Annotated in this window: 51 protein-coding genes (2 of these 51 running past the window's edge); 15 read left to right on the forward strand and 36 right to left on the reverse strand. The window is 66.7% G+C overall.

Annotation, left to right across the window (positions count from 1 at the left end):
- The 3 genes from glpK to LDO22_RS03695 form a co-directional block, all read right to left on the reverse strand.
- Positions 1-1094: the 5' portion of a glycerol kinase GlpK gene (gene glpK, locus LDO22_RS03685; protein WP_159631931.1), read on the reverse strand. The gene continues 421 nt to the left of window position 1, outside the view; only the first 1094 of its 1515 coding nucleotides appear in the window; the start codon lies at positions 1092-1094; its stop codon lies beyond the left edge, outside the window.
- A gap of 42 nt (positions 1095-1136) precedes the next feature.
- A complete protein-coding gene (locus LDO22_RS03690) occupies positions 1137-1886 on the reverse strand; it encodes an MIP/aquaporin family protein (protein ID WP_159631930.1) in 750 nt (249 codons plus the stop codon).
- Between the two features lie 91 nt (positions 1887-1977).
- On the reverse strand, positions 1978-3801 hold the full coding sequence (locus LDO22_RS03695) for a glycerol-3-phosphate dehydrogenase/oxidase (RefSeq protein WP_224026141.1): 1824 nt from the start codon (positions 3799-3801) through the stop codon (positions 1978-1980).
- Positions 3802-3926: 125 nt separating this feature from the next.
- Between LDO22_RS03695 and LDO22_RS03700 the strand changes: the two genes are divergently transcribed.
- The 4 genes from LDO22_RS03700 to LDO22_RS03715 are packed head-to-tail and all read left to right on the forward strand — an operon-like array spanning position 3927 to position 7796.
- Positions 3927-4892, forward strand: a complete 966-nt coding sequence (locus tag LDO22_RS03700; protein WP_159631928.1) for a sugar-binding domain-containing protein — start codon at positions 3927-3929, stop codon at positions 4890-4892.
- A 19-nt stretch (positions 4893-4911) separates the two neighbouring features.
- Complete coding sequence (locus tag LDO22_RS03705; RefSeq protein WP_224026142.1) at positions 4912-5781, forward strand: aldo/keto reductase; 870 nt, start codon at positions 4912-4914, stop codon at positions 5779-5781.
- A gap of 9 nt (positions 5782-5790) precedes the next feature.
- Positions 5791-6720, forward strand: a complete 930-nt coding sequence (locus LDO22_RS03710) for an alpha/beta hydrolase (RefSeq protein ID WP_224026143.1) — start codon at positions 5791-5793, stop codon at positions 6718-6720.
- Positions 6717-7796, forward strand: a complete 1080-nt coding sequence (locus LDO22_RS03715) for a glycosyltransferase family 1 protein (protein WP_224026144.1) — start codon at positions 6717-6719, stop codon at positions 7794-7796. The genes LDO22_RS03710 and LDO22_RS03715 overlap by 4 nt, the downstream gene beginning before the upstream one ends.
- On the opposite strand, the gene LDO22_RS03720 is transcribed toward LDO22_RS03715, so the two are convergent.
- The 13 genes from LDO22_RS03720 to pyrR all read right to left on the reverse strand — a co-directional run bounded on the left by LDO22_RS03720 (position 7793) and on the right by pyrR (position 22799).
- Positions 7793-9874, reverse strand: coding sequence for a primosomal protein N' (locus LDO22_RS03720; protein ID WP_224026145.1), 2082 nt, complete (start codon positions 9872-9874; stop codon positions 7793-7795). The two genes, LDO22_RS03715 and LDO22_RS03720, sit on opposite strands and share 4 nt — an antisense overlap.
- Positions 9875-9999: 125 nt before the next feature.
- Complete coding sequence (gene metK / locus LDO22_RS03725; protein ID WP_159631923.1) at positions 10000-11235, reverse strand: methionine adenosyltransferase; 1236 nt, start codon at positions 11233-11235, stop codon at positions 10000-10002.
- Between the two features lie 76 nt (positions 11236-11311).
- Positions 11312-12550, reverse strand: a complete 1239-nt coding sequence (gene coaBC, locus LDO22_RS03730) for a bifunctional phosphopantothenoylcysteine decarboxylase/phosphopantothenate--cysteine ligase CoaBC (protein ID WP_224026146.1) — start codon at positions 12548-12550, stop codon at positions 11312-11314.
- Between the two features lie 38 nt (positions 12551-12588).
- Positions 12589-12849: a DNA-directed RNA polymerase subunit omega gene (gene rpoZ / locus LDO22_RS03735; protein ID WP_026264487.1), complete on the reverse strand. Its 261-nt coding sequence runs from the start codon at positions 12847-12849 to the stop codon at positions 12589-12591.
- Positions 12850-12864: 15 nt separating this feature from the next.
- Entirely contained in the window at positions 12865-13458 is a 594-nt protein-coding gene (gmk, locus tag LDO22_RS03740; RefSeq protein ID WP_159631921.1) for a guanylate kinase, read from the reverse strand.
- A gap of 44 nt (positions 13459-13502) precedes the next feature.
- Positions 13503-13820, reverse strand: a complete 318-nt coding sequence (mihF, locus tag LDO22_RS03745) for an integration host factor, actinobacterial type (protein WP_201302514.1) — start codon at positions 13818-13820, stop codon at positions 13503-13505.
- Positions 13821-13930: 110 nt separating this feature from the next.
- Entirely contained in the window at positions 13931-14791 is an 861-nt protein-coding gene (gene pyrF, locus LDO22_RS03750; RefSeq protein ID WP_224026147.1) for an orotidine-5'-phosphate decarboxylase, read from the reverse strand.
- Positions 14784-18098 carry a carbamoyl-phosphate synthase large subunit gene (gene carB, locus LDO22_RS03755; protein ID WP_159631919.1) on the reverse strand — a complete coding sequence of 1105 codons (3315 nt, stop codon included), beginning with the start codon at positions 18096-18098 and terminating at the stop codon, positions 14784-14786. The genes pyrF and carB overlap by 8 nt, the downstream gene beginning before the upstream one ends.
- Complete coding sequence (gene carA, locus LDO22_RS03760; protein ID WP_224026148.1) at positions 18098-19312, reverse strand: glutamine-hydrolyzing carbamoyl-phosphate synthase small subunit; 1215 nt, start codon at positions 19310-19312, stop codon at positions 18098-18100. Before carA ends, carB begins: the two co-directional genes overlap by 1 nt.
- 19 nt (positions 19313-19331) lie before the next feature.
- Positions 19332-19850, reverse strand: a complete 519-nt coding sequence (locus LDO22_RS03765; RefSeq protein WP_224026149.1) for a hypothetical protein — start codon at positions 19848-19850, stop codon at positions 19332-19334.
- Positions 19850-21190, reverse strand: coding sequence for a dihydroorotase (locus tag LDO22_RS03770; RefSeq protein ID WP_224026150.1), 1341 nt, complete (start codon positions 21188-21190; stop codon positions 19850-19852). The genes LDO22_RS03765 and LDO22_RS03770 overlap by 1 nt, the downstream gene beginning before the upstream one ends.
- Positions 21190-22215, reverse strand: coding sequence for an aspartate carbamoyltransferase catalytic subunit (locus tag LDO22_RS03775; protein ID WP_159631915.1), 1026 nt, complete (start codon positions 22213-22215; stop codon positions 21190-21192). Before LDO22_RS03775 ends, LDO22_RS03770 begins: the two co-directional genes overlap by 1 nt.
- Positions 22212-22799 carry a bifunctional pyr operon transcriptional regulator/uracil phosphoribosyltransferase PyrR gene (pyrR, locus tag LDO22_RS03780; protein ID WP_224026151.1) on the reverse strand — a complete coding sequence of 196 codons (588 nt, stop codon included), beginning with the start codon at positions 22797-22799 and terminating at the stop codon, positions 22212-22214. Before pyrR ends, LDO22_RS03775 begins: the two co-directional genes overlap by 4 nt.
- Positions 22800-22978: 179 nt before the next feature.
- Between pyrR and LDO22_RS03785 the strand changes: the two genes are divergently transcribed.
- Positions 22979-24256 (forward strand): PrsW family intramembrane metalloprotease, encoded by a 1278-nt coding sequence (locus LDO22_RS03785; protein ID WP_224026152.1) that lies wholly within the window; start codon positions 22979-22981, stop codon positions 24254-24256.
- Positions 24257-24326: 70 nt separating this feature from the next.
- On the opposite strand, the gene nusB is transcribed toward LDO22_RS03785, so the two are convergent.
- The 14 genes from nusB to LDO22_RS03855 form a co-directional block, all read right to left on the reverse strand.
- A complete protein-coding gene (gene nusB / locus LDO22_RS03790; RefSeq protein ID WP_141160348.1) occupies positions 24327-24737 on the reverse strand; it encodes a transcription antitermination factor NusB in 411 nt (136 codons plus the stop codon).
- Complete coding sequence (gene efp, locus LDO22_RS03795) at positions 24737-25300, reverse strand: elongation factor P (protein WP_141160347.1); 564 nt, start codon at positions 25298-25300, stop codon at positions 24737-24739. The genes nusB and efp overlap by 1 nt, the downstream gene beginning before the upstream one ends.
- A 172-nt stretch (positions 25301-25472) precedes the next feature.
- Complete coding sequence (locus tag LDO22_RS03800) at positions 25473-25991, reverse strand: tetratricopeptide repeat protein (protein WP_159631913.1); 519 nt, start codon at positions 25989-25991, stop codon at positions 25473-25475.
- Positions 25991-27082 (reverse strand): 3-dehydroquinate synthase, encoded by a 1092-nt coding sequence (gene aroB, locus LDO22_RS03805; RefSeq protein WP_224026153.1) that lies wholly within the window; start codon positions 27080-27082, stop codon positions 25991-25993. The genes LDO22_RS03800 and aroB overlap by 1 nt, the downstream gene beginning before the upstream one ends.
- A complete protein-coding gene (locus LDO22_RS03810; RefSeq protein ID WP_159631911.1) occupies positions 27079-27648 on the reverse strand; it encodes a shikimate kinase in 570 nt (189 codons plus the stop codon). The genes aroB and LDO22_RS03810 overlap by 4 nt, the downstream gene beginning before the upstream one ends.
- A complete protein-coding gene (gene aroC, locus LDO22_RS03815; RefSeq protein WP_224027151.1) occupies positions 27648-28847 on the reverse strand; it encodes a chorismate synthase in 1200 nt (399 codons plus the stop codon). The genes LDO22_RS03810 and aroC overlap by 1 nt, the downstream gene beginning before the upstream one ends.
- 23 nt (positions 28848-28870) lie before the next feature.
- The gene (locus LDO22_RS03820; protein ID WP_224026154.1) at positions 28871-29731 is read right to left on the reverse strand and encodes a shikimate dehydrogenase; all 861 of its coding nucleotides are present in this window, start codon (positions 29729-29731) and stop codon (positions 28871-28873) included.
- Positions 29728-31458, reverse strand: coding sequence for an endolytic transglycosylase MltG (gene mltG, locus LDO22_RS03825; protein ID WP_224026155.1), 1731 nt, complete (start codon positions 31456-31458; stop codon positions 29728-29730). The genes LDO22_RS03820 and mltG overlap by 4 nt, the downstream gene beginning before the upstream one ends.
- Entirely contained in the window at positions 31455-32054 is a 600-nt protein-coding gene (gene ruvX, locus LDO22_RS03830) for a Holliday junction resolvase RuvX (protein ID WP_159631908.1), read from the reverse strand. The genes mltG and ruvX overlap by 4 nt, the downstream gene beginning before the upstream one ends.
- A 7-nt stretch (positions 32055-32061) precedes the next feature.
- Positions 32062-34740, reverse strand: coding sequence for an alanine--tRNA ligase (gene alaS / locus LDO22_RS03835; protein WP_159631907.1), 2679 nt, complete (start codon positions 34738-34740; stop codon positions 32062-32064).
- A gap of 125 nt (positions 34741-34865) precedes the next feature.
- Positions 34866-35096 carry a DUF6167 family protein gene (locus LDO22_RS03840; RefSeq protein ID WP_224026156.1) on the reverse strand — a complete coding sequence of 77 codons (231 nt, stop codon included), beginning with the start codon at positions 35094-35096 and terminating at the stop codon, positions 34866-34868.
- A gap of 17 nt (positions 35097-35113) precedes the next feature.
- Positions 35114-35488, reverse strand: coding sequence for a DUF948 domain-containing protein (locus tag LDO22_RS03845; RefSeq protein ID WP_141160339.1), 375 nt, complete (start codon positions 35486-35488; stop codon positions 35114-35116).
- 145 nt (positions 35489-35633) lie between these two features.
- Positions 35634-36260 (reverse strand): 30S ribosomal protein S4, encoded by a 627-nt coding sequence (gene rpsD / locus LDO22_RS03850; protein WP_009357431.1) that lies wholly within the window; start codon positions 36258-36260, stop codon positions 35634-35636.
- A gap of 169 nt (positions 36261-36429) precedes the next feature.
- Positions 36430-37899, reverse strand: a complete 1470-nt coding sequence (locus tag LDO22_RS03855) for a replication-associated recombination protein A (RefSeq protein ID WP_224026157.1) — start codon at positions 37897-37899, stop codon at positions 36430-36432.
- Between the two features lie 63 nt (positions 37900-37962).
- Here LDO22_RS03855 and LDO22_RS03860 point away from each other — a divergent pair, with 63 nt between their 5' ends.
- The 6 genes from LDO22_RS03860 to LDO22_RS03885 all read left to right on the forward strand — a co-directional run bounded on the left by LDO22_RS03860 (position 37963) and on the right by LDO22_RS03885 (position 43891).
- Complete coding sequence (locus tag LDO22_RS03860) at positions 37963-38631, forward strand: acVLRF1 family peptidyl-tRNA hydrolase (protein WP_224026158.1); 669 nt, start codon at positions 37963-37965, stop codon at positions 38629-38631.
- Between the two features lie 66 nt (positions 38632-38697).
- Entirely contained in the window at positions 38698-39483 is a 786-nt protein-coding gene (locus LDO22_RS03865) for an IclR family transcriptional regulator (protein ID WP_224026159.1), read from the forward strand.
- A gap of 122 nt (positions 39484-39605) precedes the next feature.
- Positions 39606-40367, forward strand: a complete 762-nt coding sequence (locus LDO22_RS03870) for an SDR family oxidoreductase (RefSeq protein WP_224026160.1) — start codon at positions 39606-39608, stop codon at positions 40365-40367.
- A gap of 95 nt (positions 40368-40462) precedes the next feature.
- Positions 40463-42139 carry an FAD-dependent oxidoreductase gene (locus LDO22_RS03875; protein ID WP_224026161.1) on the forward strand — a complete coding sequence of 559 codons (1677 nt, stop codon included), beginning with the start codon at positions 40463-40465 and terminating at the stop codon, positions 42137-42139.
- Between the two features lies 1 nt (position 42140).
- The gene (locus LDO22_RS03880) at positions 42141-42470 is read left to right on the forward strand and encodes a Dabb family protein (protein WP_224027152.1); all 330 of its coding nucleotides are present in this window, start codon (positions 42141-42143) and stop codon (positions 42468-42470) included.
- 17 nt (positions 42471-42487) lie between these two features.
- Complete coding sequence (locus tag LDO22_RS03885) at positions 42488-43891, forward strand: MFS transporter (RefSeq protein WP_224026162.1); 1404 nt, start codon at positions 42488-42490, stop codon at positions 43889-43891.
- Between the two features lie 23 nt (positions 43892-43914).
- On the opposite strand, the gene LDO22_RS03890 is transcribed toward LDO22_RS03885, so the two are convergent.
- Positions 43915-44679: a GNAT family N-acetyltransferase gene (locus LDO22_RS03890; RefSeq protein ID WP_224027153.1), complete on the reverse strand. Its 765-nt coding sequence runs from the start codon at positions 44677-44679 to the stop codon at positions 43915-43917.
- Between the two features lie 138 nt (positions 44680-44817).
- Positions 44818-46614, reverse strand: coding sequence for an aspartate--tRNA ligase (gene aspS, locus LDO22_RS03895; RefSeq protein WP_224026163.1), 1797 nt, complete (start codon positions 46612-46614; stop codon positions 44818-44820).
- 98 nt (positions 46615-46712) lie between these two features.
- On the opposite strand from aspS, the gene LDO22_RS03900 reads away from it, so the two are divergent.
- Positions 46713-47960: an APC family permease gene (locus LDO22_RS03900; protein WP_224026164.1), complete on the forward strand. Its 1248-nt coding sequence runs from the start codon at positions 46713-46715 to the stop codon at positions 47958-47960.
- 9 nt (positions 47961-47969) lie between these two features.
- Here LDO22_RS03900 and hisS read toward each other — a convergent pair whose 3' ends face one another.
- Positions 47970-49340, reverse strand: a complete 1371-nt coding sequence (gene hisS / locus LDO22_RS03905) for a histidine--tRNA ligase (RefSeq protein WP_159631900.1) — start codon at positions 49338-49340, stop codon at positions 47970-47972.
- 228 nt (positions 49341-49568) lie between these two features.
- On the opposite strand from hisS, the gene LDO22_RS03910 reads away from it, so the two are divergent.
- From LDO22_RS03910 to LDO22_RS03920, 3 genes are all read left to right on the forward strand, one after another.
- Positions 49569-50387: a peptidylprolyl isomerase gene (locus LDO22_RS03910; protein WP_159631899.1), complete on the forward strand. Its 819-nt coding sequence runs from the start codon at positions 49569-49571 to the stop codon at positions 50385-50387.
- A 66-nt stretch (positions 50388-50453) separates the two neighbouring features.
- Entirely contained in the window at positions 50454-52094 is a 1641-nt protein-coding gene (locus LDO22_RS03915; RefSeq protein ID WP_224026165.1) for a DUF349 domain-containing protein, read from the forward strand.
- A 116-nt stretch (positions 52095-52210) separates the two neighbouring features.
- Positions 52211-52984 carry a hypothetical protein gene (locus tag LDO22_RS03920; RefSeq protein ID WP_224026166.1) on the forward strand — a complete coding sequence of 258 codons (774 nt, stop codon included), beginning with the start codon at positions 52211-52213 and terminating at the stop codon, positions 52982-52984.
- Here the strand turns inward: LDO22_RS03920 and LDO22_RS03925 are convergent.
- The 3 genes from LDO22_RS03925 to secD form a co-directional block, all read right to left on the reverse strand.
- Complete coding sequence (locus tag LDO22_RS03925; protein WP_224026167.1) at positions 52865-55255, reverse strand: bifunctional (p)ppGpp synthetase/guanosine-3',5'-bis(diphosphate) 3'-pyrophosphohydrolase; 2391 nt, start codon at positions 55253-55255, stop codon at positions 52865-52867. The genes LDO22_RS03920 and LDO22_RS03925 overlap by 120 nt on opposite strands.
- Positions 55256-55404: 149 nt before the next feature.
- The gene (gene secF, locus LDO22_RS03930) at positions 55405-56421 is read right to left on the reverse strand and encodes a protein translocase subunit SecF (protein ID WP_159631895.1); all 1017 of its coding nucleotides are present in this window, start codon (positions 56419-56421) and stop codon (positions 55405-55407) included.
- Positions 56421-57671, reverse strand: partial view of a protein translocase subunit SecD gene (gene secD, locus LDO22_RS03935; protein ID WP_159631894.1) — the 3' portion only. 507 nt of this gene lie beyond the right edge of the window; 1251 of the gene's 1758 nt are visible here — the last part of the coding sequence; the start codon falls outside the window, past its right edge; the stop codon is at positions 56421-56423. The genes secF and secD overlap by 1 nt, the downstream gene beginning before the upstream one ends.

Raw genomic sequence — 57671 nt, forward strand, 5'->3', positions numbered from 1 at the left:
GCACCCCGCGCGTCGGAGCGCCAGTACGGGGCGAACAGGCCGGAGAACGCCGGGACGATATACACGCCGCCGTTATCCTTGACCGACGCGGCAAGGGTTTCCACCTCGGGGGCGCTGCTGATCATGCCCAGGTTGTCACGCAGCCACTGGACCAGTGAACCGGTGACGGCGATGGACCCTTCCAGGGCATAGTGCGGTTTGGCGTCGCCCAGCTTGTAGCCCACCGTGGTGAGGAGCCCGTTCTTCGAGTGGACGATTTCCTCGCCCGTGTTGAAGATCAGGAAGCAGCCCGTGCCGTAGGTGTTCTTCGCTTCGCCGGCGTCAAAAGCGGCCTGGCCGAAGGTTGCGGCCTGCTGGTCGCCCAGGATGCCCGCAACCGGTGTCTCGCGGAGCAGCTGGGAGCTGTGCACGGTGCCGTACACCTCAGAGGAGGACTTGATCTCCGGCATCATGCTGCGCGGTACGCCAAAGATGCCGAGGATCTCGTCATCCCACTGCAGGGTTTCCAGATCCATGAACAGGGTGCGGGACGCGTTGGTGACGTCGGTGACGTGGACGCCGCCGTCGACACCGCCCGTCAGGTTCCACAGGACCCACGCGTCGGTGTTGCCGAAGACCAGGTCCCCGGCCTCTGCCTTTTCCCTGGCGCCGTCAACGTTGTCCAGGATCCACTTGATCTTGGTGCCGGAGAAGTAGGTGGCCAGCGGCAGGCCCACCTTCTGTTTGAAGCGGTCTGCCCCGCCGTCCTTGGCCAGCTGGTCCACGATGTCCTGGGTGCGGGTGTCCTGCCACACGATGGCGTTGTAGACCGGCTTGCCCGTGGTCTTGTCCCACACCACGGCGGTTTCGCGCTGGTTGGTGATGCCGACGGCGGCAATATCGTGCCGCGTCAGGTTCGCCTTTGAGAGGGCCGAACCGATGACCTCACGGGTGTTGTTCCAAATCTCAGCGGCATCGTGCTCCACCCAGCCGGCCTGCGGGAAGATCTGCTCGTGTTCCATCTGGCCGGAAGAGACGATCGCGCCGCTGTGGTCGAAGATGATGGCGCGGGTGCTGGTGGTGCCCTGGTCAATGGCGATTACGTACTGGTTCATAATGACGTCCTTGTCTTGTTGTTCGAACTGGGTGCCGGGGGTTTAGGAAGCGGCGGTGACGATGATCGGGGCGATCCGGGCAACAACTCCGGCCAGGGCGCCGCCGACAAGCGGCCCCACCACCGGAATCCAGGAGTAGCTCCAGTCACTGGAGCCCTTGCCCTTGATGGGAAGCACTGCGTGGGCAATGCGGGGTCCGAGGTCACGGGCGGGGTTGATGGCGTAGCCGGTGGGGCCGCCGAGGGATACACCGATGCCGACCACGAGCAGTGCAACGGCCAGCGGGCCGAGCCCCGAGGGGGTGCCACCGAGGGTGAGGATGACGAAGACCAGGACAAAAGTGCCGATGATCTCGGTGATCAGGTTCCAGGGGGTGGACCGGATGGCCGGGCCGGTGGAAAAGGTCCCGAGCTTGCCGGCAGGCTCCGGCTCGTCATCGAAGTGCTGCTTGTAGGCCAGCCAGCAGACCACGGCGCCGAGGAAGGCGCCCAGAAGCTCGCCCCCAAAGTAGGTCAGGGTGGAGGCGAAGTCGACGGCGACTCCCGGAGCGTATTCCGGCTTGCCGTTGAGCAGCAGGCCGAGGGTGACGGCCGGGTTGAGGTGCGCGCCCGACTTGGCGGCGACGAAGACACCCGCGAAGACGGCGATTCCCCACCCCCATGTGACCATCAGGAAACCGCCGTTGTTGCCTTTTGTCCCCCGCAAAGCCACGTTGGCAACGACGCCGCAACCCAACAGGGTCAGCATGCCCGTGCCAAAGACTTCGGAGAGGAAGACTATTCCTAGAGACATCTTTGACTCCTTCTTTGTTTAGTTGTCGGTCCTCCGCGGGTGAAGGACCGTGGGGCCGGGACGCTGGCACGCCCCGGCCGGCCGCCTGGCCTTAGGAGACCAGGCTGTGCGTTTCCACGCGGTGGAAACGCTGCAGCACGTCCTGGGCGTGCTTGATCTCAGCGGCGCGGGTTGCGCTGTCCCACTTGAGCGGGACGGACAGCACCTCCGCCACTTCGTTGAGCAGCTCTCCGGTCACGAGCCCCCGGAATGCAAGGGAGGTGCGCCGGACGAGGACATCCACCAGGTGCCCCACCTGCTCGTTTGCCGCCATGAATTCCAGTTCGCGGACGCTGAGTTCCCGTGTGGACCGAAGGGCCTGGTCAGGCTCGGCATCAAGGTATTCGATGACGGCTTCGGCCCGGGTCCCGTAGCGCGTCAGCAGCCCGGCCGTGCGGTCTGCGTCGCGGCCGGCGGCCATGTGGGCCTTGATCCACTTCTGAACGCCTGCTTCGTCGGCAGGGAAGCCCGCACCGCCGCCGATGGGAAGCTGCGCGGTCGAAAGCCTGCGCTGCACGCCGAGTTCGGAGAGGACATCGTTGGTCAGGTGTTCTGCGAGGGCGCGGAAGGTGGTCCACTTGCCGCCCACCAGGCTCAGCACGACGGCGCCGGTTCCGTTTGTTCCGGACGCGCGGCGTTCGATGCGGTAGTCCCGGGAGACAAAGCCCGGCTGGGTGGCGTCATGGCTCGGCAGGGGGCGGACGCCCGAGAACGTATAGACGATGTCGTCTGGGGTCACGTCGATGGACGGGAAGACGTGGCCGATGAGGTCGAAGAAGTATTCGATTTCCTCGTCCGTGCAGATGGCGTCCTCTGACATGTCCGCGTCGACGTCCGTGGTGCCCACAAGCACCCGGTCACCCATGGGGTAGATGAGGACAATCCGGCCGTCAGTGTGCTCAAAGAAGATTTCCCGGCCCCGGCAGGCGGCGAGCAGGCCCGGGTGGTCCAGCACGATGTGGGAGCCCTTGGTTCCGCCCATGAAGGCGGAGGCTGCGCCCATGGCCCCATTGGTCAGGTCCACCCACGCCCCGGTGGTGTTCACGATGATGTCCGCAGTGAAATCGAACTCTTCCCCGGTGAGTTCGTCGCGGAGCCGGACAGTGCTCCCCCGGCCGGTGCCCGGGTTCGGGGTGGAAGACATGGACTGCAGCGAGAGGTAGTTGCTGGCACGGGCCGTGTCACCCTGCGTGCTGGTTCCCTGCGCGTTGCCTGCCCGGCCCGCCTTCTCGCCATCCTGCAGGACGTCGAGGGTCAGCCGCTCAGGGTTGTGCACCGAGGCGTCGAAGTAGGTGGCGGTGTACTTGACGTCGGGCCGGAGGGCGGGCAGTTCCTGAAGGGCTGCCTTGTGGGTGCGGAACTGGTGCCGGGGCACCGTGCCGCCGTCGCGGGAAAACGAATCGTAGAGGCTGAGGCCCGCCTTGATGAGGAACGCGCCGCGCTCCTTGGGCTTGCCCTGTTGCTTGTGAGTGAGGAAGCGCAGCGGCGCGGAGAGGATGCCGGAGAAGGTGCTGAAGATCGGGATGGTGGTCTGCAGCGGCTTGACGTAGTGCGGGGCGATCTTCAGCAGGCGGTTACGCTCCACCACGGATTCCCGGACCAGGCGGAACTCCCCGTTTTCGAGGTAGCGGATGCCACCGTGGATCATGTGTGAGGACGCGCCGCTTGCACCCTGGCAGTAGTCACCGCGCTCCACGAGCGCCACATCGACGCCCTGCAGTGCCAGGTCACGGAACGTGCCCACTCCGTTGATGCCGCCGCCAACCACCAGGACTTTTGCGTGCGGCCGGCGCCGCAGGCTGTGGACCGATGCGCGTTCGGCTCCTGGCCGGGGCGCACTGACAGATGGTTGGACAGTTGAATCCTTGGGTCCCAAAACGACTCCCTTGGGGCTTTGTGTGATGCGGTCACCGCTGGGTGGCGCCGCCGTTCTGCTCTATTGTTTGGAGAAATGGAAAATGGAGTCAAGCACTATGCACAAACGTGCAGAACGGAAGTGAGATGGCACTTTCCCGGGACCAGGATGCCCTCCGAGCTGCACAAATGTATTACCTGCAGGACCTCACCATGGATGCGATCGCCCGCGAGCTGCGGACGTCCCGGTCCACCGTTTCCCGGCTTCTGTCCTCGGCACGGGAGTCGGGACTGGTGCAGATCCAGATCCGCAACCCGCTGGACACCGGACCCGAGCTGGAGGGCATGATCCGGCGCCGGTACAACCTGGATGTCCACGTGGTTCCCATCCTCGGAACACTCAATGAGGCTGAGACCCTGGACCGGGTGGCCATGCAGGCTGCGCGGACCATCGGACCCCTGGTGGACTCCAACGCCATCATCGGCGTGGCCTGGGGATCGACGCTCAGCGCGGTGAGCCGGCACCTCACCCGGAAGATCACCCACGACAGTGTGATCGTCCAGCTCAACGGGGCCGGGAACATGCACACCACAGGCATTACCTACGCAAGCGACATCATGCGCCGGTTCGGCAGCGCCTACGGGGCACGGGTGGAGCAGTTCCCCGTCCCGGCGTTCTTCGACCATGCCGCCACCAAGACAGCCATGTGGAACGAGCGCAGCGTGCAGCGCGTCCTGGAACTGCAGGCAAAGATGAGCATCGCCATATTCGGCGTCGGATCCGTGCACGCCGACTATCCCAGCCACGTGTACGCCGGCGGGTACCTCGACGAAGACGACCTCAATGCCCTGGCCAACTCAGACGTCGTGGGCGACGTTGCCACAGTGTTCTTCCGGGCCGATGGGTCCTCTGACGGGATCGTCCTGAACGAACGGTCCACCGGCCCGTCCCTCGCCCAGCTCCGGGAGGTGCGCCGGAGGATCTGCGTGGTGTCAGGGGTCTCGAAGATCAACGGCCTGCGCGGGGCACTGGCAGCACGGCTCGCCACGGACCTGATCCTCGACGAAGCCACCGCACGCCGCCTGGTGGATTACGAGGGCCTCACCAGCTGAAGTGGGTAGAGTCGTTGCCATGAGAACCTCACCCCGGCTCAGCCTGAACAACGGCGTGCTGATAGACCAGCTCGGCTTTGGGCTGTACAAGGTGCCGGCAGCAGACGCGGAAGGGCTGGTGGCCACCGCGCTCGCCGCCGGCTACCGGCACTTCGATACCGCCGCCATGTATGGCAACGAAACCGGCGTGGCGCGCGGCATCAGTTCCCAGCTGGACGCGGGGACCGGCAGCGGCGGCTCAGGCGAACTCTTTCCGTCCCTGACCCGCGAAGACGTGTTCATCACCACAAAGGTGTGGAATGACCACCACGGCTACGATGCGACGCTGCGCGCCTTCGACGATTCCATGGTCAACCTTGGCCTGGATTATGTGGACATGTACCTCATCCACTGGCCGTGCCCCCGGCGGGGCCTGTTCCCCGAAACCTACCGCGCCCTGGAGACGCTCTACCGGGAGGGCAGGGTCCGCGCCATCGGCGTCAGCAATTTCCAGCCCGCCCACCTTGACCGCCTGCTGCAAAGCGCCGAGGTGGTCCCCGCCGTCAACCAGATCGAACTCCACCCATGGCTGCAGCAGGAGGAACTGCGCAGCAAACATGCGGAACTGGGCATCCGGACCGAAGCGTGGAGCCCGCTGGGCCGCGGGCAGGTGCTGGCCGATCCCGTCATCCAGGCCTGCGCCGCCGAGCACGGCCGCACCCCCGCGCAGGTGATCCTCCGCTGGCACATGCAGCTGGGACATATTGCCATCCCCAAGGCCAGCTCTGAAGCCCGGATCCGGGAGAACCTCGACGTCTTCGGTTTCGAGCTCTCCGGGCGCGACCTGGTTGCCATTAAGGCGCTGGACCGCGGGCAGCGGACCGGGTCGCATCCGGACAACGTCAACTAGGCCTCCGCCATGGATACCGTGAACCCGGGGCCTTCCCCTGCGCCTGCGTACCTGAGTGCCGGCCTTGCCGCCCGCACCTCCGCCTCCACCGTGAGCCTTGACGGCAGCACAGTGGCTTTTTGGACCTATGAGCCCGTCGAGGAGACCCCGGAAACCCGGACCATCCTGGTGGTCCACGGATTCCGCGGCGACCACCACGGACTCCTGCGGGTGGCCGACCAGCTTCCGGACATGCGCATCATCATGCCGGACCTTCCGGGCTTCGGCAGTTCGGACGCATTTGCCCGGGGCCCCCACTCCGTGAAGCGCTACGGACAGTTCATCAGCGGCTTCATGGCCAGCCAGGGCCTGGGGCCGGACACCGTGCTGCTGGGACACTCGTTCGGGTCCATCGTGGCGTCGCACTTCGTGGCCAACAACCCGCAGGCCGTGCGTCCCCTGATCCTGATCAACCCCATCGCAGCTCCGGCTTTGGAGGGTCCAAAGGGCGTGATGACCCGCCTGGCCGTGCTGTACTACCAGCTCGCGGCACGGCTTCCCCGCGGCCCGGGACTGGCTCTGCTGCGCAATCCGCTGATCGTCCGGGTCATGAGCGAGACCATGGCCAAGACCCGCGACCGGGAGCTGCGGGCCTTCATCCACGGCCAGCACTACGCCTACTTCAGTTCCTTTGCCGACCGGGACAGCCTCCTGGAGTCCTTCACCGCCTCCGTCAGCAACCATGTGGCGGAGGTAGCCGGCCAGCTGGACCTGCCCGTGCTGCTGGTCGCCGGCGAAAAGGATGAAATCGCCACCCTCCCCAACCAGCACCGCCTCCTGGAGCTGCTTCCCGACGGGGAGCTGAAGGTGATTCCCGGCGTCGGGCACCTGATCCACTACGAGACGCCTGAGCCGGCCGCCCGTTACATCCGCAGCTTCCTGAAGGACCATCCCGCGTGAAGATCGTCATTGATGCACGGTTCACCCGTACCGACCACCACGACGGCATCAGCCGCTATGGAGCCAGCCTGATTGCTGCCACGGCAAAGATCGCGGACGTCTCCATGCTGGTGTCCGACGAGCGGCAGCTTGCCCTGCTGCCGGACGTTCCCTACACGCTCATCAGCAGCCCGCTCTCGCCGCTGGAACTGTTCGTTGCCCGGCAAGTCAACGCCACAGGAGCGGACGTGGTGGTCTGCCCCATGCAGACCATGGGCACCTGGGGCCGGAAATACGGGCTGATCCTGACCCTGCACGACCTCATCTATTACGAGCACCCCGCTCCCCCGGGGTTCTTGCCGGCCCCGGTCCGGCTGCTGTGGCGTCTCTACCACAAGGCTTTCTGGCCCCAGCGCGTGCTCCTCAACCGGGCCGATACCGTGGCAACGATCAGCCAGACCACGGCGGCGCTGATGGCCAAATACCGGCTGACGCGCAGGCCCGTGCGCATCATCGCCAACGCACCGCAGCCGGCGCAGGAACCCCGCGACCCCGCCGCCGGCGCGGACAAAACGATCATCTACATGGGGTCGTTCATGCCGTACAAGAACGTGGAAACCATGGTGGCCGGCATGGCCGGGCTGCCCGGCTACACCCTTCACCTGCTCAGCCGGATCACGCCGCAACGGCGGGCTGAACTCGAAGCCATCGTGCCTGCGGGCGCCTCGGTGATGTTCCATAACGGTGTGACCGATGCTGAGTATGACGGGCTCCTGCGACGGGCCACTGCCCTGGTGAGCCTGTCCAAAGCGGAGGGGTACGGCCTTCCGCTGGTGGAGGCGATGGCGGTGGGTACGCCCGTGATCGCCAGCGAGATTCCCATCTTCCGCGAAGTCGGGGCGGACGCCGCGCTGTACGTGGATCCGGAGTCCCCCGGGCAGTTCGCGGACGCTGTGGGTCAGCTCCAGGACGACGTGCACTGGCAGGACATGTCCCGGCGTTCGATTGCGCGCGCGGCGGAGTTCAGCTGGGATGAATCGGCGCGCCAGCTGGTGGATGCCGCGCATGAGGTCGTGGCGAAAAGGCGCCGGGCCTAGAGGACGTCCACGCCATCGAGCCGCAGCTGCACGGGGTCCAAGGTCCGCTTTGCAGCCACGGCTGCCCGGGTAACCCGCAGGACGCGGACGACGGCGGCAGCCTGGCCGTACGGGAAGAACAACAGGGTCCGGACGTCCTCGGCCGTGCGCCTGCCGGAGGGCGGTGCGGTGAGCAGCAGCGGCGCGGGGCCAGCCGTACGCACCGTGATGCCCGAGCCAGCCAGGTCTGCTTCCACCGCACCCGTGTAGTGTTCGACGGCGGCGCGCGGCCCTGTCACCGATGCGATGCGCACCGCCGGTGGAAGCTGGAGTTCCATCCGCAGGGACAGTTCACGGTGGGCGTAGCCGGCCGGATCCCACCGCAGCAGCGCCCCCGTGGCAGCGGTGTCCGTAGCCGTGACCACCACCAGTCCTTTGTCCGGGGCGGGACGCACCAGGGCGGCTGCGTTGAACCAGCGGCGCACGGTGTCCTCGCCCGCGCGGAGGGTTTCGCGGCGCAACAGGGAATCGCCGTCCAGCAGCAGTGCCGCGGCGTACCCGCCGTCTGCGACTGGTTCGGCCCCCACCGTTGCCACCACCAGGGCCTTGCCGGCCACTGTGGCCTTCACCTGGTCCCCCGAGGACGTGACGACCGTCGTCCCGGGAAACGCGCGGCCAAGCTCTTCGGCGGTTCGCAGGACGCCGGTGGCCCCTTTTCGCAGCCGCCTGCCACCGCAGTGCGAGCACTTCCAGTCGGGGGCGGGGGTGGAACACCAGCGGCATTGGGGCAAAACGGAGGTGCCGGCCAAAGCCAGGGGCCCCTGGCAGTGCGCGCACCGGGCGGGTTCACGGCACGTCTCACACACAAGGGAAGGTGCATAGCCCGCCCTGGCGACCTGGACCAGGACGGGACCACGCTCCAGCCCCTCCTTGGCCGCCTGCCACGCGGCATGCGGCAGGCGGGCGATGGTGGCCAACGGGTCCCGGCCCTGCTCGAAGCTGTCGGCAGTGCTGACGACGCGCGGAACCGACGCACGGACAGTGGACCGCCCGGCCTCCACGGGGACGGCCCAGCCGGCCTCCACCAGGCGCTGGACTTCGGTGCTGCGGGCGTGTCCGGCAAGGAGGCAGGACGTACCCTCCTGTTCTGCCCGCAGGAGCAGGACCTCCCGGGCATGGGCATACGGTGCGCGCTGCTCGATGTGGAGGTCGTCGCCGTCGTCCCAGCAGGCAACCAGCCCCAGGTCCCGCACCGGGGCGAAGGCCGCCGACCGCGTTCCGATTGCAATTTTGGCCCGGCCGGCCAGCAGGCGCAGGAAGTTCCGGTAGCGCGGCGTGGGACCGTCGTCGGCCGTGAGCCTGGCCACGGCCTCCTCCGGCACCAGGCCCTTCAGGGCATCCTCGACGCGGTCCAGGTCCCTGTAGTCGGGCACCACCAGGAGCGCGCCCCGGCCTGAGGCATAAGCGGCAGCTGCGGCCTGCGCCAGCAGGTCCGGCCAACCGGTGGGCCCGTACCCGTGCAGCGGATTGATAACGGCGCGGGGGGCGCCCCCTGCGGCCAGGTGCCTGAGGAAGGCAGCGCCGGTGCGGTACGGTGCCCACGATGAAACACCGGGGGCACCTGGCAGAGCGGGGACGCCTTCCGCTTCCCCGGTGTCCAGGGACGCAGGGTAGTCCTTCTCCAGCCTGGCAACCCGGGGCGGCACCGCAAGGCGGAGGACGTCGCTGACGGTGCCGGCATACCGTGCAGCAACGGCAGCAGCGAGGTCCTTGACGGCAGGCGTGAGGACCGGAACCGGCGACACCACTTTTGCCAGCGGCACCAGGGTGTGTCCGGCGTCGGACTCAGCGACCCGTTCAAGGAGGAATCCGTTGAGGTCCTGGCCGTTGAACTTGACCTTGACCCTGACACCTGGCTGGGCTGCCTGGTCCAGCGCAGCCGGGACCGCATAGTCAAAAGGCCGGTCCAGATGGGGCAGCGAAGACTCAACAAGGACCCGGGCCACGGGAAGGTGCCCTGCCACGGCAACGCCAGTGGGCAGGGTGCGTGCCGGGAAGCCCTGCAGCAGGGACGGCTGCACGGAACTGTCAGCAACCACTGCGGTTACCTCCGTTCAGCTGCCGGGTTGGACAGGGACAGCAAATCACGGGGCACTGACAGTGGGCTTCCAGCCTGCCCCGATGGGATTCCTGCCTGCGCCGTGGGACTGCAGCTGCAGCGCGGCTAGGCGTTGAAGAACGCCTTCAAATCATCCACCCGGTCAAGGCGTTCCCACGTGAAGTCGGGTTCGTCGCGGCCGAAGTGCCCGTGGGCAGCCGTCTTGGCGTAGATGGGCCGCTTCAGGTCGAGGGCGTCGATGATCGCCCTCGGACGGAGATCGAAGATTTCCGCGATGGCTTCGCTGATGCGGGCCGGGTCCACGGTCTCGGTGCCGAACGTCTCCACGTAGGTTCCCACGGGCCGGGCCTGGCCGATGGCGTAGGCGATCTGGATCTCGGCACGCTTCGCCAGTCCTGCGGCCACCACGTTCTTGGCGACCCAGCGCATGGCGTATGCAGCGGAGCGGTCCACCTTGGACGGGTCCTTGCCGGAGAAGGCGCCGCCGCCGTGGCGGGCCATGCCGCCGTACGTGTCGACGATGATCTTGCGGCCGGTGAGGCCGGCGTCTCCCACGGGGCCGCCGATAACGAACTCACCGGCAGGGTTGAGGATGTTCGCGGTGCGGGAAATGTCCAGGTTGGCGGCGGCGAGGACCGGCTCAATGACGATGGCGGCGAGGTCGGCGCGCAGCTGCTCAAGGCTTGCACCCTCGGCGTGCTGGCTGGAGATCACCACAGTTTCAACGGATACCGGAACGTCTTTGTCGTAGCCCACGGTGACCTGGGTCTTGCCGTCCGGGCGGAGGTAGGCCAGCTGGCCCGTCTTCCGGACGTCGGTGAGGCGTTCGGAGAGCCGGTGGGCCAGCCAAATGGGCGTGGGCATGTAGGAAGGGGTCTCGTCGCTGGCGTACCCGAACATCAGGCCCTGGTCGCCCGCACCCTGGAGGTCATAATCGTCCTCCTGGCGGCCTTCGCGGGCTTCCAGAGAGTTGAAAACGCCGCCGGCGATGTCATTCGACTGTTGGCCGATGGATACGGACACGCCGCAGCGGGCACCGTCAAAACCGTTGGCTGAAGAGTCGTAGCCGATGCCGAGGATGGTCTCGCGGACGATCTGCGGGATTTCGACGTAGGCGTCGGTGGTGACTTCGCCCGCCACGTGCACCAGTCCGGTGGTCGCCATGGTTTCCACGGCTACACGGGATTCGGGGTCGGCGGCCAGGAGCGCGTCCAGGATGGCGTCGCTGATCTGGTCACAGATCTTGTCCGGGTGGCCTTCGGTGACCGACTCGGACGTGAAGAGCCGGAGCGCGGAGGGCGTGGCCCCATGGGACTGGGGAAGGTGCAGCGGTAAAGTCACTCAACTACCTTACTGGTTGGAGCACGCCGGCCCCGCGGGAGATGTCTTCCCGCGAAGCAAACGTGGTGCGGAACACTCAGGTCCGGGGTGAAACCCGGTTCAGTTCAAAGCTGATGCGGGTAATGATGGCCTCGGCAACCTCAGTCTTGGTTCCCGACGCTTCCTGTGGTTCGGAGCCGGAGCGGGAGAGGATGACCACGGAGTTTGAGTCCTGCCCGAAGACCTTGTCCGTCCCCACGTGGTTGACCACCAGCAGGTCGCAGCCCTTCCGCTGCAGTTTTGCCTCCGCATACTCCAGGACGTCGCCCTCGCTGTCCCCGGTTTCCGCGGCGAAGCCGACGATGAGTTGCCCGGCTGCCGACGCAGCGGCATTGCGCTGTTCCACGAGCTCCTGCAGGATGTCCGGGTTGCGGAGCAGGGTGATGACGGGATCTGCGGTATCGTCCCGCTTTTTGATCTTGGTGTCCGAGACATCGGCCGGGCGGAAGTCGGCCACGGCGGCGGACATAATGACGACGTCGGAGTCCGCAGCGGCGTCCAGCGCAGCTTCCCGGAGCTGCAGGGCGGTCTCCACGCGGACCACCTCCACCCCGGCCGGGGGCGCAACGTCCATGTGGGCGGCCAGCAACCGCACGGTGGCGCCGGCGTTCCGGGCAGCGACCGCCAGGGCCACGCCCTGCTTGCCGGAAGAGCGGTTGCCCAGGAACCGTACGGGGTCCAGCGGTTCGCGGGTGCCGCCGGCGCTGATGGTTACGGTGCGGCCCGCAAGCGGCAGCTGGTAATCGGACTGTCCCTGGACCAGCGCCATGGCTGCGTCGAAGATCACCTGCGGTTCCGGGAGCCTGCCCGGGCCCGAGTCTGCGCCGGTCAACCTTCCGGAGGCCGGCTCCAGGACGGCGGCGCCGCGGCCGCGGAGCGTTTCGACGTTGGCGCGGGTTGCCGCGTGCTGCCACATTTCGGTGTGCATCGCGGGTGCGAACAGCACGGGCCCGTGCGCCATCAGCAGCGTGTTGGTCAGCAGGTCCCCGGCCTGGCCGGTGGCAGCTTTTGCCAGGAGGTCCGCCGTGGCCGGTGCCACAACCACCAGGTCTGCCTCATGGCCCAGGCGGACATGGTTAACCAGGTGCACGTCATCGAAAACGCTGTTGCTGACCGGGTTTCCGGACAGCGCCTCCCAGGTGGCGGTGCCGATGAAGCGGGTGGACGCCTCCGTGGGAATCACGGTGACGTCATGGCCGGCTTCAGTAAAAAGCCGGAGGAGCGATGCCACCTTATAGGCGGCAATCCCTCCCCCGACTCCGAGGACTATGCGCACGTGACCTCCGTCAACAGCAAGTCAGTTCAGCGGCAGGATTACTCTGCGGCTTCGATCGGCGTGGAAACCAGCTTGCCTTCGTTGATCTCGCGCAGTGCGATCGAGAGCGACTTTTCGTTCAACTTGGTGTCGACCAGGGGGCCGACGTATTCGAACAGGCCCTCGTGCAGCTGGGCGTAATAAGCGTTGATCTGACGAGCGCGCTTAGCACCGAAGATCACCAGGCCGTACTTGGAATCAGCTACCTTCAGCAGATCGTCGATCGGCGGGTTGATGATGCCTTCAAGGTTCGTGGACACGAATTCTCCAAATTCCTAGCGGGCTGACGGTTCCGGCAGGTGTGGATGCGGTGTCAGCCCCATGAGTGAAACAAGCTCGTCCGCTGCCCGGCGGACGTCGTCATTGATGACGGTATGGTCGAACTCCGGTTCAGCAGCAAGTTCCAGTTTAGCGGTTTCCAGGCGCCGCTGCTGTTCTTCGGGAGTTTCGGTGCCGCGGCCCACCAGCCGGCGCACCATCTCGTCCCAGGTGGGCGGGGCCAGGAAGACGAACTGGGCGTCCGGAACGGCTGCCTTGACCTGGCGTGCACCCTGCAGATCGATCTCCAGCAGCACGGACCGGCCTTCCGCGATGGCCGCATTCACGGTGCTCTTGAGGGTGCCGTAGGTGTTCTGGCCGTGCACAACAGCCCACTCCAGGAGTTCACCCTCGGCAATGAGCTGCTCGAACTCCTCCTTGCTCTTGAAGAAGTAGTGGACACCGTCCACCTCGCCCGGCCGGGGCGCCCGGGTGGTGGCTGAGACGGAAAGCCAAACCTCCGGATAATTGTCCCGGATATAGGTGGACACGGTGCCTTTGCCAACAGCCGTCGGACCTGCGAGGACTGTCAGTCCAGGTTTCTTGCTCACGTATTCCTTTTGCCACGGTTGGGGAAGGGCAGGCGCCGCCTGCCTCAGTGCTCGTCTATAAAATCTACCAGCGCCCGGCGCTGGTGGACGCCCAGGCCCCGGACCCTGCGGGACGCTGCGATCCCCAGCTGCTGCATGATGGCTGCGGCACGCACCTTTCCGATGCCGGGCAGCGCTTCGAGCAGTTCAGAAACCCGCATGCGGGCCAGGGCGTCGTCCTCCAGCGCGGAGCTGATGATGTCCGCCGCCGACCTGTCGCCATTCCGGAGGCTTTCCTTGGCGGCGGCACGGGTTGCCCTGGCTGCTGCCGCCTTGCCCAGGGCGTCGGCCCGTTCAGACGCAGATAGAGGTCGCAGGACCATCACGGACACCCCCGAAGTCGGCGGATTCATCCAAGGGCGGCCGCCCTTGGACCTGTCCTGAAACTACCCTCTGGTGCAGCCTGAATCAATGCATCCGGACAATTGCAGGCCTATTCGCCCCGCAGTCCGTCCAGCGTCCGCAGCGCGGCCTCGCGCAGGCCCCGGGTTTCCGGTCCCGCCGACAGGATGTCGCGGCTGGACGTTCCCAGGACCAGCGGGTATGCAGCGCCGAAGGTGGCCCGCAGGTCAGCCGGTGTTGCCCCCTGGGCCCCGAGGCCAGGCGCCAGGATGGGGCCGCGGACCGCAGCAAGGTCCAGTCCCAGGTCTTCCAGGGCGCCGCCGACCGTAGCGCCGACCACCAGGCCAACGGAACCGAGACTTCCGGGATACCGGGAGTTCTCCGCTGCCGCGGACTCCGTGATCCTGCGGGCCACGGAATCCTTTCCGCCCACGTGCTGGACGGAAGCGCCCTCGGGGTTGGACGTCAGTGCCAGCACGAATACGCCCCGCCCGGTTTCCGCCGCGAGGTCCAGCGCGGGGCGAAGGGACTCGAAGCCGAGGTAGGGGCTCAGCGTGACGGAGTCCGCCGCGAGCGGAGACTCGTCGCGCAGCCACGCGTCCGCATAGGCGGCCATGGTGGATCCGATGTCGCCGCGCTTGGCGTCGGCGATGCTGAGCACGGATTCGTCCCGGGCCGTGGCCAGGACCTCCTCCAGAACCGCCATGCCGGCAGAACCGTGGCGTTCGTAAAGTGCCACCTGGGGCTTCACGGCGGCAGCGAGCGAAGCCACTGCCTCCAGGACCGTCAGCGAGAACCGCCGAAGCCCCGCGGCGTCGTCGTCCAGTCCCCAGCTCTTCAGCAGCGCCGGGTGGGGATCAATGCCAACGCAAAGGGGACCACGGGCGGCCATGGCCGCGCCGAGCCGGGAGCCAAAGGACTCCCGGCCGGCAGTGGCTGCCTGCTCAGGCATGCTGCAGGGCCGCCTTCTGCGAATCGGCCAGCGCTGCAGCGTGCTCCTGCAGGCTGGTGACAGACCACTCGTAGGTGCGCATGGCTTCGATGGCCTGGACGGCGGCGTTGAACTCGGCCACCGTGGTGATGCACGGAATGCCGATGGACGTTGCCGCGGCGCGGAGCTCGTAGCCGTCGCTGCGGGCTTCGCCGCCGGAGGGCGTGTTGAAGACCATGTCGATCTCGCCGGCCACGATGAGGTCGGCAATGGTGCCCTCCCCCTCGGCGCTGCTGCCCTCGGCAACCTTGCGCACCGGGGTGGCCTGGATGCCGTTGCGGCGCAGGACGTCGGCGGTCCCGCCGGTGGAGACGATCTCGAAGCCGAGGTCGGAGAGCCGCTTGACGCCCATGATCACGGAACGCTTGTCGCGGTTGGCCACGGAGACGAACACCTTGCCTTCGGTGGGCAGGGCGTTGTTGGCGCCGGCCTGGCTCTTGGCGAAGGCGGTGTCGAAGTGCTTGTCGATGCCCATGACTTCGCCGGTGGAGCGCATTTCCGGGCCGAGCAGGGAGTCCACCACCTTGCCTTCAAGGGTGCGGAACCGGCTGAACGGCAGCACTGCTTCCTTGACGGCCACGGGGGCGTCGAGCGGCAGGGTCGAGCCGTCGCCGGTTTCCGGCAGCATCTTGTAGGCGCTGCGGAGCTGGTTGATGGTCACGCCGGTGCCGATGAGGGCAGCGGCCTTGGCCATCTGGACGCCGGTGGCCTTGGACACGAACGGCACGGTGCGCGAGGCGCGGGGGTTGGCTTCCAGGACGTACAGCACGTCCGAGGCCAGCGCGAACTGGATGTTGATCAGCCCGCGCACGCCCACGCCCTCGGCGATGGCGCGGGTGGCCACGCGGACGCGCTCGATGACATTGCTGCCCAGCGTGATGGGCGGCAGGACGCAGGCGGAGTCGCCGGAGTGGATGCCGGCTTCCTCGATGTGCTCCATGATGCCGCCCAGGTACATGTCCGTGCCGTCGTAGAGGGCGTCGACGTCGATCTCGACGGCGTCCTCCAGGAACCGGTCGATCAGCACGGGGTGGTCCGGGGTGATCTCGGTGGCGTTGGCGATGTAGCGGGAGAGGTTGGGCTCGTCGTAGACGATTTCCATGCCGCGGCCCCCCAGCACGTAGGACGGGCGAACCAGGACGGGGTAGCCGATCTCGTCGGCGATCTTCTTGGCGTCCTCGAAGGAGACGGCGGTGCCGTTCTTGGGCGACACCAGGCCGGCCTTGTCCAGGACGCGGGAGAACGCGCCGCGGTGCTCGGCGAGGTCGATGGCCTCCGGTGAGGTGCCCAGGATCGGCACTCCGGCATCGGCGAGCTGCTGCGCGAGCTTCAGCGGGGTCTGGCCGCCGAGCTGGACGAAGACACCCATGACGCCGCCGGTGCGTTCCTCGGCCGCGATGACCTCCAGCACGTCCTCGAGCGTCAGCGGCTCGAAGTACAGGCGGGTGGAGACGTCGTAGTCGGTGGAGACGGTTTCCGGGTTGCAGTTGACCATGACGGTCTCGTAGCCGGCCTTGCGCAGCGCCATGGAGGCGTGGACGCAGGAGTAGTCGAACTCGATGCCCTGGCCGATGCGGTTGGGGCCGGAGCCGAGGATGATGATGGACGGCTTGGAGTGCAGCGCGACCTCGTCCTCCTCGTCGTAGGCCGAGTAGTGGTACGGCGTGTAGGCGGCGAACTCCGCGGCGCAGGTGTCCACGGTCTTGTAGACGGGGCGGATGCCCAGCGCCTGGCGGACCCCGCGGACCACTGCCTCGGAGTTGTGCGTCAGGGCGCCGATCTGCTCATCCGAGAAGCCGTGGCGCTTGGCGCGCTTGAGCATGTCGGCGGTCAGGGCGCCGGCCTGGCGGATTTCGTGGGAGATCTCATTGAGCAGCTGGAGCTGGTCCAGGAACCAGGGGTCGATCTTGGTGGCTTCGAAAAGCTGTTCCACGGTGGCGCCGCCCAGGAGGGCGCGCTGGACCTGGTGGAGGCGCTCCGTAGTGGGGCGCTTCGCCTTTTCGATGAGTTCGGCGACTTCCCATTCCGGGACGCTGCTGAAGTCCAGCTGCGAACCCTTCTGCTCGAGGGAGCGCAGGGCCTTCTGCAGGGCCTCGGTGAAGTTGCGGCCCATGGCCATGGCTTCGCCGACGGACTTCATGGTGGTGGTGAGGGTGTTGTCCGCCGCCGGGAACTTTTCGAAGGCAAACCGCGGGACCTTGACCACCACGTAGTCCAGGGTGGGTTCGAAGGACGCGGGGGTCTTCTGGGTGATGTCGTTGGGGATCTCGTCCAGGGTGTAGCCGAGCGAGAGCTTGGTGGCGATCTTGGCGATGGCGAAGCCGGTGGCCTTGGATGCCAGTGCCGAGGAGCGGGAGACGCGGGGGTTCATTTCGATGACCACCACGCGGCCGGTGGCCGGGTCGATGGCGAACTGGATGTTGCAGCCGCCGGTGTCGACACCCACCTCGCGGATGACGGCGATGGCAACGTCGCGCAGCTTCTGGTATTCGCGGTCGGTGAGGGTCAGTGCCGGGGCCACGGTGATGGAGTCGCCGGTGTGCACGCCCACGGGGTCGAAGTTTTCGATGGAGCAGACGACAACCACGTTATCGTTCTTGTCCCGCATCATTTCGAGCTCGTATTCCTTCCAGCCCAGGATGCTCTCTTCGAGCAGGACCTCGCTGGTGGGGCTGTACTGCAGGCCCTGGCCGACGATGCGGCGCAGGTCATCCTCGTTGTAGGCCAGGCCGGAGCCCAGGCCGCCCATGGTGAAGGACGGGCGCACCACCATGGGGTAGCCCAGGTCTACGGCCGCCGTGAGGGCCTCGTCCATGGTGTGGATGATGTGGCTGCGGGCGGATTCGGCGCCGCAGCGCTCCACGACGCCCTTGAACTTCTCGCGGTCCTCGCCGAGCTCGATCGCGGCGATGTTGGCGCCGATCAGTTCCACGTTGTACTTCTCCAGTACACCGTTCTTGTCCAGGGCGATGGCGGTGTTCAGCGCGGTCTGGCCGCCCAGGGTGGGCAGTACGGCGTCGGGGCGTTCCTTGGCGATGATCTTCTCCACCACCTCGGGGGTGATGGGCTCAACGTAGGTGGCGTCGGCGAACTCGGGGTCGGTCATGATGGTGGCCGGGTTGGAGTTCACGAGGATGACGCGGAGGCCTTCCTCCTTGAGGACCCGCAGGGCCTGGGTGCCGGAGTAGTCGAACTCGGCGGCCTGGCCGATGACGATCGGGCCGGAACCAATGACGAGGACGCTTTTGAGGTCTGTACGTTTCGGCATTACTTCTTGTCCTCAGTCTTGTTGTCGGTGGCGGTCTTGGTGTCAGCGTTCTTGGCGTCGCCCATGAGGTCGATGAACCGGTCGAACAGGTAGGCGGCGTCGTGCGGGCCGGCCGCAGCCTCGGGGTGGTACTGGACGGAGAAGGCCGGGATGTCCAGGCAGGCGAGGCCTTCCACGACGTCGTCGTTCAGGCTGATGTGGCTGACTTCCACCCGGCCGTAGCGTGCCTCCGGAGCCTGGGTGGCGCCGTCGAGCGGGGCGTCCACGGCGAAGCCGTGGTTCTGGGAGGTTATTTCCACCTTGCCGGTGCGGCGGTCCATCACGGGCTGGTTGATGCCGCGGTGGCCGTAGCGGAGCTTGTAGGTGCCGAAGCCCAGGGCACGGCCCAGGATCTGGTTGCCGAAGCAGATGCCGAAGTAGGGCAGCTTCTCATCCAGGACGGAGCGCAGGAGCTTCACCTGGGCGTCGGCGGTGGCGGGGTCGCCCGGGCCGTTGGACATGAAGAAGCCGTCCGGGTTGACGGCATTGACGTCCTCCAGGGTGGCGGTGGCAGGCAGTACGTGGACGCGGACGCCGCGCTCGGCGAACCGTACCGGGGTCATGGCCTTGATGCCGAGGTCGATCGCCGCGATGCTGAAGCGGGGTTCGCCCTCCCAGCCGTGGTCCTTCGGTTCCACCACGTAGGCTTCGTCGACGCTGACTTCCTCGGCCAGGCGCGAACCCTCCATGGGGGCGCTGGCCAGGACGGCGTCGAGCAGCTCCTTGTCGGTGCCCTGCGCCGCCTCGCCGGAGAAGATGCCGGCGCGCATGGTCTTGTGCTCACGCAGGTGCCGGGTGATGGCGCGGGTGTCCACACCCTGGATGCCGACGATGCCCTGGGCCACCAGTTCCTCATCCAGCGACCGCTCGGAACGCCAGTTGGAGGGCCGGCGCGCTGCGTCGCGGACAATGTAGCCGGCCACCCAGATGCGCCGGGACTCGGCGTCGTCATCATTCACGCCGGTGTTGCCGATGTGCGGGGCGGTCTGCACCACCAGCTGGCGGGCGTACGAGGGATCGGTGATGGTTTCCTGGTAACCGGTCATGCCGGTCGCGAAGACGGCCTCGCCCAGGGCGGTGCCGGTGGCGCCGTAGCTGGTGCCGCGGAAGATGCGTCCGTCTTCGAGAACCAGCGCAGCCGGGGCCGATACAGGAGCGGAGGTGGTTGCTGTCAATGTATTCGCTTTCACTGTCTTACTTTCCACTGGTGGCACCAGCCGCGGGGGCTGACGAAATCAAATCCTGAAGGGCCTGGTACAGCACGTCCTTGTCCGCGGCGCGGCGGGTTCGGAAGCCGGTGTCCAGGTCATGCGTGCCGTGCGTCCATCCGAGCACCACGAGGCCGTCCTTTTCCACGAACTTCCCGGCCATGCCGCTGTCCTGCCGGACTTCCGTGAGGGAGGCGGCGGGGATGTACAGGGCAGGGGCACCGGATCGCTCATAGAGGACGCCGTGCGGGTAGACCTCGAGGGTGGCGTTGGTGCGGATGCCGAGCCCGTGCACGGCGATCCGGTCAAGCCAGTCACCGGCCGTTGTGGTGGCCACGTACTGCCCCTCGGCAGCGGCGGTGGGCTGGCCCGGCGCGGCGGGCACCTGAGGCAGTTGTCCGACGTCGGACTGGCGCTTCAGGCGGTTGCGCCACCCCACTGCGAGGAGGACAAACACGACGGCGACCACCGCCAGCATGGCAAGGCCGGGAAGGATCTTGTCCATCAGGCAGCGCCTGCAGGGGTTGCGGCGGCATCCGGGTGGGGCGTGTTGAGCGCGCCGTCGAGGACGGTGGCGTGCCCCTTGAAGAAGGTTGCCACCACCTTGCCCGGAAGCTCCCTGCCCTTGAAGGGCGAGTTGCGGCCCATGGTGGCCATCTGGAACGGGTCCACCGTCCAGCGCGCGGCCGGATCCACCAGGATGAGGTTGGCGGGTTCCCCGGCTTCGATGGGCCTGCCCTGGTCGCTCAACCGGCCGATCTTCGCAGCCGCGGTGGAGGTGACCCGTGCGAAGTCCGCCCACGTCATCAGGCCGGTCTCGATCATGGCGTGCTGGACGACGGACAGGGCCGTTTCCAGTCCGGTCATGCCCATGGCGGCCTGCGCCCACTCGCATTCTTTGTGCTCGCTGGGATGCGGTGCGTGGTCGGTACCCACAACGTCGATCGTGCCGTCTGCCAGGCCTGCGCGCAATGCCTGGACGTCGGCGTCGGTGCGCAGCGGCGGGTTGACCTTGAAGACGGGGTCGTAGCTGCGGACCAGGTCGTCGGTCAGCAGCAGGTGGTGCGGGGTGACCTCAGCCGTGACGTCGATGCCGCGTTCCTTGGCCCAGCGGATGATTTCCACCGAGCCTGCCGTGGACACGTGGCACACGTGCAGGCGGGAACCGACGTGCTGGGCAAGGAGGACATCGCGGGCGATGATGCTTTCCTCGGCGACGGCTGGCCAGCCGGTGAGGCCGAGGACGGCGGAGACGTCGCCCTCGTTCATCTGGGCCCCGGCGGTCAGGCGGGGTTCCTGCGCGTGCTGGGCCACCACGCCGTCGAACGCTTTGACGTATTCCAGCGCGCGGCGCATCAGCACGGGGTCGTGGACGCAGATGCCGTCGTCGGAGAACATGCGCACCCGGGCGCGGGAATCGGCCATGGCGCCCAGTTCAGCCAGCTGCTCCCCCGCCAGGCCAACGGTGACGGCGCCCACCGGGCGCACGTCCACCCATCCGGCGGCGCGGCCCAGCGTGTAGACCTGTTCCACGACGCCCGCGGTGTCGGCGACGGGCGTGCTGTTGGCCATCGCGTGAACCGCGGTGTAACCGCCCAGCGCCGCGGCACGCGTTCCGGTTTCCACGGTTTCGGCATCTTCACGGCCGGGTTCGCGGAGGTGCGTGTGGACGTCAACCATGCCGGGCAGGGCCACCAGGCCGGCGGCGTCGATGACGGTGGCACCGTCAGCGGAGAGCCCGTGGCCGATCTCGGCGATGATGCCGTCGCGGACCAGCAGGTCCGTGGGGTCGCCGCCCAGGATGGCGGCGCCCTGGATGAGGTACGTTCCGGTGTTGCCTGCCATCAGTTGCTCTCCTTGGTGGACAGGGCGGCGGCGTAGGCCGGCGCCCGGGTTGCGGCTGGTTCCCGGGTGTCCCCGGAGAGCAGCAGGTACAGTGCGGCCATCCGCACGGACACGCCATTGCGGACCTGGGCCAGGACGGTGGAGCGGGGTGAATCCGCGGCGGCTGCGCTGATCTCCAGGCCACGGTTCATGGGGCCCGGGTGCATGATGATGGTGTCCGTCATGCCGAGGTCATCGAGGGCCCGGAGCCGGTTGTCGTCGAAGCCCCAGCGGCGCGAGTATTCGCGGGTGCTCGGGAAGAACGATGCGTTCATGCGTTCGCCCTGGACCCGGAGCATCATGACGGCGTCAACGCCGTTTGCGAGGGTTTGGTCCAGGTCGTAGCTGACGCTGCAGGGCCATTTGTCGACGCCGACCGGCAGCAGGGTGGGGGGCGCCACCAGTGTAACCTCCGCGCCAAGGGTACGGAGCAGCCACACGTTCGAACGCGCCACGCGGGAGTGCAGGACATCGCCTGCGATGGCGACCCGCATGCCTTTGAGGTCCGTACCCTGGGAATCGGTCCCGGCCAGGCGGGCCCAGTGCCGGCGCATGGTGAAGGCGTCGAGGAGGGCCTGGGTGGGGTGCTCATGGGTGCCGTCGCCGGCGTTGATGACGGCGGCGTCGATCCAATCGGTGGCAGCCAACCGGTGCGGCGCGCCGGAAGCCCAGTGCCTGATGACGACGGCGTCCGCCCCCATGGCGGACAGGGTCTGGGCAGTGTCCTTGAGGGACTCGCCCTTGGAAACGGACGATCCCTTGGCGGCGAAGTTGATGACGTCCGCCGACAGCCGCTTGGCCGCGGCTTCGAAGGAGATGCGGGTGCGGGTGGAGTCCTCGAAGAAGAGGTTGACGACCGTGCGGCCGCGCAATGCCGGAAGCTTTTTCACTTCCCGCTCCCCCACGGCCGACATTTCCTCGGCAGTGTCCAGGATGCGGATGGCGTTCGAAAGGCTGAGGTCCCCGGTGGACAGGAGGTGTTTCATGCGCCGCCCTCAATCACGACTTCGTTGACGGGCGCTCCGGCCTCGGACGTGTCCGTTTCCTCCAGCCGGACCCGGACCTTCTCGGCGGAGGAGGTGGGCAGGTTCTTGCCTACATGGTCTGCGCGGATGGGAAGTTCGCGGTGGCCCCGGTCAATAAGGACCGCGAGCCGGACAATACGGGGGCGGCCGAGGTCGACGAGGGCGTCAAGGGCGGCGCGGATGGTGCGGCCCGAGTACAGGACGTCGTCGATCAGCACCACGACTTTGTTGTCGATGCCGGTGCGGGGCAGCCTGGTGGGGTACGGCGGCCGGGTCCCCTGGTGGGAGAGGTCGTCACGGAACATGGTGACGTCCAGCTGGCCCACAATGGCAGCGGCGTCAACGGTGTTGTCCGCGGCGGCGATCTTTTCGGCCAGCCGGACAGCCAGCGGGTAACCGCGGCGGGGAATGCCCAACAGGACCAAGTCCCGGGATCCCTTGTTGGCTTCGAGGATCTCGTGGGCGATACGAGTGAGGGCCCGGTCAATGTCCGCCTGGCTGAGGACAACCCTGGCTGGAACCGGTGCGCTGGTGACAGATGTCAACGCTCGTCTCCCCTTTCCCCGCCTCACAGGACGGAATTAAAAAAGGAATGTTTGCTGTTCAAAATTACCACACGGTCCCTGCCGGGCCGGTGCCCGGACAACGCGGCGCTGATCACATTCCAGCGGCCCTGGAGGCCGGGTCCTTTGTGGTGCGGCAGCACCCGCTTAGGCTTTCGGGTATGCCGACGTACCCGCAGCAGCCTCCTTCCGGCCTCCCCGACGACCACTACCGCGGCGGCTACCGTCCGCTGCCCCAGCAGGCCAACCCCAGCTGGATGGGCCATGTGCAGCCGGAACACTACCGGGCTGCCCCGGGCCACCAGGGCCAGCCGCTGGCCGTGATGGTGCCGGCCCAGGCCCAGGGGACGGTGCTGCATGCGACGCGGGCCCGTGGAGGGCTGGTGGGGTTGTCGGTTGCCGGCGGCGTGCTCGCTTTCCTGAGCCTTTTCCTGGTGGTGCCGTTCCTTTTGTCCAACACGGGCGCCGCCGGATTCCTGATCGGTTTCCTGGCGTCCCTGGTTCCGCTGGCTGTGGTCCTGACGGCGGTCCACATCATCGACAGGTGGGAGCCGGAGCCGAAACGCCTGCTGTTCTTCGCCTTTACGTGGGGCGCGGCGGTGTCCGTGGCGGTCACCCTGCTGATCCAGCCGTTTTTCGTCATCGCATTCCAGTTCACCGACCAGCCTGACCTGCAGACCTATATGGCAACGGTGCAGGCGCCCATCGTGGAGGAATTCGCCAAGTCCCTTGGCCTGCTGATCCTCCTGCTCGCGGCGCGGCGGCATTTCGACGGCCCCGTGGACGGCGTGGTGTTTGCCTTCACCATCGCCGGCGGGTTCGCGTTCACCGAGAACATCCTCTATTTCGGCCGGGCCATTGCGGAGTCGGCGTCACCGGCCAGTGACTTTGCGCAGGTCTTCTTCCTCCGCGGAGTCATGTCCCCGTTCGCGCATGCCATCTTCACCGGCACCACCGGACTTGTCATGGGCTTCGCCGCACGGCGCTGGCACACCGGCGCGTCCATTGGCGCCTTCTTCGTGGGACTGCTGCCGGCCATGTTCCTGCACAACAGGTGGAACAGCATGGGCCAGGGCTTCCTGCTGGACTACATCGTGGTCCAGGTGCCGATCTTCGTCCTGGCCGTGGGCGGCATCATCTTCCTGCGGGTGGCCGAAAAGAGGCTGACGCGCCAGCGGCTGATGGAGTACTCGGCGGCGGGCTGGTTCACCCCGGCCGAGGTCCAGTTGCTGGCCACGTTGGGCGGCCGGCGGACTGCCCTGGCCTGGGCTGCGAACTCCGGCCGGAAGCCGCAGATGAAGCAGTTCATGAAAGCCGCCACCCAGCTTGCCAATACCCGGCAGCGCATCCTCAGCGGGCGGGACGTGCCGCTCCACCAGGCCGAGGAGCGGCAGCAGCTGCAGCGGATCCTCGCCCTGCGCGCGGCCGTGGCCGGCTGAACCTGCACCCGTGGGAACGCGAAAGGGCCCCGCCTGTGGCGGGGCCCTTTCGCGTTGTCCTGCGGGGAGGCTAGGCGAGCAGCGAAGGCTTCAGCTGCTGCAGCCGGCCCAAAAGGCCATTGATGAACTGCGGAGACTCGTCCGTTGACAGTGTCTTGGCCAGCGCAACAGCCTCGCTGACCGCGACGCCATCGGGGACGTCGTCGTTGTACAGGAGCTCCCAGGTGCCGATGCGCAGGATGATGCGGTCCACGGACGGCATGCGCTCCAGGGTCCAGCCCTGCGAGTACGTCTCCAGGAACTCATCGATGGCGGCCTGCTGGGACACTACCCCTTCGACAATTTCCAAGGTGTAGGGGTTGACCACCTGGTCGGTCTTTTCCCGGCGTGCGCGAAGCACGTCGAACGCCGAAACAGAGCGCTGCTCCGCTTCGAAAAGAACATCCAGTGCCCTGCTGCGGGCTTTACCGCGGGCGCTCACTACTCAGAAACCCGGCCCAGGTAGCTGCCGTCGCGGGTGTCCACCTTGACCTTGGTGTTGTTCTCGATGAACAGCGGGACCTGGATTTCGTAACCGGTCTCCAGGGTGGCGGGCTTGGTGCCTGCGGAGGAGCGGTCGCCCTGCAGGCCCGGCTCCGTGTAGGTGATTTCCAGGACAACGCTCGGCGGCAGTTCGATGTAGAGGGGGTTGCCGTCGTGGATGGCGATGTTGACCATCTGGTTCTCGAGCATGAAGTTGGTGGCGTCACCAACGGTGGCGCCGGACACGGTGATCTGGTCGTAGTCCGAGGTGTCCATGAAGACGAAGTCTGCGCCGTCCTGGTACAGGTACTGGTAATCGCGGCGGTCAACGGTTGCCGTTTCGATCTTGAGCCCGGCGTTGAACGTCTTGTCGACAACCTTGCCGGACATCACGTTGCGCATCTTGGTCCGGACAAAGGCGCCGCCCTTGCCGGGCTTGACGTGCTGGAATTCGATGACGTTCCAGAGCTGGCCCTCGAGCTTCAGGACCGTTCCGTTCTTAATGTCGTTAGTGGTTGCCACTGGTTTCCTCTGGTTTCTTTGTCTGGCCGCGTGGTCAGATGCTGTATGCCGGGCGGGCACGCCACAACGGCCCGCCTGCACGTGTTTGTCAAAAATCGCGTGGATGCAAAAATTCCACAACCATTCTACCGGTAAATCCCGGGCAGCCTTTCCGCGGCCACCGGGCCCCGGATCAGCAGGCCAGGTCCAGGACGTCCCGGGCGCGCTGCAGGGCCACCGTGGAGGAGTAGATCTGGGCGGCATCGGCGGACTGCGCCACCCGCAGGTCAAGTGCCTTGGAGAAGGATTCAACGGCCGCGGAGGTGTGCCCGGCCGCATACTGCGTCCGTCCCAGGTATTGCAGGGCCAGCGCTTCCCGGGAGGTGCCATGCACCTCCGCCACAAGCTGGCGGAACAGTTCGATGGCGCGGTCCATCCGGTGGGAGACGCTCAGCACCTCGGCCTCGAAAACGCGCAGCCGGAACGATTCCGGGTCCTTGAAGCGGGCTTCGGCCAGCAGTTCGGCGGCGTCGGACGCGTGGCCCTCAACCAGCAGCACGAAAATCGGGTCTGCGGGATCGGTGGAGGCGGCCAAGGCGTCGCGGACAGCGTCCTCGTTCACGATCTGCGGCCGCAGGGTGTCCGGGTTGATCCGGATACCCGGGAACCCTGCCTCGGGCCAGTCTCCGGTGCCGCTCATGTCGCCCTTCATCAGGAAGCAATTTCCTGGTAGGCCGCAAACAGCAGCGACGTGTCCGGGACGTCGAGGATTCCCGGCTTGGCGATGCCGTCCAGGACAACGAAGCGCAGCAGGTCCCCACGGGACTTCTTGTCGCGGCGCATCCCGTCCAGCAGGCCCTGCCACCGGTCCCGCCGGTAGGTGACCGGAAGCCCAAGCCCGTCCAGGATGCTCCGGTGCCGGTCGGCGTCGGTATCGCTGAGCCGCCCCACGCTGCGGGCAAGTTCCGCCGCGAACATCATGCCCACGGAGACCGCGGCCCCGTGCCGCCAGGAGTAGCGTTCCACCAGTTCGATGGCGTGGCCCAGGGTGTGGCCGTAGTTCAGGATTTCCCGCAGCCCGGACTCTTTGAGGTCCTCGGAGACCACCTTGGCTTTGACGGCGATAGCCCGCTCGATCAGCTCGCGGAGCGAGTCGGAGCGGGGGTCCACCACTGCGGCGGGGTCCTTTTCCACCAGGTCAAGGATGGCGGGATCGGCGATGAAACCGCACTTGATGACCTCGGCCAGGCCTGAAATGATCTCGTTCTTCGGCAGGGTGTCCAGGGTGTCCAGGTCCGCCAGGACGGCGGCGGGCGGGTGGAAGGAGCCTACGAGGTTCTTTCCTTCGGCGGTGTTGATGCCGGTCTTGCCGCCCACGGAGGCGTCCACCATGCCCAGCAGGCTGGTGGGCATGTGGATGACCTTGACTCCGCGCAGCCAGGTGGCGGCGACGAAGCCTGCGAGGTCGGTCACTGCTCCCCCGCCCACGGCGACAATGGCATCCGAACGGGTGAAATCGTTCTGGCCAAGGACCTGCCAGCAGAAGGCGGCCACCTGGATGTGCTTGCCTTCTTCAGCGTCCGGGATTTCGGCGGTGAGGGACGTGAAGCCGGCGGCTGCGAGTTCGTCGCGGACGGTGTCACCGGTGAGGCGCAGGGCGCGGGGGTGGATCACCAGGACCCGGCGGACCCGCTCTCCGAGCAGCCCGGGAAGGTCACCAAGCAGGCCGCGCCCGACGACGACGCCGTAGTTGTTGCCGGCACCTTCGCCGGTCACGTTGATGACTGTTGATTGCGTGTTCACTTTTCAACTTCCTGTTTGGCAGCTGCGTGGTTCCGCAGTGCTGCTTCCAGCCGGCCGCCAAGCTCGGGTACCGAGCCGTGGCGGACGTCCAGGGTGATGTCGGCCAGCCTCTCGTAGACCGGCCTGCGGGTGGCGAACATTGCTGTCCAGCGGCCCATGGCGTCGCCGGCGAGGAGCGGGCGGCCGGAGTTCCGGGCGATCCTGTCCGCCACGGTATCGGCGTCGCACTCCAGGTAGACAACCGTGCAGCGGCTGATCAGCTGCTGCGTGCCCGAGTCGAGCACCGCACCGCCGCCCAGCGAAATGACGGTCAGGGTCCCTTCGGCTTCCTCCACGGCGTCAGCGACGGTGCGGGCTTCGATCTCCCGGAACGCGTGCTCGCCGCGGCCCGCGAAGATATCGGCGATGGAGCCGTGGCCGGCGACGATGACCGCGTCGGTGTCAATGAACCGGGCCCCCAGCTGCTGGGCAAGCTGCTGGCCGATGGCCGATTTGCCCACCGCCATGGGACCGATGAGCACTATCGGCCGGCCGCCGAGGGGTGCGGGACTGCTGCGGTGGAGCACTACTGGCCGATCGAGTCCAGGGATGCCGGGATGTTGTCCAGGTAACCCTTGATGTTGCGCGCGGTTTCCGCCACTGAGTCACCGCCGAACTTTTCGATGACGGCCTCGGCGAGGACCAGGGCCACCATTGCCTCGGCCACAACTCCGGCGGCCGGTACTGCACAAACGTCCGAACGCTGGTGGTGTGCCTTGGCCGGTTCGCCGGTGCTGACGTCGATGGTCCGCAGGGCGCGCGGAACCGTGGCGATGGGCTTCATGGCTGCCCGGACGCGGAGGACATCACCGATGCTCATGCCGCCTTCGATGCCGCCGGCACGGTTGCTGGCGCGGACAATCCGGCCGTCACCGTCGCGGACGATTTCGTCGTGGGCGGCGGAGCCGCGGCGGGCAGCGGTCAGGAAGCCGTCACCGACCTCCACGCCCTTGATGGCCTGGATGCCCATGAGTGCCGCGGCCAGCCTGGCGTCGAGCCGGCGGTCCCAGTGCACGTAGCTGCCCAGTCCGGGCGGGAGTCCGTATGCCAGGACCTCCACTACGCCGCCCAGGGTTTCGCCTTCCTTGTGCGCAGCGTCCACCTCGGCCACCATGGCGTCGGAGGTTTCGCGGTCGAAGCAGCGCAAGGGGTCTGTGTCCAGGGCAATAACGTCGCCGGGCACGGGCAGCGGGCGGCCTTCGGGCACCGTCACGCTGGCAATGGACACGGTGTGGCTGACAAGTTCGATGCCGAGGTGCTTGAGGAACTGCGCGGCCACCGTGCCCAGCGCCACGCGGGTGGCGGTTTCGCGGGCGCTTGCACGCTCCAGCACGGGACGGGCCTCATCGAAGCCGTATTTCTGCATGCCCGTGAAATCGGCATGGCCCGGGCGGGGGCGTGTCAGGGGTGCGTTGCGTGCCTGGTCGGCGAGGAGTTCGGGGTCCACGGGGTCGGCGGACATGATCTGCTCCCACTTGGGCCATTCGGTGTTCGCCACCTGGATGGCGACGGGACCGCCCTGGGTCAGGCCGTGGCGGACGCCGCCAAGGATAGTGACCACGTCCTGTTCGAACTTCATCCGGGCGCCGCGTCCGTAGCCAAGCCGACGGCGGGCCAGGGAGTCTGCGATGTGTCCGCCGGTGATTTCAACACCGGCGGGGACGCCTTCAATAATTCCCATCAGAGCCGGGCCATGGGATTCACCGGCAGTCAACCAACGCATAATTTCCATCCTGCCACGTAGGGCGGTCACAACGCCCGTCGGGCAAGGCCGACTGCGTCACACATCACATCTATGACAGGTGCGTTAACGTCTTCCCCGCGGCGGGTGAAGAGCCGCACCTGTTCCACGGCCTGGTACAGCAGCATCTCCAGGCCTGGCACTACGGCGCCCCCGCCGGCCTGCCACACCGAGGCGATGAGGCTGGGCCACGGATCGTAGGCAACGTCCAGCAGGACGCCGGGCGTCCTGGTCTTCAGCGCCGCAATTTCGGCGGCGAGTCCATCTGCGGCGCGGGGCGGCAGGGTGGAAATGACGACGTCGGCATCCGCCGTGGGGCGGGCCGCACCCACCATCGGGCGCACCTCAAGGGCCACGCCCAGGCTGTCCGCGGCGGAGCGGACGTCTGCTGTCCGCGACGCATCACGGACAAAGACCTGCACGCTGCCGGTGCCCAGTTCCTTCAGGGCCGCGACCGCGGATGCCGCTGTTCCGCCGCCGCCCAGGATGACGGCGGACGGTGCTGCCCGGGTACCGGCGTGGCGCAGGGCGTTGACGATGCCGGTCACGTCCGTATTGGAGCCCACAGTCTTCACTCCGCCGGCGGATTCCTCGAAAGTGACAGTGTTCACCACTCCGAGGGTGCGTGCCACGCCCCGCACTTCGTCCACCTCGCCGAGCATGGCCGTCTTCAGCGGCATGGTCACCGAGAGCCCGCGCCAGCCCGGCTGGTTCCGGATCTGGCGCATGAAGGACGGCAGCAAGGCCTCCGTGACGTCGATGGCCGTGTAGCTGATGCCCGCACCCAGCCGCTCATAGGCGGACAGGTGCAGCGCCGGGGACTTCGAGTGGCTGATCGGGTGGCCCAGGACGGCAGCCCGCAGGCTCATGTGCAGCGGCCCGCGTTGGCCTGGCACCACGCGTTGTACTGCTCCACGTAGGCGTTGTGTTCGGCCAGTGTCTTGGCGAACTTCGTCTCCTTGGTGTCCAGGTTGATGGTCACCCAGTACAGGTAGTCATTCGCCTTCGGCCGGGCGGCCGCATCAATGGCGGTCTTGCCGGGTGAGCCGATGGGTCCTGGCGGCAATCCGGGATTCGCGTAGGTGTTGTACGGGTTGGACTTGTCCTGCCGCTGCTCATCCGTGAAGTTGAAGCTTCGGGTGCCAAGGCCGTACGTGACGGCAGAGTCAACCTGCAGGAAACCGCCGGTCTGGTCGTTGGGCTTGAGGCGGTTGTAGATGGCACCGGCCACGTCGCCGTAGTCGGCCTGGCCGCCCTCGGCCTGGACGATGCTGGCCACAATGACGGCCTCGTACTGCTTGGCGGGGTCGGTGATGCCCTGCGATACCAGTTCGTCGGTGGTGGCCTTGACCAGGGCCTGCAGGATGTCCTTGGCTTGCGTGCCCAGCGGGAAGCGGTACTCGCCGGGGGCCAGGTAGCCTTCTAGGTTTTTCGCGTTGGGAGGCAGGCCGAACTGGGCAGGCTGGTTGCTGAGCGCCTGCAGGGTCTGCATGGACACTCCGGAGCCCTCCGAAATTGCCTGCAGGGACTCGTTGACCCGCAGGCCCGCGCTCAGGGCGAAGTAGATGACTTTGGTCTTGTCCTTGCCGAGCAGCACATTGACGGCGTCCGCGTTCTTCATCTCGGTCTTGAAGGTGTAGTCCCCCGGTGACAGGGTCCCGCCGGAGGCGTGGAACGCCTGCATGAATGTATCCGCGTTGGCGACCACGCGCTGGTTTTCCAGCTCGGTGGCGACAGAGCGAGTCCCTTCACCGCTGGCGACGGTCACCTGGACCTCACCCGATCCGGGGCCGGGGAAATCCGAGGGCTTGCCGCTGCCCAGGAGGGGTTTGAGGAACTGGGCGCCCACGGCGACCGCCGTTACGAAGACAGCGAGGGTCAGGAACAGGGCCAGCAGCCTGCGGCGGCGCCGGACCTTTTTGGACGGCCGCACTACCTGGGCGGCCGATGAGCCTGGCAGCAGTTCGTGGCCTGCGTCCTGGTGCGGGACGTCCGCGTGGGGGTCCTCGTGGTATCCGGCGGAGTGGTACGCATGGTCGTCGTGCACGCCTTCCTGGTGGCCGTGCACGACGGCCTCGTGGTGCAGGTCCGCCTCGTGCGCGTCGAAGTGGTGGTTGTCCAGTGGGTGCGAAACGTCGTCGCGGTGCGCGGGGTCATCGAAGTCCGCCCCGGCATGGTGGACGTCGTCCGGATGGTACCCGACGGCGTCCGGGGTGGCGTGGTGCGCAGCGTCCTCGTGCCCGGGGACGGCGTCGTGGTGCTGGAGAGGGGCCGGCACGTCGGTGCCGGCATCGTTGCCGAAGGAACCGGGCGCAGGCTGGTCTTCCTGGATGGACGGCGGTGTTTCCGGAACAGCCGGAACGTCTCCGGCGGCGGGGAGCGGAGCGAAGGTGGATTCGGCCGCGGGAGACGCGGCCGCGGGAGGAGCTGCGGGCGGCGGCGGGACGTCACCGGTTTCGTAGGCCTGCTCGGGTACGGCGTCGTGGCCTCCGGTGTTGAGGCTCTTCTCCCGGGCCCGCAGTTCCTTGCGGGTCAGCGGCCTCGCGGCCCCGGGGTCCAGCGGACCGGAGGTGTCGTCAATGTTGGCAGGGCTCACTGTTGCCTTCCATTATGTGAAGATTGGGCCGTGTCTGCGGGCATGGCGCGGACGGGCTGGTCCGCCCCACCAGCCCCCAGGTCCACGGACGGGGATGGCGCTGTCACGCGTGAGCCGACATCCGCTCCCCTGGCTTTCTGCATGTCGATGGCGTGCTGGAGAATCCCCGCCGCCGCGACCTGATCAACTACTTTACGGTGATCCCTGCTGCTCATGCCAGCTTCGTGCAGGTTGCGGTGGGCCGAGACACTGCTGAGGCGTTCGTCCACCAGGTTGACCGGGACTGCCAGGCCGCGGGCGGCGAGCTCGGCCGCCAGGAGCAGGGCGTAGTCCGTGGCCATCCTCGCCGAGGAGTGTTCCTCGCCCTTCATGGTCCGCGGCAGGCCAACGATGACCTGCACGGCTCCCAACTCCTCCGCCAGTTTGGCGATGACGCGTACGTCGGAGTTTTTCCTGGCATTCCGGTCGAGGGTTTTGTAGGGCGTGGCCAGGATGGAGTCCCGGTCGCAGATGGCCACCCCTACGCGGACGGTGCCGACGTCCACCCCCAGTTTCACGCCCTGGGGGTAGCCGCCGGCAGCAACAGCATCGGTCATGGCTGGGTTATCGCCCCGCGATGGCGTCGACGACGGCGGTCAGGGCAGCGCCGACCTTACCGGCATCGGTACCGCCACCCTGGGCAACATCGTCCTTGCCGCCGCCTCCGCCGCCGAGCACGCCGGCAGCGACGCGCACCAGGGCACCGGCCTTGACGCCGGCCTCCCTGGCCGCTTCGTTGGTGGCGACCAGGATCAGCGGGCGGTCGTTGGCGACGCCTGCCACGGCAACCGCGGCAGCCGTGGAGCCGAGGCGGTTGCGCAGGTCAAGGGCCAGGCCGCGGAGGTCGTCGGCACCGCTGACGGTTCCTGCATCGTGGGCCACCACCCGGACGCCGGCGGCATCCTTGGCGGTGTCAACCAGCTGCGCGGCAACAGCGGTCAGTTGTTCCTTGCGGAGCCGGTCCAGTTCCTTCTCGGTAGCCTTCAGCTTGGCCAGTGTGGCGGAGATCCTGTCGGCGAGCTGGCCGGAGGGCACCTTCAGCAAGTCCGTGAGCTCGGTGACCAGGGCGCGCTCCGCCGCGAGGTGGCGGAACGCTTCCATGCCCACAAACGCTTCCACGCGCCGGTTGCCTGAACCCACGGACTGTTCGCCCAGGAGGGACAGGCTGCCGATCAGCGAGGTGTTGGCGACGTGGGTGCCGCCGCACAGTTCGCGGGACCAGGCGCCGTCGATTTCCACGACGCGCACTTCGCTGCCGTAGTTCTCGCCGAAGAGGGCCATGGCGCCCATGGCCTTGGCTTCGGCCAGGCCCATGATCTTCGTTTCCACGGAGTAGTTGTTGCGGATCGCGAGGTTGGAAACCTCTTCGATCTCGGACCGTGTGGCTGTGCTCAGGCCCTCGCCCCAGGCAAAGTCGAAGCGCAGGTAGCCGGCTTTGTTGAAGGAACCGCGCTGGGTGGCTTCCGGGCCAAGGATCTGGTGCAGGGCGGCGTGGACGATGTGCGTGCCGGTGTGGGCCTGCTCGGCGGCATGGCGGCGTTCACGGTCGACGGCGGCGCGCACCAGCGAGTCGGCGCCGATTTCGCCCTCGCGGACAATCGCCTTGTGCACGCTCAGGCCCTTGATGGGGCGCTGGACGTCGAGGACCTCGACGACGAAGCCGTCGCCGGTGATCAGGCCCGTGTCCGCGGCCTGGCCGCCGGCCTCGGCGTAGAACGGCGTTTCCGCAAGGACCAGTTCAATCTCGTCTCCGGTGGCTGCCTGCTGGACCTGGCGTCCGGCGCTGAGCAGGCCGCGGACGCGCGACTCGCCTTCGAGCTCGGTGTAGCCGGTGAAGACGGTCTCGCCCTGGCCCAGGAGTTCCTGGAAGACGCTGACGTCCGCGTGGCCTCCCTTTTTGCCCTTGGCATCGGCCTGGGCGCGCTGGCGCTGTTCCTGCATCAGGCTGCGGAAGGCCGCCTCATCCACTTTCAGCCCGGCCTCTTCGGCCATTTCGAGGGTGAGGTCGATGGGGAAGCCGTAGGTGTCGTGCAGCGCGAATGCGTCCTCGCCGGACAGCGGCTTGTTGGCTGCCTTGGATTCCTTGACGGCGTCCTCGAGCCGGGCCGTGCCGGAGGCGATGGTGCGCAGGAAGGCCTTCTCCTCGGCGTAAGCGATGCGGCTGATCCGGTCAAAGTCGGTGGCCACCACGGGGTAAACGCCCTTCATGGCGTCGCGTGAGGCGGGCAGCAGGTCAGGCAGGCAGGCCTGTTCGACGCCGAGCAGGCGCATGGAGCGGACGGCCCGGCGGATCAGGCGGCGCAGGACGTAGCCGCGGCCCTCGTTGGAGGGGGTCACGCCGTCGGAGATCAGCATCAAGGCCGACCGGACGTGGTCCGCCACGACGCGCATGCGGACGTCGTCCGTGTGGTGGGGATCGTCCTCGGACTCGGCGGAGGTGTACTCCTTGCCGGAGAGTTCTGCGGCTTTGTCGATCACGGGACGGACCTGGTCGGTTTCATACATGTTCTCGACGCCCTGCAGGATCATCGCGAGGCGTTCCATGCCCAGGCCGGTATCGATGTTCTTCTTCGGCAGCTCACCGACAATGTCGAAGTCGACCTTGGAGCGGACGTTCTCGATCTGGTACTGCATGAACACGAGGTTCCAGATCTCGATGTAGCGCGTCTCGTCAGCCAGCGGTCCGCCTTCGATGCCGTAGGCCGGTCCGCGGTCATAGTAGATCTCGGAGCAGGGACCGGCCGGGCCGGGCTGGCCCGTCGACCAGTAATTGTCCGACTTGCCCATGCGCTGGATGCGCTCAGCGGGGACGCCGGTGTTCTTCAGCCACAGTTCCTCGGCTTCGTCATCCTCCTCGTAGACCGTCACCCACAGCTTCTCGGGCGGAAGTCCGTAGCCGCCGTCGTCAACGCTCTTGGTGAGCAGCTCCCAGGCGAACTTGATGGCGTCTTCCTTGAAGTAGTCGCCGAAGGAGAAGTTGCCGCACATCTGGAAGAACGTGCCGTGGCGGGCAGTCTTGCCCACTTCCTCGATGTCGCCGGTGCGGATGCACTTCTGGACGCTGGTGGCGCGGGAGTAGGGCGCTTCCTCGCGGGCGGTGAGGTAGGGAATGAACGGGACCATGCCGGCCACCGTGAACAGCAGCGATGGGTCGCTGGAGACCAGCGATGCGGAGGGAACCGCGGTGTGGCCCTTGCTGACAAAAAAGTCCACCCAGCGCTTTGTGATCTCCTGCGACTTCATGAGCTGTTTTCTTACCCTTCTTGGTCCGCGCCGAGGGGTGGCACGGTATTTCGTTCAAGTGGCGGGTCCCTCAACGGGGACCTGCCGGTTGTTGGCTGGCTGCCTGCGTGAAGCCCCTGAGGGCCTTAGCGGCGGACCACTTCAGCGGACTCGATGCCCAGGGCGGTCCTCAGGTCGGTTTCCCGTTCATGCATCCCTGCGCGCACGGCGTCGGCGAAGTCGTAAACTCCGTCGGCCAGCCGTCCCACGGTGCGGTTGAGGCCCTCCGGCCCGAGGCTGGACTGGGCCTGGCTCACTTTTCGGAAGGCAATGACGCCAATGGCCACGCCGATTCCCATCCAGACAATTCTTTTCATGTTTGTTCTTTTCGGATCTAGCGGCTGCGGCGCCCGGCGGCGGGCTTCCGGCGGTTGGCGAAGGCGCTGCGGACGCCGTAGCTGAAGGCGGCAACCTTGATGAGCGGGGAACCAACCGTTGCGGCCACCAGCGAGGACAGCGCTGAGATGTTGGCGGACGCATCCGAGACGTTCGACGAGATGCCGTCAACCTTCTTCAGCTGCTGGTTGGTGGTGGAAACGGTGGCCGTGACCTCGTCCATCAGGGGGGTGGCGCCGTCGCTGAGGGACCTGATGGTGGTCCGCACCTCATCGAAGACTTTTCCCAGCTTCAGGATGGGCACCGCAAGCAGCAGGACCAGGAGCGCGAACACCCCGGCAGCGATCAGGCCGGCAATATCGCCACCAGACATAGACGTTCATCTCCTCGAAATTCCGTGGGTGGGTCCCATCCTGCAGGCGCCCGGAGGGGGCGCCGCGCAGATGTCCCCCAAGTACCTTACATACAAAGAAGCCCGCGGCGCTTGCCACGGGCTTCTTTGGGTACGCTGCTGGGATTTAGCGTGCGTAGAATTCGACGACGAGCTGCTCTTCGCAGGTCACCGGGATTTCGGAACGCTTGGGGCGGCGCACCAGGCGGGCCTGGAGGGCTTCCAGCTTGACGTCCAGGTAGGCCGGAACGGCAGGCAGGACGTCGCGGTGGGCACCGGCGGCGGCAACCTGGAGCGGAACCATGGTTTCGCTGCGGCTGTGGACGTGGACCAGCTGGCCCTCGCCGACGCGGAACGACGGGCGGTCAACGCGGACGCCGTCAACCATGATGTGGCGGTGCACAACCAGCTGGCGGGCCTGGGCGATGGTGCGGGCAAAGCCGGCACGCAGGACCAGGGCGTCAAGGCGCATTTCGAGCAGTTCGATGAGGTTCTCACCGGTCAGGCCCTTGGTGCGGCGGGCTTCTTCGAAGGCACGGGTCATCTGTGCTTCGCGGATGCCGTACTGGGCGCGCAGGCGCTGCTTTTCGCGCAGACGTACAGCGTAGTCGGAGTCCTGCTTCTTGCGGGCACGGCCATGCTCACCGGGGCCGTACGGGCGGCGCTCCATGTACTTGGCGGCCTTGGGGGTCAGAGCAATGCCGAGGGACCGCGAGAGGCGGGCCTGACGGCGAGCACGAGTGTTGTTAGCCACTTGTGTCCTTCCAATATCTGCGGTGTGTCAGTGTTACTGGCCTCCACGATGGAGAGCATCGGCCAACCGCTGCCTTTTGCTACTGGGCGCAGGGCATAACCTTGCCAACCTGAATTGGGGAGATTGTGCGTCCGCGCCTTGCCAGACAAAGATTCAGTTTACCACGGCATTACGTGCCCCGGACAATCCTCCGCAGGCGTTCCAGCCGTTGGGCGATATCCCGTTCGGCACCGTTGCCGGTGGGCTGGTAGTAGTCGCGGCCCACCAGGTCATCCGGCGGGTACTGCTGGGTGGCCACTGCGTGCGGCGCATCGTGGGCGTATTTGTAGCCAACGCCGTGGCCCAGCTGCTTCGAGCCCGGATAGTGGGCATCGCGCAGGTGCGCGGGAATTCCGACGCCGAGGCCCGCCCGGACGTCCGCGATCGCTTTGTTGATGCCCATGTAGGCGGCGTTCGACTTTGGTGCGGTGGCGAGGTGGACCACGGCCTCGGCCAGGATGATCCGACCCTCGGGCATACCGATCAGCTGGACCGCCTGTGCTGCTGCCACGGCGGTCTGCAGCGCGGTGGGGTCTGCCATGCCCACGTCCTCCGCCGCGGAGATGACAATCCGCCGGGCGACGAACCGGGGGTCCTCCCCCGCCTCGAGCATCCGGGCGAGGTAGTGCAGGGCCGCGTCCACGTCGGACCCCCTGATGGATTTGATAAAGGCGCTGGCTACGTCGTAGTGCTGGTCGCCGGCCCGGTCATACCGGACGGCGGCCGCATCCAGGGCGCGCTCGGTGTGGCGCAGCTCCACGGTGACCGGCTCTTCGTCGGCAGGCGCGGTGGGTGCGCCTTCCTCCCCCACGGAACGTTCGACGTCGTCCGCGTCACCGAACGCGACGCCGGCCGCGGCCTCCAGGGCCGTAAGGGCGCGGCGGGCGTCGCCGCCGGACAGCCGGATCAGGTGTTCCAGCGCATCATCGCTGAGCCGGACCTTGCCGCCCAGCCCCCGCGGATCCTCCACGGCCCGGACCAGGAGGCCCTCGATGTCAGCATCGGTCAGGGGCTTGAGCGTGAGGAGCAGGGAGCGGGAGAGCAGGGGCGAGACCACCGAGAAGGAGGGGTTCTCCGTGGTGGCAGCCACCAGGACCACCCAGCGGTTTTCGACGCCGGGCAGCAGGGCGTCCTGCTGGGCTTTGTTGAAGCGGTGGATCTCATCGAGGAACAGCACCGTGGTGGTCTTGTACAGGTCGCGGGCCGTCAGGGCGTCGTCCATGACACGTCGGACGTCCTTGACGCCTGCGGTGATGGCGGACAGCTCCACGAACTTGCGGCCGGGTCCGCGCGCAATCACATGCGCCAGGGTGGTCTTACCGGTACCGGGAGGGCCCCAGAGGATCAGGGAGCTGGGTCCGGCCGGACCGGCGGCATCCGCGCCCGCCCCGGCTGCCAGTTGGCGCAGCGGCGACCCCTGGCCGAGCAGGTGCTGCTGGCCCACCACTTCGTCCAGGGTGCGGGGCCGCATGCGGACGGCCAGCGGGCTGCGCGGCGAACCCTTGCCCCGCGAACCCTGTCCCCGGGAACCTGCGCTTTCCCCCGCGACGGGACGATCGTCGTCGTCGTTTTCTGGCCCGTTCCCGAAGAGATCATCCACATAGATAGGCTACTTCCAGTCCAGCACCTGCTTTTCCCCCTCCCCCAAACCCAAGGAACCGCCATGCCCGTCCCAGGTCCAACCGGTGCCCCGCCGTCCGTGAGGACAGCATTCGTGTCCGGTCCGCGGCTTGCGGGCTGGGCGGAGCGCTTCGGCACCTCCCACGGCGGTTACCAGCTGCAGGATGTCGACGACGGCCTGCTCCTTGTGGCGGCCGACGGCGCGGAGGCGCTCCTGCAGGCGCCGTGGCCGGCTAATGGGCGTCCGGGACGCGGCGCCGGCCCGCTGGAGCGGCTGGCTGCGCTTGCGTCACAGCCACGCCGCCTGGGATTGCTGCTGGTGCGGCGGGGCGGATACGGCATCGGGGTGACAAGCGAAGGCACCCTGCTCGCGTCCAAGGCCGGCACCCGGCACGTCCAGTCCCGAACGGCGGCTGGCGGCCAGTCCCAGCAGCGGTTTGCCCGCCGCCGTTCCAACCAGGCGGATGCCCTGGTGGCGGCCGTGGCGCAGCAGGCGGCGGAGGTGTTCCGCGCGGCCGCCTTCGAATATGTGGTGCCCGGCGGCGACAGGGCCCTGGCTGACCTGGTCCTCCAGGACCCCGCCCTGCGTGATTACGCGCGCCTGCCGCGCCTGCCCTACCTGGACGTTACCGAGCCCCGGGCCGCCGTGCTGAAGAAGGCCGCGGCTGATGCGTGCTCCGTAAGGGTGACAGTGACCGATCCGCCAGGCTGAGCCTGACGGGAACAGGGGGCGGCACAGGAGGAGGATTACCATTGAGCGGGAATCCGAAGGAGCAATGTGGCCAATTCCGCGTCGGGCGAGTCGATCATCGGCCGCTTCGTGAAGATCGTGAGTGCATTCGACGACCGCCATAGTTCCATGAGCGTCGCCGAACTTGGGCGCAGGACCGGGCTGCCGGTCACCACCACCTACCGGCTGGTCAACGATCTGCTCCACGAACGGCTGCTCGAACGTGAGCCCGGCGGCGACATCCATATAGGCACCCGGATGTGGGAACTGGCCTCCCGGGGGTCCAAGACGCTCAGCCTGAGGGAAGCCGCGCTGCCTTTCATGGAGGACGTCCAGTCCGTGGTGCAGCACTCCACCACGCTGGGCATCCTGGATTCGGACGAAGTGCTGTACATCGAGCGCCTGGGCTCGGATAAGACCATCGTGGACATCACCAAAGTTGCGGGCCGGCTGCCGCTCCACGCGACGTCGTCGGGCCTAGTCCTCCTGGCACACTCCCCCGCGGCCTACCAGGACAGGTTCTTGGCCCGGCCCCTGACGAAATTCACCGAAACGACGCTGACCGACCCGTCCGAGCTGCGCCGCCATCTGGCCGCGATCAGGCAGCGGGGCTTTGCAGCCATGCCGGGCGTGATTGTTCCCGAATCCAGCGGCATCGCCGTTCCCGTCTTCGGACCGGACAACTCCATCCGCGCGGCGCTCAGCGTGGTGGTCCCGCGCAACGAGGAGAATGCAGCCGCCCGGGTGCCCGTGCTGATGGCATCGGCCCGCGGGATCTCGCGGGCCCTCGGCTGGCGGGGCGAGTTGAAGGGCACCCTTCGCCAGAGCCACTAGGCAAAGCCACAGGAACCAACTTTTGCCGTTGATCGGTAAACATGTGGTTCCAGTCACAGCTCCCCTGCCACTCTGGCTGGGATGCAGCAACGAGGCTGCTGGAGTTACGAGGAGCAGACCGCATGAACACCACAGCGAACCGCGTGGCAGGCAAGACTGCAGTCGTCACAGGGGGCCGCGGTGACCTGGGCAAGGCCACCGCCGCCCTGCTGGCAGAACACGGCGCAGCAGTCGCCAGCCTGGACGTTGCCGGCATCCCCGCCGCAACCTCCCACACCAACGTCAAAGAGTACGACGTCGATGTCACCAGCGAGGAGAGCGTCGCGGAAGCCATCCGCCAGGTCCGCGAGGATCTCGGGACGCCGGACATCCTGGTCAACGCCGCCGGAATAATTGGGCCGGCCGGAGCCTCGCACACCGCCTCGGTGTCCGACTTCGACACGATCTTCAACGTCAACGTCAAGGGCGTTTGGCTCATGACCAAGCACGTGATCCCCGGCATGATCGAAAAGGGCGCCGGCAGTATCGTCAACTTCTCCTCCATCCACGGAATCACGGGCGGACGGAACGTGCCGCTGTACCACGCGACCAAGGGTGCAGTCCGGCTCCTGAGCAAGTCCGATGCGGCGGCGTACGGTGCCCACGGCATCCGGGTGAATTCCATCCACCCCGGCTCCATGGACACCCGGATGAGCCGCCGCTCCGCCGAGCAGTCGGACATCGGCGCTGATGCTTACTACAAGCAGCTGGTGGGCTCCAATCCCCTTCCCCGGCAGGGCAAACCGGACGAGATCGCCTACGGGGTGCTGTACCTGGCCTCCGACGAGTCCCGCTTCACCACCGGTTCCGAGCTGGTTATCGACGGCGGCTACACCGCCATCTAACCCGGGCGCCGGGTTCCCGGCCCTGGCAGCCGCTTGACAGAGCCGTTGGCGCAGGCATCTGCGCAACCATTTCCTCCTCCTGAAAGGCAACACCCATGAAATTCGTCAATGGAACCGCAGCCGAAAGCTACGACGTCGTCATCGTCGGATCCGGCGCCGGCGCACTCACCGCGGCGGCCACCGCAGCGCGCGCCGGCAAGTCCGTCGTCGTCCTGGAAAAGAGCCCCCTGCTGGGCGGCACGTCCGCCGTCTCCGGCGGCATGCTGTGGGTGGCGGATAACCACCACGCCCGGGAAGCCGGCATGACCGATTCGAAGGAAGCGGCCGCAAAGTACGTGCGTGCCGTGGCCCGGGGACGCGGACGGGAGGAGCTCCTGGACGCCGCCCTGGACTACGGGGACCAGATGCTCCGCTTCGTTGAGGAGGAATGCGGCGTCCGCTTCATCTTCCTCAACAACTTCCCGGACTACCGCCAGGACCTCCCCGGCGCGGTGGAGGGCGGCCGCACAGTGGAACCCGAGCTGTTCAACAGCAAGGAAGCCCTCGGCAAGCTCACCGCGCACGTCCGCACTGACGGCCGGGCCCCGTTCACAATGCAGGAATACGAAAACTGGGGCGCCTTCACCAAGTTCCCCTGGGACGACCTCAACCAGCGCCAGGCTGACGGGCTCGTGGCCAAGGGCCAGGCCCTGGTGTCCATGCTCCTTGCCAGCCTGGTCCGCGACGGTGCCGCACTAGTCACCGAAGCACGGGGCCGTCGGCTGCTGACAGACGGCACCCGGGTAACCGGCGTCGAGGTCGAATCCGGTCAGGCCTTCCACGCAAACGATGCCGTAGTACTGGCCACCGGCGGCTTCGAATGGGACAAGGCACTCGCCGACTCGATGCTGGCCTCGCGGCTTTACACGATGTGCTCGCCGCCCTCGAACACCGGCGACGGCCTGCGGATGGCCCAGCGGATCGGCGGCCAGACCCGCGGCACCAGGGAAGCCTGGTGGGCCCCAATGTCCGTCACCGGGGACACCCGGGACGGCCAGCCGATCGGCACCCTGCTGCGCTTCGAACGCCAGGGCCCTGGATCGATCATGGTGAACCGCCACGGCCACCGTTTCGCGAACGAATCCCAGAACTACAACGACCTCGCCCGGAGCCTGCAGTCCTGGGACTCCCCCAAAAACCAGACCCTCAATACCCCTGTCCACGTAATCGTCGACCACACGTACATGGAGCGCTATGGCATCCTGGCCCACCGCGCCGGCCAGCCCACTCCCGGCTACCTGATCGAGGCGGACACATTAGAAGAACTCGCGGCCAAGATCGACGTGCCTGCGGAAGACCTCCGCGCAACCGTGGCACGGTTCAACGAATACGCGGTCAAGGGCGAAGACCCCGACTTCGGCCGCGGTGAAAGCGCCTACGACAAGTACTGGGGCGACGAGGAGAACCCGTACCCGAACCCCTCTCTCGGTCCGCTGCAGACCGGGCCGTTCTACGCCATGGAAGTGGTCAATGGCGCTTTCGGCACCAACGGCGGCGTTGCAACCGACGGGCTGGCCCGCGTGCTCGACGTCGACAACCAGCCCATCAAGGGCCTGTTCGCCGCTGGAAACACAACCGAAAACGCCTACGCAGCCGGATACCCCGGCGCCGGAGCAACCCTTGGGCCAATCATGACTATGGGCTACCTGGCAGGCCGCACCATCGCCGGGCTGCGGCCGGAGTATTGCGCGGCTGAACGAAACGGAGCAGGCGCGGAACTGGTGGGTGCCTGAGATGATCCGCCATACCGTGCTCTTCAAGTTCAAACCGGATTTTCCGCCCGCTGACAAGCATGCCTGGATCACCGGACTCGACAGGATGGCCGGGAACATTCCCGGCATGCTCAGCCTGACCCACGGCGCTAACGTGCTCGGGACCGAGCGCTCTTTCGACTACGCCATTGTGGCCGATTTCGAATCGGTCGAGGACATTGCGGTCTACAACACCCATCGCCTGCACGAGCCGCTTAAGTCCTACTCATTTCCCAACAGCCAGCAAATCCTCTCGGTGGACTTCCACCTGGCGGATTCCCAGCAGGCTCCCACTGAGACACCGACGTCTTGAGGAGAACCATGCAGTCCATGTCCCCATCCCAATCGGCACCAGATACTGCCCAGCGTAAAACTCCGGGCAAAGCGGCGTTGGCGTCCTTCCTCGGCAGCACGCTTGAGTACTACGATTTCTTCATCTACGGGACGGCCGCCGCCCTGGTCTTTCCGCACATCTTCTTTCCGACCGCAGACCCGGCGGTCGGGTTGATCAGTGCATTTGCCACGTTCGGCGTAGCCTACGTCGCCCGTCCGGTTGGAGGCCTGGTCATGGGCCACTTCGGGGACAAACTGGGCCGCAAGAAAATCCTGCTGCTCACCCTCGGCATCATGGGCCTGTCGTCATTGGGTATCGGGTTCCTGCCCGGTTACGAACAGGTGGGCATCTGGGCCCCGATCCTCCTGGTGGCCGGCCGCCTGGCCCAGGGGTTTTCCGCCGGCGCGGAATCGGCGGGCGCCTCGACCCTGACCCTCGAACATTCACCGGAAGGAAAAAGGGGCTTCTTCACCAGCTTCGTGATGACCGGCTACGCCTCCGGCATGGTGCTTGCCACCCTCGTCTTTATTCCCGTGGCAGCCCTGCCACAAGAAGCCATGATGGCTTGGGGATGGCGCATTCCCTTCTGGCTCTCCATCGTGGTCCTCGGGATCGCTTATTGGGTGCGGACGCACTTGGACGAGACCCCCGTTTTTGAGGAAGCCCAGGCAACGGACCAGGTGGCCCCGATGCCGATTAAGGAAGTGCTCAGGTTCCAGGGGGCTGACGTTATGCGCGTCGTGGGGATGTCCATCATGTCCGTCATGCAGACCGTTTTCACCGTGTTCGGATTGGCCTATGCCACCACTACTGCCGGCTTTGACCGAGCGTCCATCCTGACCGTCAATGCTGTGGCCATCGGACTGTCGATGGTGGCCATGCCGCTCGCGGCCAGGCTTTCGGACCGGATAGGACGACGCCCCTTGCTGCTTACGGCCGCCATCGGCTGCTCGGTTACGATCTTCCTCTACTTCCTCGCCCTGTCCTCCGGCAACCTCGCGCTGGTCTTCCTGTCCGCCTTCCTCAACATGACGGTGCTCTATTCGGGCTTCAACGGCATTTGGCCGGCATTCTTCGCGGAACAGTTCGCCGCCCCCGTCCGTTACACCGGAATGGCACTGGGTAACCAGCTCGGACTGGTTCTCGCCGGATTCGCACCAATGATTGCCGGCATGCTCCTTGCCCCCGGTATAACCGGTTGGATTCCGGTGGCTGTCTTCGCCACGGTCTGCATGCTTATCGCGGCAGCATCGGCCTTCTACTCCCCGGAGACCTTCAGGACACCTATTGCCGAACTGGGCGCCTCCTACCTCAAGGGATCCGCACAGCGCCGTGATCTGCTGCAGGCAAGCAGGCATGAACTGCAGGACGCACCAACAGCGGGCACCCGGATCCACTGATCCCGCGGGCCCCTAATGCAGCCCTAGCAACCAGTCTGGGCGCGCTGCGGGCGTTCCTGCCGGTACAGGTATCGGCCGGCCTCACGGAACCCGGCTTTCCCGTAGAGTTGCTGCGCCCCACGGTTCGCCGCTGTGACCAGAAGCCAGAAGCCGTCCAATCCCCGCTCGTTGCCTGCCCGCAGCAGGGATTGCAGGATGACGGCCGCGAAGCCCTGGCGGCGCGCGTCCGGAAGGGTAGCCATGCAGTAGAGGCCGCCCTGCCCGCTGCCGCGCGGGAGGGCAAGGCGCCCGACGGCGGCAGCCCTGCCACCACGGTCCCGCACCAGGGCATACACGGAGGGACAGCCCCTGAGGATGGTTTCCGCGACGGCCGGGGAGTCCTCCCCGCCGCGGCCGTCCACCTCCCACCAGACCCGCAGCCACTCCCCTGACGGCTCCGTGGCGAGTTCCACCGCCGGCGTGGCGCCTGCGGGAATCCGGGCATCCATCGCGCTGCGGGTCATGACCAGGGTCTCGGACTGGCGGGTGAAGCCCTCCGCGTCCAGCAGCTCATGGAGACCGGACGCTGCCGGGGTGTCGAAGACTTGGAAGATGACCGGCAAGCGGCGGCTGCGGTACCAGGCCCTGGCCTCCCTGAGCAGGCCCGGGAGGTCGTCGCTGCACCGGTCGACACCGTACTCTTCACTGCGTGGCCAGATGGAGTTGGCCCGTTGGGTGACGCCTGCGGCCGCACGAAGCGTCCAGCTGCCGGCATCATGGCGGTCCGGTGCTGGCCATGCTGCGTCCATGGCGGCTTCAAGGCCCGGGGGTGCGGGTTGGACCGGGCTCGGTGTGGTCACGGGGCTGTTCCTTCCTTAACGGCAGGAGGTCCCCCGGGCGAACCGGGGAACCTCCAATGATTGCGGCCTGGAGCCACTAACCGTGCACTACTGCTTGTCTTCGGGCTTCTTCACTTCGGGCTTTTTGGCCTCGGGCTTGAAGTCCACCCCTGCTTCCTTGCGCTGCTGCGGCGTGATGGGGGCCGGGGCCTCGGTGAGGGGGTCGTGTCCACCGCCGGACTTCGGGAAGGCGATGACGTCGCGGATGGACTCGACTCCTGCCAGCAGGGAGACCACGCGGTCCCAGCCGAAGGCGATGCCGCCGTGCGGAGGCGCGCCGTACTTGAAGCCCTCCAGCAGGAACCCGAACTTGGTCTGGGCGTCCTCCTTGTCCAGGCCCATCAGTTCGAAGACGCGCTCCTGCACGTCGCGCTGGTGGATACGGATGGAGCCGCCACCAATTTCGTTGCCGTTGCAGACGATGTCGTAGGCGTAGGAGAGCGCCGACTCGGGATCCTTGTCGAACGTGTCAAGGAATTCCGGCTTGGGTGAGGTGAAGGCGTGGTGCACGGCAGTCCACTGGCCTCCGCCGACAGCAACGTCGCCGGAGGCAACGGCAGCGGCGGCGGGCTCAAACATGGGCGCGTCCACAACCCAGCAGAAAGCCCAGTCCGTGGGGTCGATCAGGCCGGTGCGGTGGCCGATTTCCACGCGGGCGGCACCCAGCAGGGCGCGCGAGGGAGTCTTTTCACCAGCGGCGAAGAAGATGCAGTCGCCGGGCTTCGCGCCCACAGCGTCGGCCAGGCCGGCACGCTCGAACTCGGTGAGGTTCTTCGCCACGGGGCCGGCGAGTTCGCCGTCCTCCTTGTACAGGACGTAGGCAAGGCCCTTGGCGCCGCGCTGCTTGGCCCATTCCTGCCACGCGTCCAGGGCACGGCGTGCCTGGGAAGCGCCGCCGGGCATGACCACGGCACCCACGTAGGGAGCCTTGAACACGCCGAAGTTGGTGTCCTTGAAGAAATCGGTGAGCTCGGTCAGTTCCAGCCCGAAGCGAAGGTCCGGCTTGTCGGAGCCGTACCGGGCCATGGCGTCGGCGTAGGTGATGCGCTGGATGGGCGTCGGGATGTCCGCTCCGATGAGCTGCCACACTGCCTTAACGATGTTTTCGCCCAGCCGGATGATGTCGTCCTGGTCGACGAAGCTGGCCTCGATGTCCAGCTGGGTGAATTCCGGCTGCCTGTCCGCACGGAAGTCCTCATCGCGGTAGCAGCGTGCAATCTGGTAGTACTTCTCGAACCCGCCCACCTGCAGCAGCTGCTTGAAAAGCTGCGGGGACTGCGGGAGCGCGTACCAGGAACCCGGGGCCAGGCGTGCCGGAACCAGGAAGTCACGGGCGCCTTCCGGCGTCGAACGCGTCAGCGTGGGCGTCTCAATCTCCACGAAGCCCTCCTGGTGGAGCAGGTCGCGCGCCACCCGGTTGGCCTCGGAGCGCAGGCGCAGGTTGCGGCTGGGGCCGGGGCGGCGAAGGTCCAGGTAGCGGTGCTTGAGGCGGGCTTCCTCGCCGACTTCCACGTGTTCGTCAATTTGGAACGGCAGGGGGTCGGAGGTGTTGAGGATGGTGACATCCTCGGCGATGACCTCGATCTCTCCGGTCGCGAGGGCGGGATTCTCGTTCCCCTCCGGACGCTTGGACACGGTGCCCGTGACCTGCAGGACGTACTCGTTGCGCAGTCCGTGGAACACTTCTTCCTCGCGGACCACCACCTGGGCCACGCCGGAAGCGTCGCGAAGGTCAACGAATGCCACACCACCGTGATCACGACGGCGGCCCACCCAGCCGGCCAGGGTTACGGTTTGTCCAATGTGCTCGGAACGAAGGGATCCGAGGTCATGTGTGCGCAGCACAGCACGCCTTTCTGCGGGAAAACAGTGGGAAGTTTCAATATGATCGTTGCGGGAACGATCCCGTCCGAGTTTACCCGCTGGAAAGGGAATGCCGCCGCATGAGCGAACCGCAGCAGCTGCAGCGCAGGCTCGGGACCTTTGACGCCACCGCGATCGGACTGGGTTCCATGCTGGGTGCCGGCGTGTTTGTGGTCTTCGCTCCGGCCGCCGCGCTGGCAGGGAATCTCCTGGTCCTGTCGGTGCTCATCGCGGGAGTAGTGGCGTACTGCAACGCCGTGGCCTCTGCCGCCCTCGCCGCCAAATACCCCACCAGCGGCGGTACTTACGTGTACGGGCGGAACCAGCTCGGCGAGTGGCCGGGTTTCCTGGCCGGCTGGGGTTTCGTGACAGGCAAGACGGCGTCGTGCGCGGCCATGGCGTTGACGTTCGGCAGCTACGTAGCGCGGGATTATGCGGTCCCGGTGGCTGTGGCCGCCGTCGTGGCGCTCACCGGAGTCAACCTGCTCGGCATTACCCGGACCGCCCTGCTGACACGCATCCTGCTGTGCATGGTCCTGGCGACGCTGGTGTTCGTCGCCGTGGCCGCGTGGCTGGGCCCGCACACCGCGGCGGTACTGGCCGGGCCGCCGTCGGGCAACCCGGCGGGAGTCCTGCCGGCAGCAGGGCTCATGTTTTTCGCTTTCGCCGGCTACGCCCGGATCGCCACGCTGGGCGAAGAGGTCAAAGACCCCACACGGGCCATCCCGCGGGCCATCCTGGCGGCCCTGGCAGCCGCTTTCGCCATCTACCTGCTGCTGGCACTGCTCCTGCTGAACCACCTCGGAGAGCGGCTTGCCGCGTCCGGAACTCCCCTGCTGGACGCAGTATTGGATTCCCGCCTTGCCCCTGCCGCGCCGCTGGTGCAGGCGGGCGCAGCCGCTGCATGCCTGGGTGCCCTCCTCGCCCTCATCACGGGCGTGGGGCGGACCACCCTGGCCATGGCACGGGAACGCGACCTGCCGGGTCCGCTGGCAAAGGTGGGCGGCACCCACACCGTCCCGTTCGTTGCGGAACTGGCTGTGGCCGTCGTCGTCATCCTGCTCCTGCTGACCACCAACGTGATGACGGTGGTGGGCTTCTCAAGCTTCGGCGTACTGGTGTATTACGCCGTGGCGAACGCGTCCGCCTTCACCCTCACGGCCCATCCCGGCTATGCCCGCCGCTGGCTGAACGCCGTGGGATTCCTGGGCTGTGTCGTCCTCGCCTTCACCCTGCCGCCGGCGCCCGTGCTGACCATGGCCGCGGTCCTCGCAGCCGGGGTGGCCGGGCGCTGGCTGGCGCTGCGCCTCCGGCAGCACCAGTCCTGACTTGCCGGGCTACACGGAGGCTGCTGCGGGGGCGGTGGTTTCAACCTGAACCGTCAGGTCCTCCAGCGGCGGCATCCAGGTTTCGGGCGCGGCCAGCACCTGTTCGCCAGTACGGATGTCCTTGACCTGGTGGGTGCCGTCCTCGTCGGTGAACCAGACGAACGGGATGCCGCGCCGGTCCGCGAACTTGATCTGCTTACCGAACTTTTCTGCCTTGGCCGCCACTTCCGTGGGGATACCCCTGCTGCGCAGGAGCGCGGCGACGTCCTGCGCACCGCCCCAGCTGTCGTCGTGGTTCAGGGCCACCAGCACCGCCGTGGGAACCGAACGGGAGGCCTTGGCCAGGTCCTGGCTCAGGATCCGGGAGACCAACCGGGTCACGCCGATGGACAGCCCGACGCCCGGGAACTTCCGGTTTCCCTTGGACGCCAGGGCGTCGTAGCGGCCACCGGAGCAGATGGACCCGAGCTGCTCGTGGCCCACCAGCACGGTTTCCACCACGGTGCCGGTGTAGTAGTCCAGGCCGCGGGCGATGCTGAGGTCGGCCAGCACCTTGCCGGGAGCCCGCTGCACGGCGGCATCGATAACCTGCTCCAGTTCGTCGAGGCCTTCATCCAGGAGCTCGTTGGTGACGCCGAGGGCACGGACCTGCGCCACGAAGGATGTGTCGTCCGTGCGGATTGCTGCCAGCTGCAGCGCCTTGGCGGCCTGGTCATCGGAAGCGCCCAGCTCGGACTTCAGCAGCTCAGCCACCTTGGCGGGACCGATCTTTTCAAGCTTGTCGATGCTGCGCAGCACGCCTGCGGTGTCATCGAGGCCGATGCCGCGGTAGAAGCCTTCGGCGAGCTTGCGGTTGTTGATCCGGAGGCGGAAGTCGGGGATGGGCAGGGCACTGAGGGCCTCGGCGATGACCAGTGCAATCTCGACGTCGTAACGGAACGGAAGCTCGCCGTCGCCCACAACATCGATGTCCGCCTGGGTAAACTCACGGGCCCGGCCTTCCTGGGGCCGCTCGCCGCGCCACACTTTCTGGATCTGGTAGCGGCGGAACGGGAAGGCGAGGTAGCCGGCGTTTTCAACGACGTAGCGGGCAAACGGCACCGTCAGGTCAAAATGCAGGGCCAGCGCGTGGGGATCCGCTTTACCGCCCTTTACCGGGTTGTCGCTCTCATCCTCCTGGAGCCGGCTGAGTCCATACACTTCCTTGTCGATCTCACCCTTGCGGAGCAGCTGGCCCACCGTCTCCACAGCCCGGGTTTCGATCGAGGCAAAACCATGCAGCTCAAAGACCCTGCGCAGGGTATCGAGCACATGCAGCTCCACCAGCCGCTCCTCGGGAAGCCACTCGGGGAATCCGGACAGGGAGGCGGTGCGTGCCATGGGGAAGGTTCTCCTTAGGGATGGAAGGCGCGGCGCACTGCCGGCCACACCGTTCAGGGACGGCGTACGGCGGCAGCACAGCCGGCCATGCATAAACTATGTGCGGCAGCCAGTTTATGCGTTCATCCGTGTGCATCTCTAATACGGCGGACGGCACGGACTGGCCGCTGAATTCTTCGCGCCGCGGCCAACCGCGGCACACCAGCAGCCCGACGATGAGGAGGACCCTTGCCGGCCAGTTCACGCAGTGCCCGCGAAACGAAACGGCGCATCCAGCAAATGGAAGCCAAGCGTGACCTCCGGCGCGACCAGGAAAGGCGGCGCAAGCGCGACAACCTCGTGGCCGCCGGCGCGGGAACCGCCGCCGTACTGCTCGCCGTCGTCCTCCAGCTCACGGCGTTCGCCGGAAACCCGACCGAGGACGAGTATGCTGCCGCGCAGGCAGGCCTGACCGAGCCATCGGCCTCGGCCAGCGCCTCCCCCACTCCATCCGCTGCTGCAACCAACGGGCCGAACATCCCGGCCGCAGACTCGGCGGCCGGCAAGACTTTCACGGGCCAACTGCTGCTGAACGGCAGTCCTCTGGGCGTGGAGGTGGACGGAACCAAGGCTCCCCAGGCCGCGGCGGTCTTCAAGTCCCTCAGCGACGAAGGCTATTTCAACGGCAAGACGTGCCACCGGCTCACCACCGCAGACCAGTTCGGCGTGCTGCAGTGCGGTTCGCCCACGGGCGACGGCCAGGGAGACCCCAACTACACGTGGGGTCCGCTGGAGAACACCCCGGCGGACAACATGTACCCCGCCGGCACCATCGCCGTGGCCCGTACCGGCAACAACGCCTACGGCAACGGGACACAGTTCTTCATTGTCTATAAGGACACCGCGATTCCGGCAGACGCAGCGGGGGGCTATACCGTGGTGGGAAAGGTGACCTCGGGGCTTGATGTGGTGTCCAACATTGCTGCCGCCGGTATCACGCCAGGTGCCAGCGACACGGACGGCGCACCAAAACAACCAGTCACGATAGACTCGTTTTCTCTGAAGTAGGAGCCGGGCCGGCAAGGCCGCGGTGCAGTACGTGAGTATTTCCCTCCAAGCGAAAGACTTTTAGCGGTGACAGACAGTCAGAAATCCGACGAAACAGCAACAGGCGTAACCGAACCAACGGCTCCGGCCGAGGACGCTGCCGATACTGCTGCACAGGCCGGGCACGCACCTGCGGCCCCCGAAGCAACCGCTTCAGAGGAGGGCACTGCTGAAGAAAGCCCTGTTGACGAGGACACTGCTGACGCAGCCAGTGTTGGCGCGGCCAGTGTTGACGCGGCCAGTGGGCAGGATGCAGAGGGCCAGTCCGGGGTAGCCACTACCGCGGCGCCGTCCGTGCCTGCTGCCGCACCCGGCCCCCGGCCGTCAGCACCGTCGCCTGCTGCCTTCGCATCGCGTCCCAAGCCCGCTGCCGCCGCTCCCGCTGCCGCACCGGTGCCCGCTGCGCCCAGCACGTCTGTCGCCGAGGCCTCCAAGTGGGGCCGAGTGGAAGGGGACGGCCACGTCTACCTGAATATCGACGGCGGCGAGCACCCCGTGGGACAGTACCCCGGCGTGAGCGGTGACGAGGCGCTGATCTACTTTGCGCGGAAGTACGACGACGTCGTGGCGCAGATCGTCCTCCTCGAACAGCGTGTCAGCTCCAAGGCTCCCAGCACGGACATGCAAAAGACGGTGACGCACCTGCGTGAACAGCTCGCCGAACGGAACATGGTGGGCGACCTGCGGGCAGCCGAAGCGCGACTGGACAAGCTCGCCGTCGAAATCACGGAGCTGGAGAAGGCCGAGAAGGCCGAGCACGATGCCGTGCGTGCATCCGAGCTTGCAGCGCGTGAGGCCATCGTCACCGAGGCGGAGCAGATTTCCGGCCAGGATCCCGCCCAGACGCAGTGGAAGACCTCCAGCGCCCGGATGAACGAGCTGTTCGAGAACTGGAAGGCAGCCCAGAAGAGCGGCGTGCGGCTGGGCCGCAGCAACGAGGACGCCCTCTGGAAGCGCTTCCGCGCCGCCCGCACCGTCTTCGACCGCCACCGCCGGGCCTATTTCTCCCAGCTGGACAGCAACAATTCCGCAGCCAAGGCTGCCAAGGAGAAGCTGATCGCCGAGGCCGAAGCCCTATCCACGTCAACCGACTGGGGCTATGCCGCCGGCGAATACCGCCGGCTGATGGACCAGTGGAAGGCATCACCGCGCGCCAGCCGGAAGGATGACGACGCCCTGTGGGCACGGTTCCGCGCCGCGCAGGACGTGTTCTTCACCTCGCGCCAGGCAGCCAACGACGAAATCGACCAGGAGTACGCCGCCAACCTTACGGTGAAGGAGGCGTTGCTGGCCGAGGCCAACGGCATCCTTCCGGTGAAGGACCTGGCAGCCGCCAAGAAGGCGCTCCAGTCCGTCCGTGACCGTTGGGAAGAGGCCGGCAAGGTACCCCGGGCCGACATGGGCCGGATCGAAGCCGGGCTCCGGAAGGTTGAAGACGCCGTCCGCCACGCCGAAGAAGAGCAGTGGCAGCGGTCCAACCCCGAACGCAAGGCACGCACCAACAGTGCACTCTCGCAGCTGGAATCCGCCATTGCCGGGCTCCAGGAAGACCTTGCCAAGGCCGAAAAGAGCGGTGACCAGCGCAAGATCAAGGCTGCCCGGGAGGCCCTCGAGGCCCGCCAGGCCTGGCTTGACCAGATCCAGCGTTCCGCCAGCGAGCTGTCCTAGGCTTCTCGCGCTGAGCTTCTCTGGCTTGGGCTGAAAGACACAGGCCCGGTCCCGGTTATCCACATAACCCGGACCGGGCCTGTGCCCGTTAACCACGGTCCGGGCAGGATGGGGGTATGGCCATACCACCAGCATCCTCCGACGCCGGACCGGGCAGGGACCCCGCCGCTTCCCCACCGGGGCCGGGCTGCCCGGCAGGCGCAGCAGAGGCGGCCGCGGCGCCACGCTTTCCCGAACTGTACGCACCCGGGGTCCCCTTCGCCGGTCCGGAACTGCAGTCCCTGGCCGCCGACGGACTGCTGGCACGGTTCCACCAACACGGTTACACGCTTCCGGGGTTGCCGGCGTCCCCGCAGCTGCGGGCAAGGGCGGCCGCGGGTGCTGTGCCGGCGGCCATCCGTCAGCGGGTCGTAGCGGGGCGGATGACTGCGGCGTGGATCTACGGCTGCGCTGCGGAGCCGGACAGGCTGGCCCTCCTGGTTGATGCCAAGCGGCGGGTATCCAGCCTGCGGAATACCCGCGGCTGCACGCTCCACGAGGTGAGGCTGGGGCCGTTCGACGTGATCAGCCTGGGCGGCCTGATGGTTTCCAGCCCCTTGCGGACCGCCCTTGACATCGCCCTGCACGTGGAACCGGAACGTGCCGTACCGGCCCTCGCCGGCTTGCTGGCCCGCCCGCAGCAGGACGTGCGGTTGCGGCTGCTGGTGCGCGCCATCGAAGCAACACCCAGGGTGCCGCACAAGCGGGCTGCTTTGGAAAAGCTCGCCCTGTTAGCTCCGGCGTTTGTTGCCGGTGGTGCGGTAGACGTCGAAGACCCCGTCGATCCTGCGCACGGCGCTGAGGACGTGGCTGAGGTACTTGGGGTCGCCCATCTCGAACGCGAACTTTGAGATGGCCACCCGGTCCGTGGAGGTGTGGACGCTGGCCGCGAGGATATTGACGTGGTTGTCGGAAAGGACCCGCGTCACGTCAGACAGCAGTGATTTGCGGTCCAGGGCCTCCACTTGGATCTCCACCAGGAAAACGCTCGACTGGGTTGGCGCCCAGTCCACGTCCACGATCCGGTCCGGCTGGTCCTTCAGGTCCGAGATGTTGGTGCAGTCGGTGCGGTGCACGGAGACGCCGGATCCCCTGGTCACAAAGCCCAGGATAGGGTCCGGTGGAACGGGCGTGCAGCAGCGGGCCAGCTTCACCCAGACGTCGCCCACGCCGCGGACCACAACACCGGAGTCGGAGAAGCGGGCCTTGCTGACCTGGGTGGGGATGCTGACCTCTTCGACGTCATCATCGGCACTCTCGTTGCCGCCCAGGCTTTCGATCAGCTTTTCCATGACCGACTGGGCAGATGTGTGCCCGTCGCCCACGCCGGCGTAGAGGCCGGAGATGTCCGTGTATTTGAATTCCTCGGCCACGGCGGCCAGGGCCTCGTGCGTCATCAGCCGCTGCAGTGGCAGGTTCTGTTTCCGCATGGCACGGGTCAACAGCTCCTTGCCGCGGTCAATGGCCTCTTCGCGGCGTTCCTTGCTGAACCACTGGCGGATCTTGTTGCGTGCCCTGGCACTCTTGACGAAGTGCTGCCAGTCCTGGCTGGGTCCGGCCCCCTCGGCTTTGGAGGTAAAGATTTCCACCCAGTCGCCGTGGTTCAGCTCGCTGTTAAGCGGGACCAGCTTGCCGTTGACCCGGGCGCCAATGGTGCGGTGGCCTACCTCCGTGTGCACGGCGTAGGCAAAGTCCACGGGCGTTGATCCTGCCGGCAGCGCCATGACTTCGCCCTTGGGTGTGAAGACGAACACTTCGCGGGCGTTGATTTCAAAGCGCAACGAGTCCAGGAACTCGCCGGGATCCGAGGTTTCCTGCTGCCAGTCCACCAGGGAGCGCAGCCATCCCATGTCGCCGTCGCGGGGGCTTCCGGGGCCCACCGCGGTGCGGTTGGGCTGGTCCTTGTACTTCCAGTGGGCCGCCACGCCATACTCGGCCCGGCGGTGCATCTCGTGCGTGCGGATCTGGATCTCCACCGGTTTACCGCCGGGGCCGATCACGGTGGTGTGCAGGGACTGGTACATGTTGAACTTGGGCATCGCGATGTAGTCCTTGAACCTGCCGGGCAGGGGGTTCCAGCGCGAATGCATGGTGCCCAGGGCGGCGTAGCAGTCCCGGACGGAGTCCACCAGGACACGGACACCCATGAGGTCGTTGATGTCGTCGAAGTCCTTGTCGCGGACAATCATCTTTTGGTAGATGGAGTAGTAGTGCTTGGGCCGGCCGGTAATAGTTGCTTTGATCTTGGCCGCGCGCAGGTCCTCGGTGATCTGGTCCCGGATGACGCCCAGGCTCTTTTCCCGCTCGGGGGTCCGGTCCCCCACCATCCTGACGATTTCCTCGTACACCTTGGGGTAGAGGGCCGCGAAGGACAGGTCCTCGAGCTCCCACTTGATGGTGTTCATGCCCAGCCGGTGCGCCAGCGGGGCGAAGATTTCGAGGGTTTCACGGGCTTTGCGGGCGGACGATTCGGCTGATACGAAGCGCCAGGTACGGGCGTTGTGGAGCCGGTCGGCCAGCTTGATCATGAGGACGCGGATGTCCTTGGCCATGGCCACAACCATCTTGCGGACCGTTTCCGACTGGGCGGCCTCGCCGAAACTGACCTTGTCCAGTTTGGTCACGCCGTCCACCAGCATGGCCACTTCCGGCCCGAAGTCCCGCTTCAGGTCCGCGAGGGTGTACGGGGTGTCCTCGACGGTGTCGTGCAGCAGGGCCGCCGCCAGGGTTGTGCCGCTGAGGCCTAGCTCGGCGAGGATGGTGGCCACAGCCACCGGATGGGTAATGTACGGGTCCCCGCTCTTGCGCTTCTGTCCGCGGTGGCTCCGCTCAGCTACGTCGAAGGCGCGCTGGATGAGGTCGAAGTCCTCTTTGGGATTGTTGGCCCGGACAGTGCGCAACAGCGGCTCTAGGATGGGCGAATAGGTGGCTGCTCCACGACCGGTCAGGCGGGCAAGGCGCGACCGGGTGCGCTCCCTTCGGCCGGGAAACGTTGCCCGTGATCCCGAATTGTCAACAGGAACCAAGGACCCTGGGCGCGCAGAGGATGCCGCACCGGCTTGTACACCGGCAGGACTTTTTTCTTCCTCTGCCGTTGGCACCGACGCCGAACGTTCTTCCAATGAAGCACCCCTCACCACCGTTTAATTACTCCAGTCTATTCCCCCGGGCAGCCACTTTTATAACCGGGCGCGGACAGCCAAAGGCCGGGCAGCGCACGGTGTGCGTTGCCCGGCCTTTGAGGGAATCGCGGGTGCCTGTAGCTGGCAGGTCAGGCTTTAGCCGGCGATGCCGGAACTGCCCGTTCGGTTGAACCGGCCCGCCGCTGCTGGACGCGCCGCGCCTGCTTGACCAGGTCCGGTTCACCCTGTCGGAGCCAGGCGTACATCGGAGCTGCGACGAAGATGGTCGCGGCGGTGCCGATGAGGATCCCGACGAACAGGGCCAGGGACAGGTCGCGCAGCGTTCCGGCACCCAGGAGCCCTGCACCGATGAACAGGATGGCGCCCACGGGGAGGATCGCCACCATCATGGTGTTGATGGAACGCACCAGGGTCTGGTTGACGGCGAGGTTGACTTCCTCACCGAACGTCCGGCGTGTGGAGGCGTCGATTCCGGTGGTGTTTTCCCGGATTTTGTCGAAGACCACCACGGTGTCGTAGAGGGAGTAGCTCAGGACGGTCAGGAATCCGATGATGGCCGACGGTGTGACCTCAAAATCACTGAGCGCATACACACCGGCCGTGATGAACATGGTCACGGCCATGCCGGCAAGCGCCGACAGGGACATCTTCCAGGTCCGGAAATAGAGGGCCATCAGCAGGGCCGCCAGCAGCACGAACACCACCAGGCCGATCAGCGCCTGCTTGGTCACGTCAGCGCCCCAGGTGGGGCCAACGAACGTGGAGGTCACCTCGTTGTCGGTGACACCGTAGGCGCCGGTGAGGCCCTGCTTGATCCGAAGGGTCTCGTCGTCGGTCAGCTTGTCCGTCTGGATGCGCATGGTGTTGCCGGCCACGTTCGCAACGCGCGGAACACTGCCGGCAACCACGTCAGTCACGGCCTTTTCGCCGATGGTGGCGTCCGTGGTCTTGACGTTCGAGACCGTGAATTCGGAGCCCCCACGGAATTCGATGCCGAGGTTGAAGCCACCCTTGGCCGCCGGGATGATGATGGACAGCGCCACTCCCACCGCGGCGATGATGAACCATATCTTCTTGGCCCCTACAAAGTCGTAGGAACGCTTTCCGGTGTAGAGCTCGTTGCCGAACGTAGCGAAGCCTGACATTACTTGTTCTCCTTCGCGGAGGTCTTGGACGAGCCGGCCAGCTGTTCCTGCTTCTCTGCCAGGCGCCGTTCAGCGATGGTCATGCGGCGTTCGGCCTCGGCCGCTGCGCCGGTGTTCTTGGTACGGACCACCGCGGGCTTGTCCTCGGGAGTGCGGACCCGGCCGGCACCGCGGTACAGCGGCACGGCGCCCAGACGTTCGGGGTCCAGGCCGGAGAACTTGTGGCCTTCACCGAAGAACCGGGTACGGGCCAGCAGCTGCAGCGTGGGGTGGGTGAACATGAACACCACGATGAGGTCGGCGATGGCCGTCAAGCCCAGCGTGAACGCAAAGCCACGGACGTTGCCCACGGCCACGAAGTACAGGACCAGAGCGGCCAGGAGGTTGACGGCCTTGGAGGCAAGAACCGTGCGCTTGGCCCGCTTCCAGCCGTTTTCCACGGCGGACACCAGGCCGCGCCCTTCGCGCAGTTCGTCGCGGATGCGTTCGAAGTAGACGATGAAGGAGTCGGCAGTCTGGCCGATGGCCACGATGATGCCTGCAACACCTGCAAGGGACAGCCGGTAGTTCTCCGTCCAGCCCAGGATCGCGATGGCCAGGTACGTCAGGGCACCGGCCACCACCAGCGAGGCGATCGTGACGAAGCCCAGGGCGCGGTACTGGAACAGGGAGTAGACCACCACGAGCAGGAGCCCGATCAGGCCCGCCAGCAGGCCCATGCGCAGCTGTTCGCCACCAAGCGTGGCGGAGATCTGCTGCTCGCTCTGGATGTCGAAGCTGATGGGGAGGGCACCGAACTTCAACTGGTCGGACAGCGCCTTGGCGGTCTTCTCGGTGAAGCCGCCGGTGATCTGCGGACGTCCGTCGGTGATGACAGCCAGCGACCGCGGGGCGGAGATGACCTGGTCATCCAGCACAATGGCGAACTGGGACTTGGGGTCGGTGCCGGACTCGCCGCCGGCGGCCACGTAGAACTGGTTGAGGCGTTCGGTGACGGATTTGAACTTGGCCGTGCCGTCGGCGTCGAACTGGATGTTGACGGCCCAGTCGTTGGTCACCGCACCCTGCGCACCCTGCTGCAGCTGGAAGGACGAGGTGACGATGTTGCTGCCCTTCACCTCCACGGGACCCAGGATGTACTTGATGGCAGGAGACTTGTCGGTGGCAGGCTCGCAGGTCACCAGCGGCTTGGTGGGATCTGACCGCTTGGATTTCTCGGCTGCGGGGCTGTTGCAGTCCAGCGCCTCGAA

The sequence above is a fragment of the Arthrobacter sp. NicSoilC5 genome (assembly GCF_019977395.1).
Lineage (GTDB): Bacteria > Actinomycetota > Actinomycetes > Actinomycetales > Micrococcaceae > Arthrobacter.

Coding starts and splice junctions, on each gene's coding strand:
- LDO22_RS03870 (WP_224026160.1), top strand. CDS start 39,606: ATGAACACCACAGCGAACCGCGTGGCAGGCAAGACTGCAGTCGTCACA.
- LDO22_RS03785 (WP_224026152.1), top strand. CDS start 22,979: ATGCCGACGTACCCGCAGCAGCCTCCTTCCGGCCTCCCCGACGACCAC.
- LDO22_RS03885 (WP_224026162.1), top strand. CDS start 42,488: ATGTCCCCATCCCAATCGGCACCAGATACTGCCCAGCGTAAAACTCCG.
- LDO22_RS03765 (WP_224026149.1), bottom strand. CDS start 19,850: ATGGACAAGATCCTTCCCGGCCTTGCCATGCTGGCGGTGGTCGCCGTC.
- LDO22_RS03700 (WP_159631928.1), top strand. CDS start 3,927: ATGGCACTTTCCCGGGACCAGGATGCCCTCCGAGCTGCACAAATGTAT.
- LDO22_RS03845 (WP_141160339.1), bottom strand. CDS start 35,488: ATGTCTGGTGGCGATATTGCCGGCCTGATCGCTGCCGGGGTGTTCGCG.
- LDO22_RS03920 (WP_224026166.1), top strand. CDS start 52,211: ATGGCCATACCACCAGCATCCTCCGACGCCGGACCGGGCAGGGACCCC.
- carB (WP_159631919.1), bottom strand. CDS start 18,098: ATGCCGAAACGTACAGACCTCAAAAGCGTCCTCGTCATTGGTTCCGGC.
- alaS (WP_159631907.1), bottom strand. CDS start 34,740: ATGAAGTCGCAGGAGATCACAAAGCGCTGGGTGGACTTTTTTGTCAGC.
- LDO22_RS03800 (WP_159631913.1), bottom strand. CDS start 25,991: ATGAAGGGCGACATGAGCGGCACCGGAGACTGGCCCGAGGCAGGGTTC.
- secF (WP_159631895.1), bottom strand. CDS start 56,421: ATGTCAGGCTTCGCTACGTTCGGCAACGAGCTCTACACCGGAAAGCGT.
- mihF (WP_201302514.1), bottom strand. CDS start 13,820: ATGGTCCTGCGACCTCTATCTGCGTCTGAACGGGCCGACGCCCTGGGC.
- ruvX (WP_159631908.1), bottom strand. CDS start 32,054: ATGACCGATGCTGTTGCTGCCGGCGGCTACCCCCAGGGCGTGAAACTG.
- LDO22_RS03890 (WP_224027153.1), bottom strand. CDS start 44,679: ATGGACGCAGCATGGCCAGCACCGGACCGCCATGATGCCGGCAGCTGG.
- LDO22_RS03900 (WP_224026164.1), top strand. CDS start 46,713: ATGAGCGAACCGCAGCAGCTGCAGCGCAGGCTCGGGACCTTTGACGCC.
- LDO22_RS03880 (WP_224027152.1), top strand. CDS start 42,141: ATGATCCGCCATACCGTGCTCTTCAAGTTCAAACCGGATTTTCCGCCC.
- LDO22_RS03690 (WP_159631930.1), bottom strand. CDS start 1,886: ATGTCTCTAGGAATAGTCTTCCTCTCCGAAGTCTTTGGCACGGGCATG.
- pyrF (WP_224026147.1), bottom strand. CDS start 14,791: ATGCCTGAGCAGGCAGCCACTGCCGGCCGGGAGTCCTTTGGCTCCCGG.
- LDO22_RS03710 (WP_224026143.1), top strand. CDS start 5,791: ATGGATACCGTGAACCCGGGGCCTTCCCCTGCGCCTGCGTACCTGAGT.
- LDO22_RS03770 (WP_224026150.1), bottom strand. CDS start 21,190: ATGGCAGGCAACACCGGAACGTACCTCATCCAGGGCGCCGCCATCCTG.
- LDO22_RS03860 (WP_224026158.1), top strand. CDS start 37,963: ATGCCCGTCCCAGGTCCAACCGGTGCCCCGCCGTCCGTGAGGACAGCA.
- LDO22_RS03840 (WP_224026156.1), bottom strand. CDS start 35,096: ATGAAAAGAATTGTCTGGATGGGAATCGGCGTGGCCATTGGCGTCATT.
- LDO22_RS03705 (WP_224026142.1), top strand. CDS start 4,912: ATGAGAACCTCACCCCGGCTCAGCCTGAACAACGGCGTGCTGATAGAC.
- LDO22_RS03775 (WP_159631915.1), bottom strand. CDS start 22,215: ATGAAACACCTCCTGTCCACCGGGGACCTCAGCCTTTCGAACGCCATC.
- hisS (WP_159631900.1), bottom strand. CDS start 49,340: ATGGCACGCACCGCCTCCCTGTCCGGATTCCCCGAGTGGCTTCCCGAG.
- LDO22_RS03820 (WP_224026154.1), bottom strand. CDS start 29,731: ATGAGCCTGCGGGCTGCCGTCCTGGGCCACCCGATCAGCCACTCGAAG.
- LDO22_RS03875 (WP_224026161.1), top strand. CDS start 40,463: ATGAAATTCGTCAATGGAACCGCAGCCGAAAGCTACGACGTCGTCATC.